This is a genomic window from Burkholderia latens, assembly GCF_001718795.1.
GTDB classification, from domain to species: Bacteria; Pseudomonadota; Gammaproteobacteria; order Burkholderiales; family Burkholderiaceae; genus Burkholderia; species Burkholderia latens_A.
Genome location: NZ_CP013438.1, coordinates 692059 through 749476, shown reverse-complemented (window position 1 = coordinate 749476; position 57418 = coordinate 692059). Strand labels below are relative to the sequence as shown.

At 66.3% G+C, this 57418-nt stretch carries 52 protein-coding genes, 1 tRNA gene and 2 pseudogenes (2 of these 55 running past the window's edge); 15 read left to right on the top strand and 40 right to left on the bottom strand.

Annotation, left to right across the window (positions count from 1 at the left end):
- Positions 1–141: the final stretch of a sulfonate ABC transporter substrate-binding protein gene (locus WK25_RS22720; RefSeq protein WP_059546566.1), read on the top strand. The gene continues 852 nt to the left of window position 1, outside the view; the window shows 141 of its 993 coding nt (coding positions 853–993); the start codon falls outside the window, past its left edge; its stop codon occupies positions 139–141.
- Positions 142–165: 24 nt separating this feature from the next.
- On the opposite strand, the gene WK25_RS22715 is transcribed toward WK25_RS22720, so the two are convergent.
- From WK25_RS22715 to WK25_RS22700, 4 genes are all read right to left on the bottom strand, one after another.
- The gene (locus WK25_RS22715; protein ID WP_040139523.1) at positions 166–756 is read right to left on the bottom strand and encodes a putative glycolipid-binding domain-containing protein; all 591 of its coding nucleotides are present in this window, start codon (positions 754–756) and stop codon (positions 166–168) included.
- A gap of 10 nt (positions 757–766) precedes the next feature.
- A complete protein-coding gene (locus WK25_RS22710) occupies positions 767–1924 on the bottom strand; it encodes an iron-containing alcohol dehydrogenase (protein WP_069242798.1) in 1158 nt (385 codons plus the stop codon).
- A complete protein-coding gene (locus WK25_RS22705) occupies positions 1921–2256 on the bottom strand; it encodes a putative quinol monooxygenase (protein WP_040141051.1) in 336 nt (111 codons plus the stop codon). Before WK25_RS22705 ends, WK25_RS22710 begins: the two co-directional genes overlap by 4 nt.
- Positions 2257–2523: 267 nt before the next feature.
- Entirely contained in the window at positions 2524–3240 is a 717-nt protein-coding gene (locus WK25_RS22700; RefSeq protein ID WP_069242797.1) for an SDR family NAD(P)-dependent oxidoreductase, read from the bottom strand.
- A 133-nt stretch (positions 3241–3373) separates the two neighbouring features.
- On the opposite strand from WK25_RS22700, the gene WK25_RS22695 reads away from it, so the two are divergent.
- The 4 genes from WK25_RS22695 (at position 3374) to WK25_RS22680 (ending at position 6761) form a co-directional block, all read left to right on the top strand.
- Entirely contained in the window at positions 3374–4324 is a 951-nt protein-coding gene (locus tag WK25_RS22695) for a LysR family transcriptional regulator (RefSeq protein ID WP_069242796.1), read from the top strand.
- A gap of 138 nt (positions 4325–4462) precedes the next feature.
- Entirely contained in the window at positions 4463–5845 is a 1383-nt protein-coding gene (locus WK25_RS22690) for a nucleobase:cation symporter-2 family protein (protein ID WP_040139519.1), read from the top strand.
- Positions 5846–5952: 107 nt separating this feature from the next.
- Positions 5953–6372 (top strand): NUDIX hydrolase, encoded by a 420-nt coding sequence (locus WK25_RS22685; RefSeq protein ID WP_069242795.1) that lies wholly within the window; start codon positions 5953–5955, stop codon positions 6370–6372.
- Positions 6373–6458: 86 nt separating this feature from the next.
- The gene (locus WK25_RS22680; RefSeq protein ID WP_040139517.1) at positions 6459–6761 is read left to right on the top strand and encodes a hypothetical protein; all 303 of its coding nucleotides are present in this window, start codon (positions 6459–6461) and stop codon (positions 6759–6761) included.
- A 46-nt stretch (positions 6762–6807) separates the two neighbouring features.
- On the opposite strand, the gene WK25_RS22675 is transcribed toward WK25_RS22680, so the two are convergent.
- Positions 6808–7020 (bottom strand): hypothetical protein, encoded by a 213-nt coding sequence (locus WK25_RS22675; RefSeq protein ID WP_040139516.1) that lies wholly within the window; start codon positions 7018–7020, stop codon positions 6808–6810.
- A 285-nt stretch (positions 7021–7305) separates the two neighbouring features.
- Here WK25_RS22675 and WK25_RS22665 point away from each other — a divergent pair, with 285 nt between their 5' ends.
- Complete coding sequence (locus WK25_RS22665; protein ID WP_040141049.1) at positions 7306–7485, top strand: hypothetical protein; 180 nt, start codon at positions 7306–7308, stop codon at positions 7483–7485.
- A gap of 203 nt (positions 7486–7688) precedes the next feature.
- Positions 7689–9491 (top strand): RecQ family ATP-dependent DNA helicase, encoded by a 1803-nt coding sequence (locus tag WK25_RS22660; protein ID WP_069242793.1) that lies wholly within the window; start codon positions 7689–7691, stop codon positions 9489–9491.
- A gap of 124 nt (positions 9492–9615) precedes the next feature.
- Here WK25_RS22660 and WK25_RS22655 read toward each other — a convergent pair whose 3' ends face one another.
- The 4 genes from WK25_RS22655 to WK25_RS22640 form a co-directional block, all read right to left on the bottom strand.
- Positions 9616–10740 carry an amidohydrolase family protein gene (locus tag WK25_RS22655; protein ID WP_069242792.1) on the bottom strand — a complete coding sequence of 375 codons (1125 nt, stop codon included), beginning with the start codon at positions 10738–10740 and terminating at the stop codon, positions 9616–9618.
- A gap of 1 nt (position 10741) precedes the next feature.
- A complete protein-coding gene (locus tag WK25_RS22650) occupies positions 10742–12049 on the bottom strand; it encodes an MFS transporter (RefSeq protein ID WP_040139513.1) in 1308 nt (435 codons plus the stop codon).
- An 82-nt stretch (positions 12050–12131) separates the two neighbouring features.
- On the bottom strand, positions 12132–13445 hold the full coding sequence (locus WK25_RS22645; RefSeq protein ID WP_069242791.1) for a CaiB/BaiF CoA transferase family protein: 1314 nt from the start codon (positions 13443–13445) through the stop codon (positions 12132–12134).
- Positions 13442–14428 carry a hydroxymethylglutaryl-CoA lyase gene (locus tag WK25_RS22640; RefSeq protein ID WP_059546549.1) on the bottom strand — a complete coding sequence of 329 codons (987 nt, stop codon included), beginning with the start codon at positions 14426–14428 and terminating at the stop codon, positions 13442–13444. The genes WK25_RS22645 and WK25_RS22640 overlap by 4 nt, the downstream gene beginning before the upstream one ends.
- A gap of 173 nt (positions 14429–14601) precedes the next feature.
- Here WK25_RS22640 and WK25_RS22635 point away from each other — a divergent pair, with 173 nt between their 5' ends.
- Complete coding sequence (locus tag WK25_RS22635; protein WP_040139510.1) at positions 14602–15423, top strand: IclR family transcriptional regulator; 822 nt, start codon at positions 14602–14604, stop codon at positions 15421–15423.
- Between the two features lie 36 nt (positions 15424–15459).
- Here WK25_RS22635 and WK25_RS22630 read toward each other — a convergent pair whose 3' ends face one another.
- The 17 genes and pseudogenes from WK25_RS22630 to WK25_RS22545 form a co-directional block, all read right to left on the bottom strand.
- Positions 15460–16548, bottom strand: coding sequence for a porin (locus tag WK25_RS22630; protein WP_040139509.1), 1089 nt, complete (start codon positions 16546–16548; stop codon positions 15460–15462).
- 214 nt (positions 16549–16762) lie between these two features.
- On the bottom strand, positions 16763–17098 hold the full coding sequence (locus WK25_RS22625) for a Rieske (2Fe-2S) protein (protein ID WP_069242790.1): 336 nt from the start codon (positions 17096–17098) through the stop codon (positions 16763–16765).
- Between the two features lie 2 nt (positions 17099–17100).
- Complete coding sequence (locus WK25_RS22620) at positions 17101–17412, bottom strand: YciI family protein (protein ID WP_040139507.1); 312 nt, start codon at positions 17410–17412, stop codon at positions 17101–17103.
- A gap of 5 nt (positions 17413–17417) precedes the next feature.
- Positions 17418–18290: an intradiol ring-cleavage dioxygenase gene (locus WK25_RS22615; protein WP_069243500.1), complete on the bottom strand. Its 873-nt coding sequence runs from the start codon at positions 18288–18290 to the stop codon at positions 17418–17420.
- 25 nt (positions 18291–18315) lie between these two features.
- Positions 18316–19383 carry a maleylacetate reductase gene (locus WK25_RS22610; protein ID WP_069242789.1) on the bottom strand — a complete coding sequence of 356 codons (1068 nt, stop codon included), beginning with the start codon at positions 19381–19383 and terminating at the stop codon, positions 18316–18318.
- A gap of 7 nt (positions 19384–19390) precedes the next feature.
- Positions 19391–20857 carry an aldehyde dehydrogenase family protein gene (locus WK25_RS22605; protein WP_069242788.1) on the bottom strand — a complete coding sequence of 489 codons (1467 nt, stop codon included), beginning with the start codon at positions 20855–20857 and terminating at the stop codon, positions 19391–19393.
- A gap of 32 nt (positions 20858–20889) precedes the next feature.
- Positions 20890–21909 carry a hydroxyquinol 1,2-dioxygenase gene (locus tag WK25_RS22600; protein ID WP_040139504.1) on the bottom strand — a complete coding sequence of 340 codons (1020 nt, stop codon included), beginning with the start codon at positions 21907–21909 and terminating at the stop codon, positions 20890–20892.
- Positions 21910–21951: 42 nt separating this feature from the next.
- Positions 21952–22446 carry a hydroxyquinol 1,2-dioxygenase gene (locus WK25_RS22595; RefSeq protein ID WP_069242787.1) on the bottom strand — a complete coding sequence of 165 codons (495 nt, stop codon included), beginning with the start codon at positions 22444–22446 and terminating at the stop codon, positions 21952–21954.
- 114 nt (positions 22447–22560) lie between these two features.
- Positions 22561–23490 (bottom strand): LysR family transcriptional regulator, encoded by a 930-nt coding sequence (locus WK25_RS22590; protein ID WP_069242786.1) that lies wholly within the window; start codon positions 23488–23490, stop codon positions 22561–22563.
- 121 nt (positions 23491–23611) lie between these two features.
- Positions 23612–24862: an MFS transporter gene (locus WK25_RS22585; RefSeq protein WP_069242785.1), complete on the bottom strand. Its 1251-nt coding sequence runs from the start codon at positions 24860–24862 to the stop codon at positions 23612–23614.
- A gap of 708 nt (positions 24863–25570) precedes the next feature.
- A complete protein-coding gene (locus WK25_RS22580; RefSeq protein ID WP_069242784.1) occupies positions 25571–25960 on the bottom strand; it encodes an HrpB1 family type III secretion system apparatus protein in 390 nt (129 codons plus the stop codon).
- A gap of 75 nt (positions 25961–26035) precedes the next feature.
- A complete protein-coding gene (sctT, locus tag WK25_RS22575) occupies positions 26036–26842 on the bottom strand; it encodes a type III secretion system export apparatus subunit SctT (RefSeq protein ID WP_069242783.1) in 807 nt (268 codons plus the stop codon).
- 51 nt (positions 26843–26893) lie between these two features.
- On the bottom strand, positions 26894–27379 hold the full coding sequence (locus WK25_RS22570; protein ID WP_059546541.1) for a type III secretion system protein: 486 nt from the start codon (positions 27377–27379) through the stop codon (positions 26894–26896).
- A gap of 15 nt (positions 27380–27394) precedes the next feature.
- Positions 27395–28695 (bottom strand): annotated as a pseudogene (gene sctN / locus WK25_RS22565) (type III secretion system ATPase SctN).
- Positions 28696–28836: 141 nt separating this feature from the next.
- Positions 28837–29841, bottom strand: coding sequence for a type III secretion system stator protein SctL (sctL, locus tag WK25_RS22560; protein ID WP_069242782.1), 1005 nt, complete (start codon positions 29839–29841; stop codon positions 28837–28839).
- On the bottom strand, positions 29835–31550 hold the full coding sequence (locus WK25_RS32305) for a type III secretion protein HrpB4 (protein WP_269466032.1): 1716 nt from the start codon (positions 31548–31550) through the stop codon (positions 29835–29837). The genes sctL and WK25_RS32305 overlap by 7 nt, the downstream gene beginning before the upstream one ends.
- A 240-nt stretch (positions 31551–31790) precedes the next feature.
- Positions 31791–32141 carry a thioesterase family protein gene (locus WK25_RS22545; protein WP_409995348.1) on the bottom strand — a complete coding sequence of 117 codons (351 nt, stop codon included), beginning with the start codon at positions 32139–32141 and terminating at the stop codon, positions 31791–31793.
- Positions 32142–32212: 71 nt separating this feature from the next.
- Here WK25_RS22545 and WK25_RS22540 point away from each other — a divergent pair, with 71 nt between their 5' ends.
- On the top strand, positions 32213–33076 hold the full coding sequence (locus WK25_RS22540; RefSeq protein ID WP_083253065.1) for a fimbrial protein: 864 nt from the start codon (positions 32213–32215) through the stop codon (positions 33074–33076).
- A gap of 31 nt (positions 33077–33107) precedes the next feature.
- Here the strand turns inward: WK25_RS22540 and WK25_RS30770 are convergent.
- The 8 genes and pseudogenes from WK25_RS30770 to fdnG all read right to left on the bottom strand — a co-directional run.
- Positions 33108–33316 (bottom strand): annotated as a pseudogene (locus WK25_RS30770) (PDDEXK nuclease domain-containing protein); the annotation flags it as partial.
- Between the two features lie 67 nt (positions 33317–33383).
- Positions 33384–33479, bottom strand: a tRNA-Sec gene (locus WK25_RS22535).
- A gap of 31 nt (positions 33480–33510) precedes the next feature.
- The gene (gene selB, locus WK25_RS22530; RefSeq protein ID WP_069242780.1) at positions 33511–35436 is read right to left on the bottom strand and encodes a selenocysteine-specific translation elongation factor; all 1926 of its coding nucleotides are present in this window, start codon (positions 35434–35436) and stop codon (positions 33511–33513) included.
- Positions 35433–36872, bottom strand: a complete 1440-nt coding sequence (gene selA, locus WK25_RS22525) for an L-seryl-tRNA(Sec) selenium transferase (RefSeq protein ID WP_069242779.1) — start codon at positions 36870–36872, stop codon at positions 35433–35435. Before selA ends, selB begins: the two co-directional genes overlap by 4 nt.
- Before the next feature lie 67 nt (positions 36873–36939).
- On the bottom strand, positions 36940–37881 hold the full coding sequence (fdhE, locus tag WK25_RS22520; protein WP_174554696.1) for a formate dehydrogenase accessory protein FdhE: 942 nt from the start codon (positions 37879–37881) through the stop codon (positions 36940–36942).
- A gap of 108 nt (positions 37882–37989) precedes the next feature.
- Positions 37990–38616 (bottom strand): formate dehydrogenase subunit gamma, encoded by a 627-nt coding sequence (locus WK25_RS22515; protein ID WP_040139450.1) that lies wholly within the window; start codon positions 38614–38616, stop codon positions 37990–37992.
- Positions 38613–39527, bottom strand: a complete 915-nt coding sequence (gene fdxH / locus WK25_RS22510; RefSeq protein ID WP_040139449.1) for a formate dehydrogenase subunit beta — start codon at positions 39525–39527, stop codon at positions 38613–38615. Before fdxH ends, WK25_RS22515 begins: the two co-directional genes overlap by 4 nt.
- A 10-nt stretch (positions 39528–39537) precedes the next feature.
- Positions 39538–42609, bottom strand: coding sequence for a formate dehydrogenase-N subunit alpha (fdnG, locus tag WK25_RS22505; RefSeq protein ID WP_156789085.1), 3072 nt, complete (start codon positions 42607–42609; stop codon positions 39538–39540).
- A gap of 143 nt (positions 42610–42752) precedes the next feature.
- Here fdnG and WK25_RS22495 point away from each other — a divergent pair, with 143 nt between their 5' ends.
- The 4 genes from WK25_RS22495 to WK25_RS22480 all read left to right on the top strand — a co-directional run bounded on the left by WK25_RS22495 (position 42753) and on the right by WK25_RS22480 (position 46256).
- Positions 42753–43685, top strand: a complete 933-nt coding sequence (locus WK25_RS22495) for a YihY/virulence factor BrkB family protein (protein WP_059546477.1) — start codon at positions 42753–42755, stop codon at positions 43683–43685.
- A gap of 421 nt (positions 43686–44106) precedes the next feature.
- The gene (locus WK25_RS22490; protein WP_069242776.1) at positions 44107–45264 is read left to right on the top strand and encodes a porin; all 1158 of its coding nucleotides are present in this window, start codon (positions 44107–44109) and stop codon (positions 45262–45264) included.
- Positions 45265–45280: 16 nt separating this feature from the next.
- Positions 45281–45769 carry a hypothetical protein gene (locus WK25_RS22485; RefSeq protein ID WP_069242775.1) on the top strand — a complete coding sequence of 163 codons (489 nt, stop codon included), beginning with the start codon at positions 45281–45283 and terminating at the stop codon, positions 45767–45769.
- Between the two features lie 13 nt (positions 45770–45782).
- Positions 45783–46256: a VOC family protein gene (locus WK25_RS22480; RefSeq protein ID WP_069242774.1), complete on the top strand. Its 474-nt coding sequence runs from the start codon at positions 45783–45785 to the stop codon at positions 46254–46256.
- Between the two features lie 1009 nt (positions 46257–47265).
- On the opposite strand, the gene WK25_RS22470 is transcribed toward WK25_RS22480, so the two are convergent.
- Positions 47266–47715, bottom strand: coding sequence for an HU family DNA-binding protein (locus tag WK25_RS22470; protein WP_006492882.1), 450 nt, complete (start codon positions 47713–47715; stop codon positions 47266–47268).
- Between the two features lie 268 nt (positions 47716–47983).
- Between WK25_RS22470 and WK25_RS22465 the strand changes: the two genes are divergently transcribed.
- A complete protein-coding gene (locus WK25_RS22465) occupies positions 47984–49102 on the top strand; it encodes an acyltransferase family protein (protein ID WP_069242772.1) in 1119 nt (372 codons plus the stop codon).
- 525 nt (positions 49103–49627) lie between these two features.
- Here WK25_RS22465 and galU read toward each other — a convergent pair.
- A complete protein-coding gene (gene galU, locus WK25_RS22460) occupies positions 49628–50515 on the bottom strand; it encodes a UTP--glucose-1-phosphate uridylyltransferase GalU (RefSeq protein WP_040139440.1) in 888 nt (295 codons plus the stop codon).
- 229 nt (positions 50516–50744) lie between these two features.
- Entirely contained in the window at positions 50745–50888 is a 144-nt protein-coding gene (locus WK25_RS31820; RefSeq protein WP_167432665.1) for a hypothetical protein, read from the bottom strand.
- Between the two features lie 208 nt (positions 50889–51096).
- On the opposite strand from WK25_RS31820, the gene WK25_RS22455 reads away from it, so the two are divergent.
- On the top strand, positions 51097–52272 hold the full coding sequence (locus tag WK25_RS22455; protein ID WP_059546468.1) for an acyltransferase family protein: 1176 nt from the start codon (positions 51097–51099) through the stop codon (positions 52270–52272).
- A gap of 374 nt (positions 52273–52646) precedes the next feature.
- Here WK25_RS22455 and WK25_RS22450 read toward each other — a convergent pair whose 3' ends face one another.
- The 3 genes from WK25_RS22450 to WK25_RS22440 form a co-directional block, all read right to left on the bottom strand.
- On the bottom strand, positions 52647–55112 hold the full coding sequence (locus WK25_RS22450) for a glycosyltransferase family 4 protein (protein WP_069242771.1): 2466 nt from the start codon (positions 55110–55112) through the stop codon (positions 52647–52649).
- Positions 55109–56575, bottom strand: coding sequence for a flippase (locus tag WK25_RS22445; protein ID WP_059546465.1), 1467 nt, complete (start codon positions 56573–56575; stop codon positions 55109–55111). The genes WK25_RS22450 and WK25_RS22445 overlap by 4 nt, the downstream gene beginning before the upstream one ends.
- 120 nt (positions 56576–56695) lie before the next feature.
- Positions 56696–57418, bottom strand: the 3' portion of a protein-coding gene (locus tag WK25_RS22440) for a hypothetical protein (RefSeq protein ID WP_069242770.1). 1467 nt of this gene lie beyond the right edge of the window; 723 of the gene's 2190 nt are visible here — the last part of the coding sequence; the start codon falls outside the window, past its right edge; it ends in the stop codon at positions 56696–56698.

Here is a 57418-nt window from a genome sequence, read left to right as displayed (position 1 = left end):
CTTGAAGTCGCGCTCAAACGCACCGGTTACGGCGTGCAGCCGATCACCGATGCGACGCTCGCGTATCAGCAGAACATCGCCGATGCGTTCAGCACGTTGAAGCTGATTCCCGGCAAGGTGACGGTCGCCAACGCGCGCTGACGCGCCGCCGCGCGGCGCGGCGGATCACGGCGCGGGCGCCGCGCCGATCCGCCGCCATTCGTCGTAGTCGATCACGAGCCCTGCATCGTCGACCGCGATATCGGCCGCATACGTGCCGCTCTCGTAGCGATAGACACGTTCGGCCGTGCGTGTATAGCGCTGCTCGCCGCGCACGAGGTCGAACGCCGGAAAGCGCAGCCACGCGGTATGAATGACTGCCGACGCACCGACCGCGAGCCCGAGACGCCGGATCGGCAGCGTGTTGGTCGACGGGCTGAAGCCGAGATCGATGTCGGTCGCGCCCGCCAGTGCCGGCGCATCGGCGCCGTCGATCGTCCAGCGTCCCGCTTCGCATTCGAATTGGAACTCGCGCGGCGGTTGCGCGTCGCGCCAGTGCGTGACGCGCACCGAGCGCGTCAACCAGTCCGCACCGCACGCAATCGCATAGTCGACGCGAAACGGCGTGCCGCCGATCGCGCCCGCGACCGAGCCCGACAGGTCGATGCCCGCGCGCGTTTCGGCGAGCCGGCACCATTCGGCACCCTGCCACGTCTGCACGATCTGCCACGCGACGCAGCGCGTGCGCGCGGCATCGTCCGTTTGGGATTCGGTCATGTCGGCCGTGTCACCACGCGCTGCGATAGATCGCCAATGCGTCGGCTTCGGTCACGTCGCGCGGATTGTTCACGAGCAGACGCGTCTGCAGCATCGCATCCGACGCCATCCTCGGCAGGTCGCCCTCGCCGATCCCGACTTCACGCAACGTGCGCGGAATGCCCGTCGCGACGATCAGCCGATCGATCTCGTCGATCAGTGCGCGGGTGCGCGCTTCGTCGCTGCCCGTCGCGGCCGGCGCGACGACCGCCGCGAGTTCCGCATACAGCGATGCGGCCGCCGGCGCGTTGAAGCGCAGCACGTGCGGCAGCACGAGCGCATTCGACAACCCGTGCGGCACGTGGAAAATGCCGCCGACCGGATAAGCGAGCGCATGCACGGCCGCGACCGGTGCGTTCGCGAACGCCTGACCCGCGAACATCGCGCCGACCAGCATCGCTTCGCGCGCGTGCCGATCGTTGCCGTCGTCGCAGGCTTTCAGCAGATTGCGCGACAGCAGCGTCAATGCGTGCACGGCCAGCATGTCGGACACCGGATTCTTCAGCCGCGACGACGTATAGGCCTCGATCGCGTGCACCATCGCGTCGATACCCGTCGCGGCCGTGGCCGCACGCGGCAAGCCGAGCGTCAGCTCGGCGTCGAGGATCGCAACGTCCGCGAACAGGTGCGGCGACACGACGCCCATCTTGCGCGCTTCGCCGACCGTGACGATCGCCACGGCCGTCACTTCGGAGCCGGTGCCGGCCGTGGTCGGCATCTGCACGAGCGGCAGCCGCGACGTCGTCACCTTGTCGACGCCGTACATGTCCGCGAGCGGCTGCCGGCCCGGCGCAAGCACCGCGATCAGCTTCGCGACGTCCATCGACGAACCGCCGCCGAGCCCGAGCACGATCTCCGCATCGGCCGCCACCGCCCGCGCGGTCGCTTCGAGCACGACGTGCTCGGGCGGATCGGCGATCACGTCGTCGATCACGGTCACGTGCCAGCCGTGGTCCGCCAGGCTCGCGAGCGCGGGCGCGAGCACGCCGCTGCGATGCAGGAACGCATCGGTGACGACGCACATCCGCGCGAGCGCCGGAAAGCGCTCGCGCAACAGCGCGCCGAGCCGGCGCGCGGCGCCGAATTCGACGATCTGCGTCGGAACGGTACGGAACTGAAACGGGTTCATCGGGCGCCTCCCGGTGGCGTCGCCGTGCCGGTGTCCGGCTGCACCATGTAGCACGTCACGTCGCGGCGATCGAGCAACGGAATGATCGCGCCGACGCCGATCCGCTGGAAATGCGGCGTTTCCCGATGCACGTCGAGGCCGTCCGCGCTGCGGTAGCGCTCGAGGATCACGATGTGATCGGGCTCGACCGGCGACCGGAAGTACGCGTAATCGATGTTCTTCGGCTCCGCGCGCGTGGCCGTCGCGAGTTCCGCGAGCAGTTCCACCACGCGGTCGCCGTTGCCGGGTTTCGCAAAGAAATGCGCGATGACCTGCAGATAAGGCTCGTTCATGCTGCACTCCATATTCGCCGGCGGCTCGCTGCGGCGAACCGTCATTCCAAGATGCGCGGTCGCTGGTCGATTCCGCTCATCGCACATGGCGGCCGGATGCGCGATACCGCGCGGACGCCTCGACGTCGCATTGTATTGAATCGGCGCAGCGCACGCAGCGCGCCGTCACGCATGCGAAGGCGACGCTCCGCGCGACGGATTCCCGTCGAAGCCGAGCGGACGCCGGTGCGGCGCCGGCTCCGGCGTCACGCGGTCTCGCCGCGACGCTTACCAGGGCACCGTGCGTCCAAGGTAGTCGAGGTATTCGAGCCCCGCGCGCCGCTGCTTGTCGATCAGCACGTTCACGAGGCTCGGCACGCTTTCGTCGATCGTCAATCGCGCATCGGGGCCGCCGAGTTCCGTGCGGACCCAGCCAGGCGCCATCAGCACCAGCGCGCGCCGCGTCGCGGCCTGACGCGCGGCGAAGCTGCGCATGAACTGGTTCAGCGCGGCCTTGCTGCCGCGGTAGACCTCGCGCATCCCGGTCACGTTGTTCGCGACGCTGCCTTGCCCCGACGACATCGCGCCAATCAGCCCGTCGTCGGGCACGAGATCGTGCAGCACCTCGATCGTGCGCATCGGCGCGAGCGCATTGGTAATCATCACGCGCACGAATTCGTCGGTCGCGACTTCGCCGATCGTCTGGTTCGGATCGTTGGTCGTGCCCGCATTCACGAACAGCATGTCGAAGCGCCGGCCCGCCAGACGTGCACGCAACGCGGACAATTGCGCGGGTTCGCAGATATCCAGCGTATCGATGTCGAGCCGTCCGTCGGCCCGCTCGGCCAGCTCGTGCAGCTTCGTGCGGCCCGATCCCGCGCGAACCGTGCCTGTCACGTGCCAGCCCTTGTTCAGGAATTGCTCGGCCATCGCGAGCCCGAGCCCGCGCGACGCCGCGACGAGCAGGATGGATCGCGCGCCCGTGGCGGATACAGTCGATTGCATGATGTCTGCCTTTGCCGAAGTCCGTGATCCAGCCACTATAGGAATGCGTCGACAGATGCACCAGACGCATGACAATCAATCGATAGTTGCATCGGACGCCCTGTCACATCGTGCGATGCCTTATGCTGTCCGGATGGACGACATCGACCTGAACCTCGTCACCGCGCTCGACGCGCTGCTGACCGAAGCCAGCGTGACCGCTGCGGCGCGCCGGCTCGGACTGAGCACGTCGGCAATGAGCCGCACGCTCGCCCGGCTGCGCGCCGCCACCGGCGATCAACTGCTCGTGCGGGCGGGACGCCGGCTCGTCCCGACGCCGCATGCGGCGGCCTTGCGCGATCGCGTGCATGCGGTCGCAGCCGATGCACGCGCGGTGCTGCGACCCGCAACCGCCGGCATCGACATGGCGACGCTGTCGTCGACGTTCACGATCCGCGCCGGGGCGTCGTTCATGGACATGCTCGCCGCTCCGGTGGTCGCCGCAATCGGCGACATCGCCCCCGGCGTGCGCGTGCGTTTCGTCGCCAAGCCCGACCGCGACCCCGCGCCGCTGCGCGACGGCACGGTCGACCTGGAAATCGGCAAGCGCGGCGACGACGCGCCGGAGCTGCACACGCGCGAGCTGTTTCACGACCGGCACGTCGCGGTGGCGCGCGCCGGGCATCCGCTGTTCTCGTCGGGCAGCGGCACGGGCAAGGTCACGCGCGCCCGCTATGCGGGCTGCCGCCACGTGATCGCGGCACAGCTCGGCGATTTCGGCGGGCCGGCGGACGATCCGGCTGGCCCGCTCGCGCCATCGCACGCGGTGCACGTCGTCGTGCCGGGCTATCCCGATGCGATGCGCGTCGCAGCGGGCACGGACCTCATTGCGCTCGTGCCGCGCTCGAGCCTCGGCAACGCGTTCACGCCCGGCGTCGCGGACGCGCTGGGCCTGCGCAGCTTCGAGATACCCATCCCGTTGCCGGAGATCCTCGTGTCCGCGCTATGGCATCCGCGCATGCACGGCGACGCGGCGCATCGCCGGCTGCGCGATGCCGTGATCGACGTGTGCAAGCGCGCATATCCGGAGGCCCGCCCGCGCTGACGAGCGGGCACGGCGCGCACGCCCGGCCATCCTGATCGGGCACCGTTATCCCGAATCCCGGCGTTTGCAGCCGGCGCGGGCGCCGGCGGGCCCTTCGGCTAAAATGCCGCACTTTCCACCTTGTCCGGCCCGCTCGCCATGCAACCCGCTTCCCCTGCCCGATCCGTGTCCCACGCCGACACCGATCCGTCGCACGACCTCGTCTACGGCCCGAACGACCGGCCCGCGCCGATGGTGGCCTTCGTCGCCGCGCTCCAGCACCTGCTGGCGATCATCGTGCCGATCGTCACGCCGGGTCTGCTGATCTGCCAGGCGCTCGGCGTGTCGAGCCGCGATACGACCCTGATCGTGTCGATGTCGCTGGTGATTTCCGGCATCGCGACCTTCGTGCAATGCAAGCGCTTCGGCCCGCTCGGCGCCGGCCTGCTGATCGTCCAGGGCACGAGCTTCAACTTCGTCGGCCCGCTGATCGCCGGCGGCAGCCTGATGGTCAAGCAAGGCACGCCGGTCGAAACGGTGATGGCGGCGATCTTCGGCGTCGTGATCGCCGGTTCGTTCGTCGAGATGGGCGTGTCGCGCATCCTGCCGTTCGTGAAGCGCCTGATCACGCCGCTCGTCACCGGGATCGTGGTGCTGCTGATCGGCCTCACGCTGATCAAGGTCGGCCTCGTCAGCATGGGCGGCGGCTTCGGCGCGATGGCGAACGGCACGTTCGCGAGCGCGCAGAACCTGACGCTGTCTTGCCTCGTGCTCGGCACCATCATCCTGCTGAATCGCGTGCCGATCGTGTGGGTGCGCAGCACGGCGCTCGTGATCGCGCTGGCGATCGGGTATGCGGCGGCCGCGATGCTCGGCCGCCTCGACTTTACCGGCATGCATCAGGCCGCGCTGTTCCAGATTCCGACGCCGCTGCACTTCGGGATCGGCTTCTCGTGGTCGCTGTTCGTGCCGATGCTGATCATCTACCTCGTCACGTCGCTCGAAGCGATCGGCGACGTCACCGCCACCAGCAAGATCTCGAAGGAGCCGGTCGAAGGGCCGGTGTGGATGCGGCGGATCAAGGGCGGCGTGCTCGTGAACGGCGCGAACTCGCTGCTGGCCGGCGTGTTCAACACGTTCCCGAGCTCCGTGTTCGCGCAGAACAACGGCGTGATCCAGATCACCGGCGTCGCGAGCCGCTACGTCGGCATCTGGATCGCCGGCATGCTCGTCGTGCTCGGGCTGTTCCCGGTCGTCGCGGGCGCGCTGCAGGCCGTGCCGGAGCCGGTGCTCGGCGGCGCGGCGATGGTGATGTTCGGCGCTGTGGCCGCATCCGGCATCAACATCCTGTCGGGCATCCACCTCGACCGCCGCGCGCTGCTGATCATTGCGGTGTCGCTCGCGCTGGGTCTCGGCGTGTCGCAGGTGCCGGACATCCTGAACAGCCTGCCGCATGCGCTGAAGAACGTGCTGGAATCGGGCGTCGCAACGGGCGGCATCTGCGCGCTGGTGATGAACTGGTTCCTGCCGGAACAGAATTAATCGCGGGCGTTGCGCGACGACGTCGCGCGATCGACGCACCGCGATGCCCGGCTCTGGCCCCGACAGATCGGCTTGGCCGGGCGCCCGACACTCGCTAGAATCGGTTCATGCCTCAAATCCTTTCGCCCAAGACGCTGGAAACCGGCACCGTTTCGATCAAGGAACGGGCGACCGTCGTCTGCTTTCGCGACGAACAGGTGCTGCTGGTCGCGCGCGCATCGTCGCGCTGGGCGCTGCCGGGCGGCACGATCAAGCGCAGCGAAACGCCGCTCGACGCCGCACACCGCGAACTGGAAGAGGAAACCGGCATCACCGGCCAGGCCCTCGTCTACTCGATGCATTTCACCGGGCTTGCGAAAGTTCATCACGTGTTCTTCGCCGAAGTCGGCCCCGATCACACGCCGCAGGCAAGCAACGAGATCGACAAGTGCAAGTGGTTTCGCATCGACAGCGTCGAGAAACTGCGCGCGAGCATCCCGACGAAACGCATCGTCGAGCTCGTGTACGAGCATGAAGTCCTCAAGTAGGTAGACGCCCCACCCCCAACGGCCCGCATGAGCCGATATCATGCGCCCACGGTCCGTCGTCGCGTTCCCTTTCGAGCGAGCTGCAGATGAACAGTGCGTACACCTACCGCGGATACACGATCGATGTCCGCTGCGAATTCCGGCTCGCCCCGCCGCGCGACCACGCGCCGCCACCCGACGCGCTGCGCTTCGGGTTCGTCGCGGTCGTGCAGGTACGCACGGCCGGCAGCGCGCCGCGCCTGCTCACGCCAGTCCGCCTCGCGGACGACGGCGGCCGCCTGTTCGACGACACGCTCCACGCGTTGCGCGCCGGCCGCGCGGCTGGCGAAATCATCGTCGACGATCTGTTGATCGATGCGGGGCCGCCGGACGGGCGAACGCATTCATGACGCGCCGGCCGGACTGCGGCGGGCTGCGGATCGGCGGTGCGCGCGCTCAGTACACGCGTTTGCGTCGCAGTTCGTGCGCCGAATAGACGGCGAGGAAGATGCCCAGCATCGCGATGCCGGATGCCATGAATTCGTTTGCGGTTCCCGCACTGTGCAGCGCCTTCGGGAACATGCCGAGACTCAGTCCAGCGGCAGCCAGCAGTACGCCGGCCGCCACACCCCATACCGGTACGGTGGTCTTTTCGATTGTGTTTTTCATACAGCATCCGTCTACAGTCATTGCCTGAACGGTGGCGGCGCATTACGCCGTCGCTATCGTTCACGTTTGGACTATAGCGACGAAACAATTCGCGCGAATTTGGTGCTTTTACCGATCAAGTTTTTGCAGGTCGTGATCGGGCGTACTCGGCCGCGTCATAAAAGCGGCACGGTCATCGCGCAGATTCGATCGCCGCGCGCCGCAATCGAGCGGCGCCGCCGCGGCGCGGCCGTCGTGAGCGGCGCGATCTCCGGCTAAGTCGCGCCGATCGAAGCCGGCGGGACTGTGTACGCCGAACAAGGCGGCAAGAAAGGGGTTATCGCATTGCTCGCCGCGGCGAGCGTGGTCGGCGCGCTCGGCGGGTGCGTCGCCTATGTTGCGGGCCCGCCGGTCGTCGTCGCACCGCAAGGCGGGCCGGGGAACGGGTTCTGCCCGCCCGGGCAGGCAAAGAAAGGCAATTGCTGATTGACCGAGGGCCCGCGTGATGCGGGCCTTCCATCGTCGGCCATCCGGCCACGACGCATGACGGACCCGATTCGCTACCGGCCGACGGTGATGCAGCTTCCAGGTTGAGCCGCAACGTCGCAACCGGTTGCCGACGGCGACACCTTGGCCGCCCGGCACACGCATTGCTCGTCGCTCCCCGATATCACGACCGGGGGATTCGGATGGCGACGGTGGACCAGCGACTGCGCGATCTGCGCCGGACGATGCGCGAGCGCTTCGGGATCGCGCGCCTGCGCGACGGACAAGAGGACATCATCCGCAGCGTATTGGCACGGCGCGACACGCTTGCGACGATGCCTTCCGGGGCGGGCAAGTCGCTGTGCTACCAGTTGCCGGCCCTGCATCTGAACGGCATGACGCTCGTCGTGTCGCCGCTGATTTCTTTGATGAAGGATCAAGCCGACAAGCTGCAGGCGCTCGGCATCGACTGCGTGTTGCTGAATAGCACGCTCGGGCGTCAGGACGAGCGATCGGCATTGCAAGCGTTGCGCGACGGCCGCCCGCGCATCGTGTTCGTGACGCCGGAACGCCTCGCGCAGCCCGCGTTCGTCGACGTCCTCGCCGGTCGCACGCAGCCGCGCGTGGAACTCGTCGTCGTGGACGAAGCGCACTGCGTGTCGAAGTGGGGGCACGATTTCCGGCCGGCATTTCTCGATATCGCGCACGCGGTAGAGACGATGGGCGGCCCGCCGGTCCTTGCGCTCACCGCCACCGCGACGCCGGAAGTCGTCGAAGACATCGTGCACGCATTGCGGCTGCGCGACCCCGCGATCGTGCGCACGGGTACGTACCGGCCCAACTTGCGCTACCGCGTGATTCATACGGGCGCCGGACACGGACGCCGCGAAGCCGCACGCGCGCTCGAACTCAAGCAACGGCGGCTGCTCGATCTGACCAGCGAACTGCAAGGCCCGGGCATCGTCTATGTCGCGACCGTGCGCGAGGTTCAACGCGTATGGGCGTGGCTGGCGGCGAGCGGAGAAAGCGTCGCCCGCTACCACGGACGGCTGGCGGCCCGGGAACGCCGCGACGAGCAGGACCGCTTCATGAACGGCGACGCGCGCCTGATCGTCGCCACGAACGCGTTCGGCATGGGCATCGACAAGCCGGACGTGCGCTTCGTCATTCACTACCAGATCCCCGGCAATCTGGACGCGTATTACCAGGAAACGGGGCGCGCGGGGCGCGATGGAGAAAATGCCGATTGCGTGCTGCTGTTCGATCTCAACGATCGCCGCATTCAGCAGTTCTTCCTTGCAGGAAAGTATCCCGACGCCGAACTGGCGTTGCAGGTGTTCGACGCCATTGCGGCAGCGTCAGGCGGCGACGCGCAGTGCGAACCCGCACCGCCGTCCGCTGTACCCGGCGGCACTGCCGTGCCCGCGAAAGCGCTGGCGGAACGGCTGACGGATGTTCCGTCCGGCAAGCTCGATGTGGCGCTCGCGATGTTGATCGACGCACGTATCGTTCAGCGCGATCGTCGGCATTGCTACCGGTTGCGCAAGGGCGCGGCGCACGCGCCATTGCGCGCAGCGGTTCCGGCTGCCGCTCAGCAGTTCGTGCGGATGCGCGAGCGGGACCGCGACGCATTGCAGCAGATGATCGATTACGCGCAAAGCGCGCGCTGCCGCTGGCGGCTGATGCTCGAGTACTACGAAGAAGACACGAAGATGGAGCGCTGCGGCACGTGCGACAACTGCCTCCATCCGCCGCATGTCGAGCCGCTGCCCGACGTGCATTCGCCCGCGGCGATCGCGCGCCGCCGTACCGGACAGCTTGCCGAGCGAAAGCGCGGATGGATCCGTGGAGAAAAGGCGCGTGTCGCGCGTTTCGGTGTGGGCGAAGTCGTCATGTCGACCGACGAGCAGGTCGCGATCCTGTTTCCCGACGGAAACGTGCGCACCTTCATCGCGGATCGCGTGCGACACGTGCGCGATGGCGAGCCGCGAAATCGCGATGCATAGTGCACGTTGCGATCGCCGCAACGTCAATCCGGACGACGATGGTTGAACCGGCCCGACGACTTAGCGACGGCAAAAGACGCGAGCGCCCGCCCGCGCCCGCGTCGCGCCCCGCCGCGATACGCGTTCAACCGAGCCGATAAACGTGCGTGACGGTCCTGCGGAACAACGCGTCGCGCTCGTCCGGGCTGGCGTGCGCCGTCAGCCGCTTGAACGCATTCCAGCCGTTCACGAACGAATACGAGCCCTTGTCGACCGGGAAATTGCTCTCGAACATGCAGCGCTCGGGACCGAACGCCTCGATGCACGTGAGCATCCACGGCTTCCACGCTGCAGCGAGCTCTTCTGACGACGGCGGGCGCGCGCCCTTCTCGAAATCGAAGCCGTTGATCCGCATGCCGAGACCGCCGACCTTCACGAATACGTTCGGCAGCCGCGCCAGTTCGCGCATCGACGTCGACCATTGTTCGAAGACTTCCGGGCGCTTGTCCGCATAGCTCGCGATCCGAACCACGCCGCCGCAGTGATTGACGACGATCCGCGTATCGGGATTCGCCTTCGCCAGATCGAACAGCTCGGGCAATTGCGGAAAGAACAGCCACGCATCGTACGACAACCCGAGCGGCGCGAGCTGGGCAACGCCGGCCCGGTACGCGGGATCGAGCAACAACCCGCGCGGCACCGCCGACAACGGGTTGGCGAGCGATGGATCGGCGTCCCACGTCGTCAGGTGTCGAACGCCGCGGAAGCGGCCACGACCGGCGTCGATATGCGCTTCGAGCACATCGCGCACGCGCTGTCCGAGCCGCAGGTCCGCATGCCCGACGATGCCTTTCGCGACGGCCGGACTGCTGCGCTGCAGCGGCTCGGTTACGCCGGCGACGTAAGCCGTCTCACCGACCGGTTTCAGTTCGACCGGCCCCGCCTCCCGATAGCGCGTCAACGCCTGCATGTACACGGATGCCTGGATGTTGTGGCCGGACCGCGCATCCTGCAGATAGTCGTCGAGCATGTAGATCCATCCCGGCCGCTCGTAGAAGTGGTGATGCGCGTCGACGATCGGCAGCGTAGGTTCGAGCGCAGGTTCGAGCGCCGAGGCCAGCCAGTCGTTGCGCACCGCGAGATAGTTGCTTTGCGTCGTCATGCGGGAAGCTCCGTTTTCAGCCGGTGTGCGCGTGTCGGCCCATGCAGGCAGCGCGAGCGATGCGGCGGCCGCGCCGAGCAGGCGGCGCCGTTTGAGCGAAAGCGTCATGTCATTCACTCCGGTCGAATGCGTACAGCGACAGCGTCAGCAGCGTCGTGAGCGCCAGCACGATCGCGAGGCCGAGCATCCCGGCCGTGAAGGTGCCGAAGCTGTCCTTCAGGTAACCGACCAGATACGGTCCCGCGAATCCGCCGAGCGCGCCGATCGAATTGATCAGTGCGAGCCCCCCGGCCGCCGCCTGGCCGGACAGGAAACGCGACGGCAGCGTATAGAAGATCGTGCGTCCGGCAATCGTGCCGATCAGCGCGAGCGTGATGCCGGCGAGCGCAGGGCCGAGCGTCAGGAAATGCGTCGACACGCCGAGCGCCACCGCGCCGATGGCCAGGCCGATCGCGAGGTTCGCAATCGGGCCGCCGCGCCGATCCACCCGCTTCGCCCACCACAGCAGCGCGACAGTGGCGAAGAAGTACGGCACCGCCGACAGCCAGCCGGTCTGCATCGTCGACATCCCGTGCGCCTTCAGCATCTGCGGCAGCCAGATGCCGATGCCGTACGACCCCATCGTGAAGCCGAACGAGATCAGCGCGAGCACGTACACGCGCACGTCGCGCAGGGCGACGCCGAAGCGCTTCTTGCGGCCGGCCGCGGCACCTTCGCGCTCGAACGCGCGCTGCAGCGCGGCGCGCTCGTCACCCGACAGCCACGCAGCCGTTGCCGGCGAATCGGACAGCAGCTTCAGTACGAGAAAGCCGAGCGCGCATGCGGGCAACCCTTCGACGATGAACATCCACTTCCATCCCGCGAGCCCGAGCACGCCGTCGAGCTGCAGCAGCCACGTCGACAGCGGCCCGCCGATCAGCGACGACAGCGGCGTCGACACGGTGAACCACGCGAGCACGCGCGTGCGGTAACTGGCCGGAAACCACACCGCGAGGAAAAAGATCACGCCCGGAAAAAACCCTGCCTCGCCGATGCCGAGCAGCATCCGGATCGCGTAGAAACTGGTCGGTCCCGTCGCGAGCGCGGTCGCCGCCGCCATCAAGCCCCATGTGATCATGATCCGCGCGAGCCAGCGCCGCGCGCCGAAGCGGTACAACGCGAGATTGCTCGGCACTTCGAACACGCAATAGCCGGCGAACATGATCCCCGCGCCCCAGCCGAACTGCGTGGCGGTCAAGCCGAGATCGCGATTCATCGTCAGCGCCGCGAATCCGACGCTCGTGCGGTCGAGATAGTTGAAGAAATACGCGAGCGCGAGCAGTGGAATGAAGCGCCATGCGGCCTTGCGCACGGCCCGTTGCTCGATCGACGCGTCGGTCTCGCGATCGGCGGCAAGCGCCGGGGAAGCGGATGTCATGGTTGTCTCCGTGGATGCGCATTCCGCGCCCGCGCGGACGCGCGGCCGGGATGCGTTGTTCGTTCGGTGGATCGCAGCGGCGCTATGCGCTCGCCACTTCGTTCGGCGACGGCCGGTCAACCGGCTCGCCTCGCACGCCCGGCCGCTCCGGCGGCCGGCCGTCCGCACCGCGCTCGCACGGCCCCGCGACGACGCCGGCTTCGATCAGCGCCCATGCGTCGTCCCGCGTATAGCCGAGTTCGCCCAACAGCGCGCAGGTGTCCTGACCGAGCGCGGGCGGCGCCGAGCGCAGCCGCAGGCGCTCGCCGGCGAGCGTGAGCGGCAGCAGCGCGGTGCGCGTGTCGACGGGCCGGCCGGCGCTGCTCGCGTCGGCCGGCAGCGTCACGGCTTCGAGGCCGCCCGTTGCGAGCAGATGCGGATCGTCGAACAAGTCCTGCGGCTTCGTGATCGGCGCATACGGCAGCCCGATCGATTCGAAGATCGCGCCGATCTCGTCGGCCGAATGCGCGGCGAGCCGTGCGCGCAACTCGGGCAGCAGCCACTCGCGCGCCTGCACGCGCAGGTTGTTGGTGGCAAGACGTGCATCGTCCTTCAACGCGGTGAAGCCGAATGCATCGCAGAACAGCGCCCACTGCGTGTCCGACACGACTGCGACGAAGATCTGTTCGCCGTCCTTCACCGAAAACACGTCGTACACGGCCCATGCGGAGATCCGGCTCGGCATCGGCGACGCGGCCTGCCCCGTCACCGCGAACTGCATCATGTGCTGCGCGACGAGGAACACGTTGTTCTCGAACAGCGCACTCTGCACCTGCTGACCCTGGCCGGTGCGTTCGCGCTGCGCGAGCGCGGCCATCGCGCCGATCGCGCCGAACATTCCGCCCATGATGTCGTTGACGCTCGCCCCAGCCCGCAGCGGCCGGCCTTCCGGGCCGGTCATATACGCGAGGCCGCCCATCATCTGCACGACTTCGTCGAGTGCGGTGCGATGTTCGTACGGTCCCGGCAGAAAGCCCTTGTGCGATACGTACACCAGACGCGGATTCATCGACGACAGCGCCGGATAACCGAGGCCGAGCCGCTCCATCGTGCCGCTCTTGAAGTTCTCGCTGAACACGTCGGCCGTCGCAACGAGCCGCCGCACGATCTGGAGCCCGCGCGGATCCTTCACGTCGACCGCCACGCTCTTCTTGTTGCGGTTGAACATCCCGAAGAAGCCCGCGCCGGACCCGCGCAGCGCGCGCGTGCTGTCGCCAGCGATCGGTTCGATCTTGATGACTTCGGCGCCCAGATCCGCGAGCAGCATCCCGCAGGTTGGGCCCATCACCATGTGGGTCATCTCGATTACACGCACGCCTTCGTATGGCAGCGGCGAAGCCGGTTGACGATCGTTCATTGCACGACTCCTGCTACGCAGCCTTCCGGCTGGACCGCGGCCGGCGCGCGGCCGTCCGCATAACGGAAACCCTTCGGCAACCCGGCGTCCGCCACGTGGCCGTACAGCGCCTCGGCCGGCAACGCCGCATGCAGGATCGCGCGCGCGGCGAGCAACGCGTCGACGTCGATGCCCGTGTCGTATCCCATCGCCTCCAGCAGGAACACGAGATCCTCGGTCACGATGTTGCCGGTCGCGCCAGGCGCATACGGGCAGCCGCCCAGGCCGGCCTGGCTCGCGTCGATCGTCGTCACGCCGGCGTCGAGTGCGGCGACCACGTTGGCGAGCCCCTGCCCGCGCGTGTTGTGGAAGTGCGCGCCGCCGGCCTTGTCGCCCACCTCGCGCCGCAGCCGCGTGAACAGCCGGCGCACCTGCACCGGGTTCGCGTAGCCGCTGGTATCGGACAGGCCGATCTCGTCGACGCCGCATTCGGCCATCGCGACGGCCATCGCGATCGTCTCGTCGTCCGACACCGCGCCGGCGAGCGTGCAGCCGAACGCCACCGACACGCCCGCCTCGATCTGCACCGACGGAAACCTCGCATCGCGCAGCGCGACGATCGCGCGCACCTCGTCGATCATCTGCGCGGGGGTCTTGCGGATATTCGCGAGCGAGTGCGCGTCGGTCACCGATACGGGCAACGTCAGCTTGTGCACGCCTGCGTCGAACGCACTTTCGGCGCCCCGCAGGTTCGGCGCGAGTGCGGCGACGTGCAACCCGGGAATCCCCAGCGCATGAGCGACGACTTCCCGCACGTCCGCCATCTGCGGCAGCAGTCGCGCGGGCACGAACGACCCGACCTCGATCTCGCGCAGCCCGGCCGCGGCAAGCGCCGAGATCCATTGCAGTTTGTCGGCCGTCGGCATGACGGCCTTGATGCTCTGCAGGCCGTCGCGCGGCCCGACTTCGCTGACCAGCACCTTCGGACTTTCGGAAATACGCATTGGGCGCCTCACTGTTCCATCTGAAAGAACGTCATTCTGTTTGATAGAACTTTAGGGGCGCAGAAGGGCACTCGGAAGCGGGGTATACCCGTGAAATCGCAATTTTTGGAACTTGTGTTCTGTCAGGCAGAACGATATAGTCAGGCGATCGTCAACCCAAGGAACTGCCTGCCGTGCCTTCGCCTTCGCCCTCGACTCCCGCCGATCACACCGACGAAGTGGCCGATTCGTCGACCGAAGCCTCGAGCGGCGTCGCCGTCCTCGATCGCGCGTTCGCGATCCTGCGTGCATTCGGGCAAACCGACGACCGGCTGTCGCTCGCGGAGCTGTCGCGCCGCACCGGGCTCTACAAGAGCACGATCCTGCGGCTGCTCGCCGCGCTGGAGCACGGCGGGTTCATGCGCAAACTCGACGACGGCCAGTACGCGGTCGGGCATGAGCCGTTGCGGCTCGCCGCGCTGTACCAGCGCTCGTTTCGCGTCGGCCCGGTCGTCGAACCGTTGCTCGAGACGCTGAGCCGCGAACTCGGCGAGACGGCATCGTTCTATGTGCGCCACGGCGATATGCGCTCGGTGCTGTATCGCGTCGAACCGACGCGCACGGTGCGGGTGTCGATCCGGGTCGGCGAGGAATTTCCGGTTCACCAGGGCGCGTCCGGGAAAGTGCTGCTCGCATTCACCGACCCGCACGATGCGCGGTGGGACGACGTGCGCGAACGGTTGTGGGCCGCGTCGTACGGTGAACGCGACCCGGAAACCGCATCGGCGTCGGTGCCGGTGTTCGGCGCGGCAGGCGATTGCGTCGGCGCGCTGACGGTATCCGGTCCGAAATCGCGGCTTGCCGCGGTGCCGGCGATGGCCGCGGCGCTTGCGCTGTTGTTGCCGCTCGCGCAGAAGGCGACCGTCGCGCTCGGCGGCGCAGGCGCCCGCTACGACGCGCCGGCCGTGCGCGACAGTCTCGCGCGATTCGCTTCGGCGGCGGACGACGCCGCATAGTCGTGCGCGCGGGGCGGCATGCCCGTTGCCGCCGCATCAGAACATCGTATGCACACCGATTCGTGCAACGGCCTGGCTTGCCGAACTGGACGCGCCGTTCGGATCGAGCACGCCGTTGATCTGCGCATTCGCGCCGCTGTTCGCGCGTTGATAGTCGGCGGACACATACACCATCGTCCGCTTCGACAACAGGTACTGCAGCGCGACGCTGACCTGATGCGCGTGATTGTCGTTTACGGCTTCATTGCCCTTCATGTACATATACTTGGCGCCCAGAAACACGTCCGGGCGAATGCGCCAGACCCCGCCCGCTTCGGCCATCCACACGCCGGCATCGTTGAATGAGTTGTGGACGGTGGTCAGCAACGCCTTCGCGGTCACCGCGCCAAAGTCGTAGTGCATCCCGACGCCCCAGTTGCGCACGCTGGTCGCCGGCGTCCCGGGCGCCGTGCCGTACTTCTCGTTCGTATAGGCCGCGCCGATGCCGAGTGCGCCGACTTCGTAGTTCAATCCGGCACTGACGGCATTGTTCGCACCGACCGATCCGGCCACGCCGCCGAACGCATACATGACGCCGCCGGAAAACCCGCCAATCGTCGGCGAACTGTATTTGACGGAATTGGCCACCGGCTTGCTGCCCGCCGTGCGATCCCAGTCGAACGCGCCGGTCGGATTGTTCGGCAGCGCAAGCCGCTGAAACGGCCCGTTCCTGAACCCGTACAGCCCCGTGATGTCCATCGAAATCGCGTTGCCCTTCGCGAACAGCGAATCGACCATGAAGTCGTACTGATTCCCGAGCCGGACGCTGCCGAACCGGTCGCTCTCGATGCCCACGTACGCGTTACGCGCGAAGATGCCTGCGCCGACGATGCTGCCGTTCGCCATCGAGAACTGGTTCACGAGCGCGAACGTCGCGCGATATCCGCCGCCGAGATCTTCGGTGCCGCGAAGACCGAACAGGTTTGGCGTAAAGATGCCGTCGTCGAACTTGACGTTCTTCCCGCCACCCTCGTTGCTGACATACGAAACACCGCTGTCGATCAGACCGAACAGGGTCACGCTGCTTTGCGCATACGCGCCCGGCGCGATGGCGAGCATCGCGAATACGCCAAACCCGAGTTTCATTGTGTCTCCGTCTTTTTTGGAAATTTGAGCGAGCGTCCGCTGCTTAAAGGGGAATCGCCCGATACTCGTTGAAACAACACGCTCTCCAGCCCCGATCAGGTCCGATTCAGCGCGGAACATCAAAATTTATTTCGCAATACTGATTCATGGAAGCCGAGAAGATCACGCCGATTTCCCGTTTCACCCAGCTCGCCGCGCTACCCGGGCGACCGATTCAGGCGCGTCGGCAAATCACCCACGCGGCCGAATCGACTTCGACCGCCACAGCTTCAAGCCCTGCATCCGAACAGGGCCCGTCGATACACACGCCATCGTCGAACCGGAACAGTGCGCTGTGATGCGCGCACATCAGCACCTGCGACCGATAGCACGAAACGTTGCCCGGCTCGAAATCGAGCGGTACGGAAAAGTGCGGGCAGCGGTTCACATACGCCCACACCTGCTCCCCGCGCCGCACGACGATCACCGGCCGGCCGATGCACGCTTCGTCGACGACCCGCGCCCCACCGTCGGGCACATCGGAGAAGCGGCAGAGTCGCGCCGCGCCCATGCTCACGCTCTCCGCTCGGGATTACCGAGGCTCCAGTCCCACGGACGCACCTCGACCCGCGAGAACAGCCCTTCCTTCACATAGGGATCGTTGCCAACGAACCGCATCACCGCATCGATGTCGTCCGCCTCGATCACGAGCAGCGTGCCGTTCATCGCATCGCCGTGCGGATCGAGCGTCGGGCCGCCGAGCCGTACATACACGCCATGCTGAGCCGCCGAGCGCAGATAGCTGCGATGGGTGGAACGCACGCGGTCGCGCACGTCGTGCATCCCCGGCTGGTCCGTCGCGAGCACCGCAAAGAATCGGGCCATGTCGGTCAACTCCGGTCGAGCACGAAGTCGTACGTCGCTTCGCGGTACGCGCCGCTGAGTCCGAACCGGCGCGCCAGCTCATCGCCGGCCTCGCGCGGACGGTATGCAACCATCAGCGACGGCTTCACGCCGAACACCGCATCCGATTCCAGGTATTCGTCCGCCTCGTCAAACAGATGCGTGACGAGCGTCCGATGGCCCGGCGCGTCGATCATGAAATGCAGATGCGCGGGCCGCCACGGGTGCCGTCCGGTCGCGTCGAGCATCTTCCCGACGGGGCCGTCGCTCGGGATCGGATAGCTGACCGGCAGAATCGTCGTGATCGCGTAACGTCCGTCGGCATCCGTCCGGTAACGGCCGCGCAGGTTGCCGTGCGGTTGCGCGCTGTCCTGTCCGGAATACATGCCGTTGTCGGCGGTCTGCCAGACGTCGAGCACGGCGCCCGGCACCGGCGCACCGTCGGTCGTCAGCACGCGGCCATGCACGAGCGCCGGCGTGCCTGGCGTGAACGCCATGTTCTCGCCATACGCGCGGTCGGGCATCCCTTCGATGTAGAACGGGCCGAACACCGTCGTTTCCGTCGCGCCGGTCGCAAATCGATGGTTGATCGCATCGACCAGCATCGACACGCCGAGCGTGTCCGACAGCAGAATGAACTCCTGGCGCACGACGTCGTCGCACATCTGCCCGGTTTCGGTCAGGAAGCGAATCGCGGCCATCCATTCGGCTTCGGTCAGCTCCGTCTCGCGAACGAACGCATGCAGGTGCCGCACGAGGCTTTGCATCAGCACGCGCAAGCGCGGGTTCGGCGTACCGTCGAAGCTCGCGACGACCTGCTCGGTCAGCCGCGTATCGCCGTCATCCTGATCATTCGTCACGTTCGTCTCCTTCAATGCAGGCCGCTCACTGCGGCTCGCGCCCTTCCCACGCGCGCTGAAGCAATGCGCGAATCGGCGCGCGTTCGATCGGCCGCGGGTTCGCATACGGATTCCGGCATGCGAGGTCGGCGGCTTCGTCGAGGCCCGCTTCCGGCATCCCGAGGTCGGCAAGCGCCGCCTGCAAGCCAAGCTGCCGGTTCAGCGCGAACAACAGTCGGCCGGCTTCTGCCGCGTCGCTACCGCCCAGCGCCCGCGCAACACGTTGCAGCGCATCGGGCGCCGCCGCATGGTTGTAGTGCGCGGTATGCGGCAACATCGCGGCGTGCGTCTGCGCATGCGGCAAGTTGAACGTGCCGCCGAGCGTATGGCACAGCTTGTGATGCAACGCCATGCCGACGGCGCCGAGGCACGTGCCGGCAAGCCATGCGCCATAAAGCGCGCGGCTGCGCATCTCGCGATCGTCGGGCGTGCGCACGATCGCAGGCAATGCTTCGCCGAGGGCCCGGATCGATTCCTCCGCCATCAGGCTGATCACCGGGTTCGCATCTTGCGCATAGAGCGCCTCGACCGCGTGCGCGATCGCATTGACGCCGGACGCGGCCGAGATGGCCGGCGGCAGCGACAGCGTCAGCGAGGGGTCGTACAGCACCGTGCGCGGCAGCACGCGGGCGTCGCGCCCGGTGCGCTTAAGCCGGCCTTCCGTGAGCCCATAGATCGGCGTCATCTCCGAGCCCGCGTACGTGGTCGGCACGGCGACGATCGGCAGCGACGATTCGAGCGCGATCGCCTTGCCAAGCCCGATCGTCGAGCCGCCGCCGATCGCGATGCAGCAGTCCGCATCCAGGTCGGCCGCCATCTCGCGCGCCGCACGTGCGACTTCGACCGGCACGTGCATCACGGCCTGCGCACACACGCCGGCCGCACGTTCGCCGAGCACGTCGCTGAGGCGCGCCGCGAGCGGTTGCTGCTCCGGCGTCGACAGGATCAACGCACGCTGCGCACCGAGCGCGCTCAGTTCGTCGGGCAGCCGTTCGAGCGCACCCCATTCGAACACGACGCGCGAAGGCGTTCCCTGGTAGACGAAGCGCTCCATTGCGGCCTCAGCGCTTGAAGTGCGGCGGCACGTTGCCGTCGACATTGACCCACACCGAGCGCGCTTCCGTATAGTCGTGCATCGCCTCGAACCCCATCTCGCGGCCGTAGCCCGACTTGCCAATGCCGCCGAACGGGCTGCCCGGGTTCACGCGCTTGTAGCAGTTGATCCAGCACATGCCCGCGTCGATTTGCGACGCCATCCGGTGCGCGCGGGACAGATCCCTGGTCCACAAGCCGCTGCCGAGCCCGTATTCGGTCGCGTTGGCGATGGACAGCGCCTCGTCGTCGCTGCCGAAGCGCAGCACGGTGACGAACGGCCCGAACACTTCCTCCTGTGCGATGCGGTCGGCCGCGCTCTTCGCTTCGATGACGGTCGGGCGCACGTAGTAGCCGTTCGCGAGCGCGGAATCCTGCGGTGCGCTGCCGCCGGCGAGCACGCGGCCGCCCTGCTCGCGCGCGACGTCGACGAACGACAGCACGCGCTCGAGATGCTGTTTCGACGTGAGCGGCCCCATCTCGGTGTCCGGGTCCAGCGGATTGCCGACGCGGATCGACGCAGCGAGCGACACGAAGCGCTCGAGGAATTCATCCGCGATACGTTCGTGCAATACGAGACGCGAACCCGCGATGCAGGCCTGCCCCTGGTTGTGGAAGATCGCCCATGCGGCGCCGTTGATGGCCGCATCGAGATTCGCATCGTCGAACACGATGTTCGCGCCCTTGCCGCCGAGTTCCAGCTGCACGCGCTTCAGATTGCCTTGCGACGCATCGACGATCCGGCGGCCCGTCGCGGTCGAACCGGTAAACGCGATCTTGCCCACACCCGGGTGTTCGGCAAGCCGCTGGCCGGCGGTGTGTCCATAGCCGGGAACGATATTGACGACGCCCTCAGGGAATCCGACCTCGGCCATCAGCTCGACGATCCGCAGCGTCGACAGCGGCGTGATCTCCGACGGTTTCAGCACGACCGTGTTGCCGGCGGCGAGGGCCGGGCCCATCTTCCAGCTGGTAAACATCAGCGGAAAATTCCACGGCACGATCTGGCCGACGACGCCGATCGGCGCACGCTGCACATAGTTGAGGAAGCCGGTTTCGACCGGTATCACCGAGCCTTGCAGCTTGTCGGCCATCCCGCCGAAGTAGCGGAAGCAGCCGGCCGTGCGCGGCACGTCGAGCGCGCGCGAATCGCGGATCGGATGGCCGGTGTCCAGCGATTCGAGTTGTGCGAGTTCCTCGGCATTGGCTTCGATCGCATCGGCGAGACGCAACAGCAGCCGGCCGCGATCGGCCGCCGGCAGCGCCGACCATTTCGAAAACGCGCGGGTCGCCGCATCGACAGCGAGGTCCACGTCGGCGGCGGTGGCGGCGGCGATCTGCGCGATCAGCGAGCCGTCGTGCGGGTTGAGCACGTCGATCGTGCCGCGGTCGACGGCGTCGACAAAGCGCCCGTCGATGAAGAGTTGGGTTTGCATGAATCGTCCTCGATTTTTCGCGCGAGCGTGGCTTAGAACTCGATCGGATACGGCGCAAGCTCGCCGCTCTCGTATCGCTGCGGCAGGTCCGGCGTCGCGTTTTCCCATACCAGCAGCATCGAGCGTTTCGTCGAGTAGCCTTGATGCCGGATGTCGGCGGGCATCGCGCAGATGTCGCCCGCGCGCATCGTGATCCGCGCGCGCGGTGCGCCGGTGTTCTTGTCGCCGATGTCCCACACGATTTCGTCGGACAGTTGCAGGAACCACTCAACGCGGTCATTGCCATGGAACACCGGCAGAATGAATTCCTCGGTCGTCGGGCAGAACAGGCTGCGCCCGCAAACCGACGTAACGGACGGATTCCACGTTACGTCGGAGCGGGACAGGTACTTGAACAGGTTGAACGCGTGCAGTTCGCCTTCGAAGCCGGGGTTCACGTGCACTTCAGGCTCTTCCTGATCGACGTCGAGAAACGCGCGATTGACCGGCAGCGCGTCGCGCAGCGGCGAATCGCCTTCGAGGCCCGGCATGCGGCGCGTCGCGATGCGCGTGCGTTCGATCGCAGAACCGTTTTCGCCATGCTTGCGGCCGAATGCGGTGCCCGTCTCTTCCGGCGCCGCGAACGGATCGAAGCCTTCGTTCGTCCAGTCGTGCAGCATCGCCTTGAAGGTCGCCATGATCGTCGGCGTGTCGAACGTCTCGGTGTAGTCGACGCCAGCCTCCTTCAGGATGCCGTTGAACGTTCCCGCATAGACGTCGACCTTGCCGTAGTGATTGCGCGTGCCGAACACGTGATCGAAATTCACCCAGCCGTAGAAGAAGCCCCATGCGACGTCACGCATCATTGCGCGCAGGAACGCATCCGCAGGTATCGCGTGCGTGCGGGTCCGGCCTTTCGCGGGCCAGCTGATCGTCACGAAGTACTCGTCGCGCTGGAACGCGAATTCGCCGAGCTGGAAGCGGCGGTAACCGGTGACGGCATCGGCTTCCGTAGCCTGCACCAGATCGGCAGCGAAGCCTGCAGAAAGATCGACGGTCTCGAGGGTGGCCATAACGTGTCTCCGGAAATATTTGAATGGTTTCGATCGAACGGATCAGTGCACGCAGATGTCGGCCCACTTCTCCACCGACAGTTCGCTAAGGACGGTCTGCACCAGCACGACGCCAGGCCTGCTCGCGATGAAGCGATACGCGCAGCCGGCCGGCAGCAGTGCCTGATGCCCGGTGCGCAGCACGACGTAACCCATCTCGCGGCCCGCCGGGTGGGAGCCAGCGCTCACGGTGCCGCGGCCGGCGGCCGGCGGGTTGTCGAGCTTGATGAATTCGATGCGGACTTCGCCGTCCATCTGGATCGCGAACTCGTCGTGCGCGCACGCGAACCACGGCGACTCGCCGTCGGTGCGCAGCACTTCGATCACGTATTCGAGGTTTTTGCCGGCGACGACTTTCTCGTAGGGGGCCGACTTCGATGCGATGTCGAAGACGTTCGAGAACGCGTAGTGCTTCGCGCTGCCGCTGGTGATTTCGATGTCGCCCCGCGTGTAGCAGTCGAGCGAACCGAAGACGGTATGAAAGGCCGTGTCGGTCATTGCTGTCTCCTGAGTTGAACCGCTTGTCGGATTCAACTTTAGGGGCGACCGCGCCGGTCAACAAGGCAACGGACCGCGACTACGGCATTTGCGTTTCGCGAATAATCGCCGCCCTCAGCGGACCCAGCCGCGCTCCAGAAGCGGCCGGTCCCACGGCGATTCGTCGCCGATGTATTCGGCAAGGAACTCGACCAGCGCCTTGACCTTCAACGCCTGTCGCTGCGTTGCGGGATAAACGGCCGCGAAGCTCAGCGGCGCGATCTTGAAGTCGGTGAGAATCGGCACCAGGCGGCCCGCGACGAGCGCGTCGCTCGCGACCAGCGTCGGCAGACATACAACGCCGCCGCCCGTCAGCGCATACTCGCGCAGCAAATGCACGGAGTTCGAGCGGATCATGCCGGGCAACTCCATTTCGACGACTTCGTCGCCGCGCGTCAGCGTCCAGCGATTGCGTGACGGATAACCTGAATAAAGCGCCGTGGTGTGCTGCAGCAATTCGCGCGGATGTTGTGGCGCACCATGCGCCGCGACGTACGCGGGCGACGCGCAGAACAGGCGCCGCACGACGAACAGGCGCCGCTCGATCAGCGACTCGGAAATCGGCGGGAAGATCTGGAACGCGATGTCGAACCCTTCTTCGACAGGGTCCACGACACGGTCATTGACGATGATGTCTAGCTGGATGCCCGGGTAGCGGCGATTGAATTCGGCGAGCGGCACACCGAAATGATCGAGCGCGAAGCCGGGCAGCATCTGGATGCGCAATCGCCCGGTCGGTGTCGCGCGTAGCTCGCGCATCTGGTCGGTGAGCTCGTTCACCCGCCCGACCACCTCCGCGCATTCCCGGTAAAAGGTCTCGCCAACCTCGGACAACCGGACGTGGCGCGTGCTGCGATGGAATAGCGGCGCGTTGACGAATTTCTCCAGCTGCTGGATGCGGTTCGTCACGACCGAACTCGTGACCCCGAGCTGTCGGGCCGCTTCCGCGAAACTGCTGGCCTCGGCGACCCTGACGAATGCCTCGATGCTCAGAAACCGGTCCATACCGCGCCCTTGCTGGAAGCGAAACCCGCAGTCTAACCGCAGCCGCCGGCCGGTTGGGTCATGCGAAAGGCGTCACTCTGTCACCGCAAGGGTGTCAATCGCGCGACGCGCTTGCGCCGCGTTACGGCTGCTTGCCGGCCGTCAGTTCCGCCCGAACGCGCACGCGGCGCTGCAACACGGCCGGCGCCGTCTCGCGCAGCAGCATGCTGACCACGATGCCGAGCAGCACCGCGCACATCGGCAGCCACAGGATGTTCTGGATCCCGAAGTGCGCCGCCACATAGCCGCCCATCGCCGGCGCGATGCCGCCGCCGAAAATCTCGCCGCAGCCGACCACGACGCCGATCGACGTCGACACGAGGCCAACGGGCGCGGCCTCGGTTGCGACCGGCCCCGACAGCAACGACACGAGCCCGAGCGTGAAGAACGACGCGACGAACAGCACCATGAACAGCTCGACGGGTTGCGGGCCGAGGCCACGGAAGATGTACAGCATCACGGCCGTGCCCGCAAAGCCGACGATGCTCGCGACGCGGCGGCCGACCAGGTCCGACAGTCCAGGCAGCCCGAACTGCCCCAGAAAGCCGCCGAAGCCGATTGCCGACACGACGAGCCCCATCTTCTGCGTGCCGAGCGCCAGGTAGTCCGTCAGGTACAGCGGCAGCAGCGCGCCGAGCACGAACACGCCCGTCATCGCGCAACACAATGCGGCCATCGCGACGAGAATGTTGCGGCTCTTGAGCACATGGCCGAGCGAAGCCGGCGCATGTTCCGACACGGCGTCCTGCGCGCGTTTCGGCTCGCGGATCACGAAAAACATGATTGCGCCGAGGATCAGGCCGGGCACCGCGACCAGCGCGAACACCCAGCGCCACGACACGAACGCGAGCAGTTGCGTTGCGATGATCGGCGACAGCGCGAGCCCGAACAGCGCGAAGCCGCTTTGCTGCAACCCGAGGTTGAGGCCGCGTCGCCTCGGATGCGACGCGTCTGCGGTCGCCGCGAAGCTGGTCGGGCAGAACGAGCCTTCGGCGACGCCCATCAGGCCGCGAATCGCGATCAGGCCGAGCAGCCCGCCCGCGAGCCCCGAAAAGCCCGACAGCAGCGAGAACGCGACGATCGCGGGAATCAGCACCTTGCGGCGGCCGAACTTGTCGGAGATGCCGCCCATCAGCGCGGCGAAGACGCCCCACGACAGGCCGAGCACGCCGATGCAGTTTCCGACGTCCTGCGCAGTCAGGTTGAGGTCCTTCATGATCGACGGGAACAGCGGCGCGATCAGCCAGCGGTCGAGGCCGACCAGCCCGAAACCGAGCGCCAGAAGCGTGACCGCCTTCCACTCGTACGCGGTATCCCACTCGTTTGCTTTCATGTCTGTCTCCGTGGAGCCGGCCGGCGCGTGCCGCAGCGCCCGTGCATGAACCGGATCCGTTGTCTTTGGTGTGCGAATGCGACGCGAGTCGCGAGGAATCGGCGGCCGCCTTGCGGTTGCAGGCGTCGAATTCAATCAGCCGACGCCCGAACGATAGGTGCGCCGACGCGGATCGGGTATGGAACAACCGGCGAACGCGCCATTCGCGAAATGCAAATAATCGGGGCGGCGTGCCGGAAGATAGGCGCAGAAGCGCGGTGCGGGCGCGCGGGGAGACGAAACAGCGCAAATTGCCAGCTGGCCGGGGAATCCCTGATAGACATCGGCACGCTCGGCGACTCACCCGGATCGCTTTCGCCCACTCGATTTGTTCGCGAGGTCGCGCCATCTGCGTGCGGGACACGCGTCGGCGGGCGTTCGACCTGCGGGATTCTCACCGTCGCATCACGCGCCAACTGCGCAGGTGCGCCGCCGCCGACACTCGTGCGTCATGGGGAGGAGATTATGCGTTGGCGGAAGTCAGCAGACGCTGCTCATCGCTCGCACGAATCCGCCACGCAAGCCTGCCGCAATCGCAGAAAGCCTCCTGCCCACCATCCCGCCGATATTGGACGCGATGACAATCCAATATCGGCCGCAGCTCGCGGCACTGGCCGTACCGACGACAGAAACGGGGCGGCGGGCTCCGCTTGGCGCAGCCGCCGGCCGCTATCCGCGCCCGATCGCGGGCGCTGCGAGCAGCGCCTGTGCTGTGCGCGTCGCCATCGGGTCGTCGGATTGATACGCCGCCGCGTACGCATAGGTGCGCCACGATGCATCGCCCAACGCGTACAGACATACAGCCGCGAGCGCCATGCCGCGCGACGACAGCATGCCATCGCGTTCCACCCGGCGCAGATCGCTCAGCGCCTCGCCCCAGGCGCGTGCACGCACATGCCACCACGCCAGCACCTCGCGCATTTCGCCGTTCCCGGGACGCAGCACCGCCATTGCATCGAGCAGGTCCTGAACGTCCGAAAACGTATCCAGCGCCGCACCGGCCCACAGCACGTCCATCATCCCCGTAACGATCGCGTTGTCGGTCAACGTCTCGATCATGTTCTTCTCCAGGCTGTTTCAGCCAATCGCCAACGGCGAACGCGTACTTGCGCTCGCTCGCGCATGCCGCGCGTTTCACTTGCCGCCCGCGAGCGCCCTCGCCTCGGCCGCAATGCCCACGAGCGACAGCTGATCGCGGACCTGATCGATGAAAATCGCCGCCATCAGGGCGAGCATCAGAATCGTGAGCGCGCCTTTCACCGGTTGCGCCAACGACGGCAGATCGAGCTTTTGCGACACCTTCCCGGTAAAGCCGAAGCCGATATCGACCAGCAACAGCAGCAGCATCATCGGCGTGGCCAGCTTCGCCACCGTTTCCATCAGCGAGTCGGTCTTCGACAGCACGAACGATTCGAGCACCGATCCGCCGGCCGGCATGAGGTTCGCGAGCGGCCACCAGGTATACGACTCGTAGATCGCGCCGAGCAGAAACGTCATGCCGCCGAGACACCAGAACGCCGCGATCGCGAACTGGCTCAGGAGCGTGGACGTCAGCGACGTCTGCTGCCCCTGGCTCGGGTTCTGCATCTGCAGTTGGTTGAAACCGGTCAGATCGTCGACGTACGTGCCGACGCTTTCGGCGGCCCAGAACACCGTCGATGCAGCGAAGCCAAGGCCGACGCCGATCAGCGCCTCCTTCAACCCGATGCCCACGAGCATCGTCGCATCCCCCTGCTCGAGCAGGCCGCGCTGCCCGTAGGCGATGAAGCTGCCCCACAGAAGCGCGAGCGCGGTGCGCACGCGGCCTTGCACGACGTTGTCGGACGTCGGCGGAAAAATCATCATCAGGACCATCAATCGCTCGCTGCAAAGGCCAAGCACGATCAGAAACCTGACCAGTTGATGGCTCGATTCGATCGATGCGAATGTAATCTCGCTCATTTCAGTCGCCTGTCGTTAAATGGATGCCGGCTTGCGAGCGCGCCCGCCGCTTCAAAACGCCGGGCCTGGCCGGCGGCTCTCCGATGTTTCCTCGTCCTGCGCGTCCTCGATCGCGAGCTCGATCGCCTTGACCAGCGTGTCGCGCCGCTTGCCGTAGATGTCGATGCGGGCACGGTTGCGCACGATCTCCGTGCGCAGCGCACCGATCTGCGCCTCCTTCGCCGCCAACGCCTGCCCCGCCTGCGCCGCGCGAGCCTCCAGCATCGCGTGCTGCTCGGCCGCATGCGAGCGGAATTCGCGCAGTTTCAGATACTCGTCCGCACGGAAGGAAACGCCGCCCAGCAGCGCGTCGATCTTGCCGTCGTGCGCGGCGAGCCCGGCCGCATGCGCGCGCACCGCCGCGCGGCTTTCCTCCAACGCGTCGATCAGCGCCTGCAGCTCGCCGCGCAAACCGCCGAGCGTCGCATTGAGCTTGCGATCGAGCTGGCGGCGACGCGAGAGGACGCGCTCGAATGCGGCGACACGGCGGTCTTTCATCGCTCGCCTCCGGCATCACGACTGCACGATCTCGCCGAGAGCCGCGAGCGTGTCGTTCGGGTCGACGAGCAGATCGGTCGGCTGGCCGAGGAAAGCCCGAATCGCGTCGATCTTCGCAATGGCTTCGTCGGCGAGCGCATCGGTGCCGCTCTGATACTCGCCCACCTGCAGCAGCAGTTCGACCTCCTTGTGCTTGGCCATCAGCCGCCGTATGTGTCCCGCCGCCGCCACGTGCTCGCGCGGCACCACCTGCGTCATCACGCGCGAAAGACTGCCGAGCACGTCGATCGCCGGATAGCGGTTCTGTGCCGCGATCTCGCGCGACAGAATCATGTGCCCGTCGAGAATGCCCCGTACTTCCTCGGCAATCGGGTCGCCGCCCGATTCATCCTCGGCCAGCACGGTATAAAGAGCGGTGATCGAGCCGAGCTCCGAGCGGCCCGCGCGCTCCAGCAGCCGCGGCAGCTCCGCGAAAATCGACGGTGGAAAACCGCGCCGCGTCGGCGGCTCGCCCATCGCCAGGCCGATTTCGCGCTGCGCGCGCGCAAAGCGCGTCAGCGAATCCATCATCAGCAGCACACGCTGGCCGCGGTCGCGGAAGTATTCGGCCACCGCCGTTGCCGCATAAGCGGCCTTCGCACGCTCGATCGACGAGCGGTCCGATGTCGCGCAGACGACGACCGAGCGGGCCATTCCCTCGGGCCCGAGAATGTGCTCGCAGAATTCGCGCACTTCGCGACCGCGCTCGCCGATCAACGCGATCACGTTGACGTCGCAGCGCGCGCCGCGCGCGAACATGCCCATCAACGTACTCTTGCCGACGCCTGCCGGCGCAAAGATGCCCATGCGCTGGCCCTCGGCCAGCGTCATCATGCCGTCGACGACGCGCACGCCCGTCGGCATCGGGTATCGACGACGGGCCGTGACATCGGATCGGGCGGATCGGCGATGACGGGCTGCCACTCGTCGCATTCGAGCGGCCCCTTGCCGTCGATCGGCTCGCCCAGGCTGTCGATCACGCGGCCGAGCAGGCGCGGGCCGATGCGCAGCGAAAGCGGACGCCGCAGTCCCACCACGCGTGTCGCGCGCGACACGCTGCCGAGCCGGCCGAACGGCGAGAGCAGCGCGACGTCGCGCGAGAAGCCGACTACCTCGGCACGCTGCAGCAAGGCGCCGTCGGGCGAGCGCAGCTCGCACAGTTCGCCGAGTGTCGCGTCGAGCCCCGACACGCGTACGAGCGTGCCGATCACTTCCTGCACCTTGCCGCATGCCGCGGGTTGTGCGCGAGCGCGCAGTTCGCGCTCCATCGCATCCATCAGCGCCGAGAAGTCGCGTACGGCCCGTGGCTGCGCGATGCGCACCCCGCTCGCTTCATCGGTTCCGAAACCGTCCGCGATGTCGATCATGGCGCTCCGTTCCCTGTCATGTCTTGTTCCTCGTGCCGCGCACGAACCGGTTCAGATGGACATCGCGTCGGCGTCGGCATACGCTGCACCGGCCCAACCCTCGTCGCGCAGATCGCCCGCCATGTGCAGGGCCGCGGCATCGCCTTGCCCACCTTCTTCGTCGCCCATGTTGCCGCCGCCGCCGTCGCCGCGGTCGTTCGCGCGCTGATCCGGGTCCGCCTGGTCATCGCCGGCTCCGACGACGTACTCGTCTATCGGCACCTCGGCATCGCCCGTGGAACCGGCCTGCGCACCGAAGGCACTTGCGTCCTCCCCGGGCGGCGCATTCGGCGCCTCGCGCCATGGGTCCTTCGCCACGCTTCGCACCGCGCGCGCCAGGGCGGCACGCATCGCCGCCAAGTGCAACGACAAGCTCGCGTCGATCGCGCCCAGGTCGGTTTCGGCGACGCAGGCGCCGGGCGCAAGCGTCGCATCGGCCGCCACGCACAGTCGCACGGAGCGCCCGGCTTCGCGCCACGCCGCGGCCGCTTCGTCGAAGGCCGCGCTCGCCGCGGCCAGGTCCGACGGATGCACACGCAGATGAACGGGGCTGCCGTCGGCGACGATGCGCTCCACCGTCGCGGCCGCGCGCGCGAACAGCGCTTTGGGATCCACCGACGCAACGATCTGCTCGACCGCCAGCGTCACCAGCTCCGCGAGCCGGTCGTGCTGTCCGGGCGCGAGCCGGCAGGCTTCGGCGTGCGCGGCCGCCGCGCGTTCGTGCCAATCGGTCAGCCCCCGCCGCAAGCCGTCGTCGTAGCCGCGCTCGGCCGCTTGCGCGAACTCGCGCATGGCACGCTCGACGAGCTCGTCCGCGCGCGCGCGGGCCTCGTCCAGAAGCATGCGGGCCTGGGCGCGCGCCGCGTCCAGCGCCTCGTCGCATTGCCGGCGCATCTCGGCGTACGCCGCATCGATCTCGACGATCGCCGCGAGGCGTTCATGACGCAGGACGTCGCCTTCGACGCCCACGCCGAGGTCCTTGCCTTCGGCCTGAGGATTGCGTAACCAGATCACCATGACCACTCCGGAAACAAGTCGGGCAGCTGCGAGACGATCGAAAGGCTCGGGTTCGAGCCTGCCGAAGACGGCAGCGACAGCGGCATCGAAGGGGATGGCAACGCCTCCTCATCGTCGCGCGCCGGCATGGCCAACCGCATGATCGCGAGCGGGCCGCCATGCGCCCATCGGCAGTCGCGCGCGAAAAGCCGGAAGCCGAGCCAGGCGAGCGCATCGCCATCGGCCGCGTCGAGCGGCAGTTGCATGACCGATGCCGCGTGGTGTGCGCACACGGCAAGCGAGCGCGCATTGCCCGCAAGCTCACGCCCGCGCGCGAAGAGCAGATTGACGCCGCGCGCCCCGATCCAGCCGGTCAACTTCTCGCGACGCGGCCGGTCGATCCAGGCGCGCAATGCATCCGCCTGCTCCACGAGCGCGCGCAAGCGGAACACGGCTAGACAATCGTGCGCCGGCAGCAACGCAAGCGCCGTTTCCGGCGCGTCGAACGCGGCAAGCGGCGGCGCCGGCATGCCCCATTCGTCAAGCAGCGCATCGGCAAGCGCCTCGGCCTGCGCGGGGCTGCATGCGTCGAGTCGGTCCGCACAGGGCACGCGCACACGGCACGCCGGATGCATCCAGTCGAACAGCGTACGCCGGCGCCGATGGTACGCGGCCAGTCTCGCGGCCACGGCCGCCGGCGTCGCGCCGTTCGGGGCGGCAACGGGGTCGGCGGATGCGTCGTACGCATCGGCTGCGTCATATGAGTCGTATGCGTTCGTCATGTGCTCTTCGATCAGGTCGTGCGGCAATGCGGCGCAGTTGATCGCAATGAACGGTTGCGCGTGGCGAGCGCTCGCGTTGTGGATCGACTGCGCGAAAATCTCCTTGCCGACGCCGCTTTCGCCGCTGAGCAACAGATTCGCCGAACCGTGAGCCGCCTTGCGCGCAGCGCCGATCGCGTCGAGCAGACTATCGCTCTTCCCGACGATGTTCTCGAACGTATAGCGCGCGTAGTTGCCCGCATACTTGCCGGCAATGCTGCGCACGCGCTTGATCTCGCGAAACGTGTTGACGACGGACACCACCTGCCCGCAGCTGTTCTTCACGGGAATCGCGGTGTCGATCAGGTGCAGGTGACGCGCGGGCGAATCGATTATGAGTTCGCGATCGACGTAACCCACGCCCGTCGTGAAAATCGGTGCAATGATCGGCTCGAAGTCGATCAGCGCCTCGAGCGGCTGGCCGATGCTGGCCACCGGATCGATTCCGAGAATCCGCCCGGCGACGGTACTCGCGTGACGAACGATGCCGCCTCGGCCGAGCACCATCAGACCGTCGCCGATGTGGTCGATGATCGCCTTCTGTTCCTCCACGAGGGTCTGGTGCGCGACGAGATCAAAATGACTTTTCAGCGACACGCCTAGTGTGATGTCGAGCAGTGCGAGCAGGTCGTGTAGCGATCGCGCGTCGGGCTCCGCTCGCCGCAATGCGAGCAGATAGACATTGGCCGATCCGACCGACACGCGAGTGGTGGCGCAGCGCAGGTTGCTTCCGACATCGAGTGGCAGGTCGACCGTTACGTTGCCTCGTTCGCGCAGCGAATCGCGGCAATCACGCAGCAGCTGGTCGAGGTCCAGCGCGCCGAGGTCGATGCCGCATTGCGCTGCCAACGCGCGTGCATCGTCGTCCGCTGCTTCGAGCGGAACTGCGTCGTCGCTCAACGTCAGCACGTACGCGCCGAATCGTTGCGCCGCAACATCCCTCGCATTGCGCCAGCAATCCGTATCGATCGCAGATCGGAGATCGGCGAATCGATCGACAGCGCTCAGACTTCGCTCGTCCATAGTCGTTCGCAGCACGGTGGCAGATCCGCCCAGCTTACCAGCGCAAAAACCATTCATGTTGAACCCGGTGCCGCCGGTGCGACGACCGTCAGCAGCACTGTCGTGCCATGCCGACCATAGGCGCGATTAACGACGCGACGCGGCTCTTTTCTCTATGACCGTGCGATCGACGATCGCGCGTGCATGCGTTCCGCTGCCAACCTGGCCTTTCGGATCGTGCACGACGACGTCGAAGACGAACAGGTTGCCTTCCCGCCGGCGGAAGCTAGCGGTGGCGCTTACTTGCGCATCGACCGGTGTTGGTGCCGAGTGCGTCAGCTGAGTCGTGACGCCCACCGACAACTGCCCGTCCTCCAGCTCGGCGCGCATGATTTCCGCACATGCCCGCTCCATCAGGCCGAGCATCGCGGGCGTCGACATCACGTCCGGGTATTTTTCGTCCGTATCGTTGCCGAAGGCGGACGCCTTGTTTGGCAATAGGTTGTGCCAAACCCGGGGCAGCCTATGCCGCGTTGTGCGGCTACGTACAGAACGAAGGCCCGCAGAGCATGGAATTTACGGTACCCACCGATCTCGTGGTGCCTCGCGATGCGCCGGTGGGCGCGGTGGTGTGGGTGTCGGAAGGTATTCCCGCGCCCAACCAAAACCGGTTCAACTGCCGCGGTGACTTCAAGCACGGGATGGTCAATTCGGTAGGTGCGGCCGCTAGCGCTGCAACGAGCGCCGACCTTCCGATCGGCAAGACGGGCTTGGCTTGGAGTTTCGATGAGTCGGACCAACCCGGGTTGCCCGATATCGCTTTTGCGTCCGCCATCTCGAATCCGAGTTCGCAGACCACCTGGGGTTGGCTATCGAAGCCAATGACTCTGCGCATCAAGAAAATTGGCCCGGTTGAACCGGGTGCGAGTGTTCCTTCCGGAATCCTCGGTTACATTACCGTTGAAAATCAGATCAAGCCAATTACGGTAAAAACACGCAATCAATCCTCCGTCGCGACACTTTCCTGCAAGACGCCGGTCGTCAATGTATCGATGGGGGATCAGAACTATGTGGGGCAGTTCAAGGGCATCGGTTCTTCGCTGGCGCCCGTCAGCTTTTCAATTGCCCTGAAGGAATGCCCCGAGGGCATCAGCAAGGTGTCGTATCAGCTGAATCCCAACACGACCATTGTTGATGCAACGCGGTCGGTCGTGGCGCTCGATGCTGACTCGACCGCCAAGGGCGTGGGCTTGCAGCTGCTCGATAGCTCGGGTAACCCAATCGCGCTGAAGACCAAGCTGCAGTACGGCGATTACGACAAGCTCGGCGGCAACTTCAACATTCCGCTGAAGGCGGCGTATCGACAGACCGCTGCTACCTTGGTGCCGGGCACGGCGAATACCTCGGTGACCTTTGTGATGACCTATGACTGACGCAACCCGCGCCGAATCGTCGGGCACGCGTTAGCGTCAAGCCAACCGGGGAGTTTTCGCCGAGCTTCGTCCAATGTTCACGCGTGTAGTCGAGGTAGAGATTCATCTGCCCGCGTCCGCATAGCTGAAGCGTCCGACCTTCAAATCGATAATGAGCAGGCATCGCAAGCGCCGGTGAAAAAACACGAGATCGACGCGAAACCAGGTGTCATCGATCCGCAGACGCCGCTGCCGACCTATGCAATTTCACGGTGCACGTGCCAGTCGACGTTGACGGATGAGTTCGGAATAGCCGGAAAGACCAATGTGGCGGAAGGCAGCCGGAGTCGAACCGACCCGGGAGTGTCTGACACCCCCAACCGGGTTTGAAGCCCGGCCGTACCACCGGATACGAATGCCTTCCGTGGGGAAAAACCGAAAAGAACGACGAGCGCCTACGCCTGAATACCCGCCCAACCGCTGTCAGGCCGCAGGAAGTGAAGATCGCGGTGGAAGCGAGTATACCCAACCCGGTCGAAGAACTCGAGAATCTGGATCGCACGCTTGCGGCCGAGCCCGGTCGCATCGCGAAATGTTGCAGCGTCGAGGCCGCCGCCGCGCGTCGGCGCGAGTTGCGCGACGAGGCCGGCGAGTTCGCGCACGACATCCGCGTGATAGAACAGATCGCGCACGATCTGATGCACGTCGCCGCGCCGCGCGAGCTTGCGCAGCAGCGCGCGCACGGCATCCTCTGCCGCGCCCGTGTCGCGCGCGAGGTCACGCACCCACGGCGGATCGAATCGCCCCGCATGAATCAGCGGCAGCAACTGCTGCGCCAACGCCTCTTCGCGCGCATCGACACTCACCGCATGCGATGGCAGGTGCAGCCACGGCCCGCTGCGCGCAAGCGCCCCGTCGCCCACCAGCGCATCGACCACCGCGCGCCACAACGCATCGCCGACGAGCGGCGCCGCCATTCGTCGCAGACGTGCCGCATCGAGGCCCTGCTCGTCCGGCATGCGCTCGTGGTATGCACGCAGCGCGTCCAGCGCGCGCGCCTGCAGCGCTACCCAGTGTGCGCGCGCGATCACCGTGCCGTCGTTCGACGTGCGCTCGCGTTGACCGATCGACAGCGCGTCCTCCCGCAGCGCAAGCACGTCAGGCGCGAACCCGGTCAAGTGCGTGAGCATCGTGCGCGCAATACCGAGCGGCGCCTGCTCGAGCAGTGCATCGAGCCGCCGTTCGTCGAGCCACGCAGCCAGCGCGTCGAGCCACGCGCGCCGCGCCGGCGTGCGACGCTTGCGCGCCGGCCCGAACGGATCGAGCACACGGCCGCCGCCGACGGTGCGCGTCGCTTGCGGATTGCGGACGATGAAACGGTCGCCCGGTAGCGCGAACACCGGCTCGTCGAACACGAGCTGCACGCGCATCTTCTGTCCGGCCGCGAGCGTTTCGCCGTCGAGCAGCGCAACGTGCGCGACGCGATGCAGCGTGCCCAGGTGCACGTGCAGCGGCGCCCAGTGCGTCAGCGTAAGTCCCGCATCGGCCAGCAGCGTCAGTTCGACGTCCACACGCGGCGACGTCGCGACGAGCCGCGCATCGGCAATGGTATCGCCGCGTTCGACGTCAGCCTTGTCGACGCCGGCCAGATTCAGCGCGCAGCGCTCACCCGCGCGGCCCGCGTCCACCGGCCGGTTTTGCGCATGGACGCTGCGCACGCGCGCGGCATCGCCGGTGCGTGCGATCGCGAGCGTGTCGCCGGTCGCCACGCGGCCCGCGAACGCGGTGCCCGTGACGACGGTGCCCTGCCCGGCCAGCGTAAACACGCGATCGACGGCGAGCCGGAACAACCCGTCGTCGCGACGCGCACGCCATCCAAGTGCCGCGTCGGCCAGATATTGCTTCAGCGCGGCGACGCCTGGATCGTCGGCAACGGTCGCCCGCGTTTCGAAGATCGGCACACCGGCTAGCGTCGAATCGTGCAGCCACGCGGCGATCTCGTCGCGCACGTCGGCAATCCTCGCCGCATCGACGCGATCGCACTTCGTCAACGCGACGGCGCCGTGTGCGACGCCGAGCAATTGCAGAATCGCGAGATGCTCGCGCGTCTGCGGCATCACGCCATCGTCGGCGGCGATCACGAGCAGCGCGAAATCGATCCCGCACGCACCGGCCGCCATCGTATGAATCAGCTTCTCGTGACCCGGCACGTCGATCAGGCCGAGCACGTCGCCGTTTTCGAGCGGCGTGTACGCGTAGCCGAGTTCGATCGAGATGCCGCGCGCCTTCTCCTCCTTCAACCGGTCGGTGTCGACGCCCGTCAGCGCCCGCACGAGCGTCGTCTTGCCGTGGTCGATGTGTCCCGCGGTGCCGACGATCATGCACGCGGCTCCACGCGCTGCATGCATTGCGCGACGAATGCCGCTTCGTCGGCCGCTTCGACGCAGCGCAGGTCGAGCCTCAGCGCATTGTCCGCGACGCGGCCGATCACCGGGCGCGGCCATTCGCGCAACCGCTTCTCGAGCTGCGCAAGCGCGCGGCCGCCGCGCTTGCCGTCCGGCGTGCGTACGACGAGCCCGGCGCTCGGCAACTGGTCGACCGGCAGCGCGCCGCTGCCGATCTGGCTGAACATCGGCTCGACGCGCACGTCGAAGCCGCTGCCGAGCGCGGCCTGCAACGCCGGCCGCACGCGCTCGGCGGCCTCGGCGATGTCGTGCTGCGGCCGCGTGAGCAGACGCAGCGTCGTGAGCCGCTCGCGCAGGAATTCCGGCGCCTGGTAGAGGCGCAGCACGGGTTCGAGCGCAGCCAGCGTCAGCTTGCCGACACGCAGCGCACGCTTGAGCGGATGCTTCTTGATCTTCGCGATCAGCGCGCGATCGCCGACGATCAGGCCGGCCTGCGGGCCGCCGAGCAGCTTGTCGCCGCTGAACGTGACGACGTTCGCGCCGGCCGCGACGGTTTCCTGCACGGTCGTCTCGTGGGGCAAGCCCCATTGCGACAGGTCGGCGAGCGTGCCGCTGCCGAGATCCACCGCCACCGGCAGCCCGCGCTCGCGCGCGAGCGGCGCGAGTTCGGCCAGCGTCACTTCCTTCGTGAAGCCGCTGATCGCGTAGTTGCTGCAATGGACCTTCATCAGCAGTGCCGTGCGCGGGCCGATCGCGTTCGCATAGTCGTGCAGATGCGTGCGGTTGGTCGTGCCGACTTCACGCAGCTTCGCGCCGGCGCGGCTCATGATGTCGGGAATGCGAAATGCGCCGCCGATCTCGACGAGCTCGCCGCGCGACACGATCACTTCACACCGCGGCGCGAGCGCGGACAGGGCCAGAAACACGGCTGCAGCGTTGTTGTTGACGACGGTCGCTGCTTCCGCACCGGTCAGTTCGCACAGCAGATCGTCGATCAGATCGTCACGGTCGCCGCGGCGGCCGGTCGCGAGGTCGAATTCGAGGTTGAGCGGCTGCGTGAGCGCCGCCACAACCGCGCGCACCGCGTCGTCGGGCAACAGCGCGCGCCCGAGATTGGTGTGCAGCACGGTGCCCGTCAGATTGAACACCGGGCGCACGGCACCCGCGCTTTGCGCGGCCAGCATATGGGCGACGGCGGCGGCGATTCGCGGCTCGTCGAGCGGTTCAGCCGCCGTCGGATCCTGCTGCGCGGCGGCGCGCCAGCGTTCGAGTTCGGCGCGCACCGCGTTCAGCACCCGCGTGCGGCCATAGTCCGCGAGCAGCGGCTGCAGCGGCGCCGACGACAGCACGCGCTCGACAGACGGCACACGCGCGAGGACGGCATTCAGTTCGTTCAAACCCGGTTCGGTCACGTAATCGTGGCTCCCTTTCGATGCATGACAGGCGACCTGCGCCGGCGCGCGCGCCGGCGCCGTGCCGTCAGTCCGTTTCCGCTTCGCGCGACATGTCGGGCCACAGCAGCGGGTTCGGCGAACTCCGCTGGTAGCCGGCTTCGTTCATCAGCAGGTCCAGCGTGAGGCTCGCGAGGTCGTCCGCGAGCGGTTCGAACTCGTAGTCCTTCTCCTGGTAGCCGATCTTGCGATAGGTCTTGCATTCGTCGCACGACTCGGCCTTGACGGCTTCGCTGCCGCCCTCGATCCCGTGGTAAGCGATGCCCTTGGTCGAGTCGCAGTGCGAACACTTCGTACGCACCATGTGCCACTCGGTCGTACAGAGCCCGCACTGCAGGAATCGATAGCCCTGATACTGGCCGCCGACCCGCACGATGCTCGCGACCGGATGCGTGCCGCACACCGGGCATACGCCCGGCTGATCGAGATACGGGACGTCAGCCGGCGTCACGCGGCTCGCGAGGTCCGTCCACGCGACCTGCAGCGCGGCCATCACGAACGGAGCGGTGGCCGGGTCGACCTCGGCGAAGCGCAGTGCGAGGACCGCGTCGGCCTGCGCGTCGAGTTCGGCCGGCGCCATCAGCCGCAGCCGGTCGAGCAGTTTCGCGAGTTGCGGGTTGACGAGCCCTGCGCCTTCGACGCGATCGAGCAGTTCGTACAGCACGGCGCGCCAGCGCGCGTCGCGCTCGCCGCCGAGCGCCGGCACGAGCAGCATCGAATGTTGCTGCGCGCGTGCAATCGCCTCCTTCGACGGCAGCGGCAACTCGAGCGTTTGCAGCGTCGCGTGCTGTGCGTCCGCAACAGTGGCCATCAGCCGCAGGTAACCGCTGATCGGGTTCAGATCGGCGAGCTTGCGCAGTCGCTCGGCACGCGCGGCGAATGCGGTGCCGCGCTCGGGCAGGCGAAAGCGCGGGATGGCCGAATGATCGAGTGCCGAGATCTCGGTCGGCTCCAGAATGCGTTGTGTCACGACAATGTCTTCCAAAAAACTAAGCGCCGACGGATCGGCGCTTTCAGGCGATTCCGGCGGTTGGCGGAACGATGCGCCGCACGCGGCGTATCGTTCCGCGCCGCTGCGTTACTTCACGCTCTCACGGAACCACTTCGGGTGATGCTTGCGGGCCCAGCCCAGCGTGACGGTGCCGCGCACCATCGCTCCGATCGACCCCTTCACCCACAACGCCGCGTAAATATGCACGATGATGCTCGCGATCAGCACGAAGGCCGCCACGGCGTGCACGACAGCTGCCGCGCGGATCACCCCGATCGGGAAGTAGAACGAGAAGTAGCGGCGCCAGATCACGATTCCCGACAGCAGAAGCAGCAACAGGCACGCCACCAGCGTGAAGAATAGCAGCTTCTGTCCGGCGTTATAGCGCCCGACCGGCGGCAGCCTGTCTTCCCGGTTGGTGACCACGTCGCCGATCTGCTTCAGCCATTGACGGTCGTCCGCATCGAGCACGTTGTGATGCCAGAAGCGCACCACGAGTATCGCGAACGACACGAACATCACGAGGCCGACGAACGGATGCAGGATCCGCGTCCACTGGCCGCCGCCGAACAGCGCGGTGAGCCAGAACATCGACGGGTGGAACAGCGCGAGCCCGGACAGCGCGAGCAGCACGAACGTGATCGCGGTGATCCAGTGATTCGTGCGCTCGTTCGGCGTGTAGCGGACGATCAGGTTGGGGTCGTCGTGGTTCATTTCGCGTCCTCCTTGATGCGTCGTGCCTCGTCGCGGGCAGCGGCTTCCTCTTCGTCGGTGACTTCGTTGGGACCGACCCGCGTGTAGTGGAAGAACCCGGCCAGCGCGGTCAGCGCGAGGCCGGCCACCGCGAGCGGCTTCGCGATGCCCTTCCACAGCCTCACCATCGGGCTGATCGACGGATTGTCGGGCAACCCGTGATACAGCGATGGCTTGTCCGCGTGGTGCAGCACGTACATCACGTGCGTGCCGCCGACGCCCTGCGGGTCGTACAGCCCCGCATGCTCGAAGCCGCGCTCTTTCAGGTCCTCGATCCGCTCGGCCGCGTGCTGCTTCATGTCCTCCTTGGTGCCGAACACGATCGCGCCCGTCGGGCAGGTCTTCACGCAGGCCGGTTCCTGCCCGACCGCGACGCGATCGGAACAGAGCGTGCACTTGTACGCGCGATGGTCCTTCTTCGAGATCCGCGGCACGTTGAACGGGCAGCCGGTCACGCAGTAGCCGCAACCGATGCAGTTCTCCTCGTGGAAGTCGACGATCCCGTTGTTGTACTGCACGATCGCGCCCGGCGACGGGCAGGCCTTCAGGCAGCCCGGATCCTCGCAGTGCATGCAGCCGTCCTTGCGGATCAGCCATTCGAGGTCGCCGGCCGGGTTCTCGTATTCGGAGAACCGCATGACGGTCCACGAGTGTTCGGAGAGGTCGGCCGGGTTGTCGTACACGCCGACGTTGGTGCCGACTTCGTCGCGCAGGTCGTTCCACTCCATGCATGCCGTCTGGCATGCCTTGCAGCCGATGCACTTCGATACGTCGATCAGCTTCGCGACGCTTCCGGTCACCGGTTCGCGCGCCGTGGGCGGCGGCGTCGTGGTGGCGGAGACGCGCTTGATATCCAGCGATTGCAATGCCATCTCTTCCCCCTTACGCCTTTTCGACCTTCACCAGGAACGACTTGAATTCCGGTGTGTACGAGTTGCCGTCGCCGACGGACGGAGTCAGGGTGTTGGCGAGATAGCCGGGCTTCGTCAGACCCTTGAAGCCCCAGTGCAACGGGACACCGACCGTCTGGACCTTCTTGCCCTCGATCGTCAGCGGCTTGATCCGCTTCGTGACAAGCGCGACCGCGACGATGTAGCCGCGCTTGGACGACACCTTCACGCGATCGCCATGTGCGACACCGACTTCCTTGGCGAGGTCTTCGCCGATCTCGACGAATTGCTCGGGCTGGATAATCGAGTTCAGCCGCGCATGCTTGGTCCAGTAGTGGAAATGCTCGGTCAGCCGGTACGTCGTCGCGACGTGCGGGAACTCCGTCACCTTGCCGAACGACGCGCGGTCGTCCGGGAACACGCGGGCGGCCGGGTTGTTCAGCGCCTGCGGGTTGTCCGGGTGAAGCGGGTTCGCCGCGAGCGGCGTCTCGAACGGCTCGTAGTGCTCGGGGAACGGGCCTTCGTTCATCCCCGCACGGGCGAAGAAGCGCGCGACGCCTTCCGGGTTCATGATGAACGGCCCCATCCCGTTCTCCGGCGGTTCGTCCGCCTTGAAGTCGGGGACGTCGGCGCCCTTCCACGCGCTGCCGTTCCAGCCGATCAGCTTGCGGGTCGGATCGAACGGCTTGCCGCTCACGTCGCACGACGCGCGGTTGTACAGGATCCGCCGGTTCGCCGGCCATGCCCACGCCCAGTTCAGCGTCTGGCCGATGCCGGTCGGGTCGGAGTTGTCGCGCCGGCCCATCTGGTTGCCGGCTTGCGTCCATGCGCCGCAGAAGATCCAGCAGCCGCTCGCGGTCGTGCCGTCGTCCTTGAGCTGCGCGAACGCGGCGAGCTGCTCGCCCTTCTTCACGAGCGTCTTGGTCGGATCCTTCGGGTCGGGCAGATCGGCGAGCGCGCGCCCGTTGAACTCCATGGCAAGCTCTTCGGGCGTCGGGCTTTCCGGGTTCGCGTACGGCCAGGTCAGGTTCACGATCGGATCCGGATACTTGCCGCCTTCCGTCTGGTACATCTTGCGCATGCGCAGGAACAGCCCCGCCATGATCTCCAGATCGCTCTTGGCTTCGCCGGGCGGCTCCGCGCCCTTCCAGTGCCATTGCAACACGCGGCTCGAGCTGACGAGCGAGCCGTTTTCCTCCGCGAAGCACGTGGTCGGCAGACGGAACACCTCGGTCTGGATCTTCGACGGATCGACGTCGTTGAAGTCGCCGTGCGGCTTCCAGAACTCGGACGTCTCGGTCGCGAGCGGATCCATGATCACGAGCCACTTCAGCTTCGCGAGGCCGGCGGCCGTCTTGACCTTCGACGGCGCCGCCGCGAGCGGGTTGAAGCCCTGGCAGATATAGCCGTTCATCTTGCCGGCATTCATCAGCTCGATCGCCTGCATCAGGTCGTACTGCTTGTCGAGCTTCGGCAGGTAGTCGTACGCCCAGTTGTTCTCGGCGGTCGCCGCATCGCCCCACCACGACTTCATGAAACTGACGTGGAACGCTTTGTAGTTTTTCCAGTAGCTCAGCTGGTTCGGGCGCAACGGCAGCTGTGTGCGCTTCTTGATGTAGCCGTCGAAATCCTGCTCGGCCTGCATCGGCAGCGTCATGTAACCCGGCAGCAGGTTCGACATCAGCCCGAGATCGGTCAAGCCCTGGATGTTCGAGTGGCCGCGCAGCGCATTCATCCCGCCGCCGGCGATGCCGATATTGCCGAGCAGCAGCTGCACCATCGCGCCGGTGCGGATGATCTGCGCGCCGATCGAATGGTGGGTCCAGCCGAGCGCGTACAGCACCGTGCCGGCGCGGCCGGGCACGGCCGTGCTCGCGAGCATCTCGCACACCTTCAGGAATTTCTCCTTCGGCGTGCCGCACGCCTGCTGGACCATGTCCGGCGTATAGCGCGCGTAGTGCTGCTTCAGCAGGTTGTACACGCAGCGCGGATGCTGCAGCGTCGGATCGACCTTGACGAAACCGTCGTCGCCGCGCTCATAGTCCCAGCTCGATTTGTCCGGGTACGCGTGCTTCTGCGCGTCATAGCCGGAATAGATGCCGTCGTTGAACGCGAAATCCTCGCGGACGATGAACGTGAAATCCGTGTAGTTCTTCACGTACTCGTGCTGGATCTTGTCGTTCGTCAGCAGATAGTTGATGACGCCGCCCAGGAAGACGATGTCGGTGCCGGTGCGGATCGGCGCGTAGTAGTCGGCCACCGAGGCCGTACGCGTGAAGCGCGGGTCGACGACGATCAGCCGCGCCTTACGGTGCGCCTTCGCCTCCGTCACCCACTTGAAACCGCACGGATGGGCCTCGGCTGCATTGCCGCCCATCACGAGAATCACGTCCGCGTTCTTGATGTCGACCCAATGGTTCGTCATCGCTCCACGGCCAAACGTCGGGGCAAGACCTGCCACCGTCGGGCCATGTCAGACACGCGCCTGATTGTCGAATGCGAGCATCCCGAGGCTGCGGACAGCCTTGTGCGTCAAGTACCCGACTTCGTTGCTGCCCGCCGACGCGGCCAGCATGCCGGTGGTCAGCCAGCGGTTGACCTTCGCGCCGTCTTCCGCCGTCTCGACGAAGTTCGCGTCGCGGTCTGCTTTCATCAGCTTCGCGATCCGGTCGAGCGCGTCGGCCCAGGAAATGCTCTGCCACTTGTCCGAACCCGGCGCGCGATACTCGGGATGCGTCAGACGATTCGGGCTGTGGATGAAGTCGATCAGGCTCGCGCCCTTCGGGCACAGCGTGCCGCGATTGACCGGGTGGTCGGGATCGCCTTCGATATGGATGATGCTCGGCTGCGCGTTCTTCGCGCCGTCACCGAGGCTGTACATCAGGATGCCGCAACCGACCGAACAATATGGGCAGGTGTTGCGCGTTTCGACTGTGCGCGCCAGTTTGTACTGTCGGACTTCGGCAAGCGCTTCGGTCGGAGAAAAGCCCATCAGGGCAAGACTCGATCCGGCAAGCGACGTGGCCGTCACCTTCAGGAACTGGCGCCGGGACATTTGTAGCATGATGGTCTCGGCGTTCTTGTGGGGTGGGGTACAACTGAAAGGAATTATAGACAGTTCACGCAACTTCGATCGAATCCTCGGATCAATACCGATTTGTCCGATTAACCTGCGATGATCCGCGTTCCTTGCGCAACCGAACCGTCATGAAACGACAGATCACTTCCGAAGCCACCCGTCTCGCCCGGCAGCAGGCGAACTGGGCACTCAACGCGTTCAAGCGCTTTTCGTCCGACCGTTGCTCGGCGATGGCCGCGAGCATCGCGTTCTTCTCGGCGTTCTCGCTCGCGCCGACGCTCGTGATGGTCATTGCCGTAGCCGGCTGGTTCTACGGCGACGACGCCGCGCGCGGCCAGGTGTTCGAGCAGGCGCATCAGCTGATCGGCGACGACGCGGCCGCCAGCATCCAGACCATCGTGCAGAATGCGCACCGCGCGGGCGCAAGCGGCGGCATCGCGACACTGATCTCGTTCGCCGCGCTCGCGATCGGCGCTTCGGCAACGTTCGCGTCGCTGAACACGGCGCTGAGCGTGATTTGGCCGAGCACGGAAAACCGCTGGTCGAGCATGCTCGGCCTCGTGCGCGTGCGGCTGATTTCGTTCGGGCTCGTGCTCGGCGTCGCGTTCCTGCTGATCGTGTCGCTCGTGCTCGATACCGCGATCACGTTCATCGGCACCTGGCTGCTCGGCAATTCTCCGTACGTCGCGATCACGAATGTGCTGCAGTTCTTCGTCGGCATCGCGGTGCTCGCGGGCGCATTCGCCGCGCTGATGAAGTTCCTGCCCGACGCGCGCGTCGCGTGGCGCGATGCGATGATCGGCGGCGTCGTTTCCGCGATCCTGTTCTCCGGCGGCAAGAAACTGTTCGCGCTGTATCTGGCGCGCGCGGGCACGGCGAGCGCGTTCGGCGCGGCCGGGTCGTTCGCGGTGCTGCTGATGTGGCTGTACTTCTCGGCGGTCGTGCTGTTGCTCGGCGCTGAATTCGCGGCCGCGCGCGGCGACGCGCATGGCCGCACCGGCCAGCTGCCGCCCCCATCCGGGCCGGCCGCGCGCGCCACCGGTTCCGCGCGCGACGACTAACCGCCGCCCTCCTTCGCTGCCGGCCGCGCGATGCGCGCGCCGCGCTACGCGATCGCTCTGCGTTTCGCAACCACGTTCCCGGACCTCGCATGCCCGCCCGTTGACGCGTTCATTGCATCGACGTGCGCGGCGTGCTGCAACGGCAAACGTTTGCACGCCCGAATTTCCGCACGCAGAACCGCGAAATCCACGCTTCCGTCGCCAGGCGTGCCGCCCATCGCAACAATCGCAACGCAGCAACTGTCAACTGTTTCAAAAAGAGGAACAGTTGTTGATGTGCTTGATATATATGGATTTTTTCCCGCTGTTACCTTTTCGAGACACTTTATTTTTTAAGCTTTCTTGCATGGATGGCACTGCGCTATTCTCCAATCCGCAACAAATAATGAATCACGAATCATTTGCGTGGAGATACTCAACGATGAAGAAACTCGCTCTCTCGACCCTCTCGCTCGCCCTGCTGGGCGCCGCCGGCGCTGCTCACGCTCAGTCGAGCGTGACGCTGTACGGTGTGATCGATACGTCGATTGCCTACGTTCACGGCAACGACGGCCAGGCCAATAACATGTGGCAAATGCTGTCGGGCAATTTGCAAGGCAGCCGTTGGGGCCTGAAAGGTGCGGAAGATCTGGGCGGTGGCCTGAAGGCGATCTTCCAAATTGAAAACGGCTTCAACCCCGGCACGGGCAGGCTGAGCGCATCGAACACGATTTTCAACCGCCAGGCATACGTCGGCCTGGAAAGCAACCAGTTCGGCACGCTGACGCTGGGCCGCCAGTACGACCCGGTAGTTGACCTGGTCCAAGCAGTCACGGCTGACAACTACTTCGGCAGCTTCTTCGCAACGCCGGGTGACGTCGACAATAACGACAACAGCCTGCGCGTCAGCAACGCGATCAAGTACGCTTCGCCGGTTTGGGGCGGCTTCCAGTTCGAAGGCATGTACGGTCTGAGCGGCGTCGCCGGCAAGCCGGGTTCGGGTCAGACTTGGTCGGTCGCAGCCGCTTACAACAACGGCCCGATCGGCGTTGCAGCTGGCTACTTCTACGCAAACAACCCGACGCCGGCAGCAGGTGTGCGCACCACCTGGACGTCCACGACGGCCGACAACATCGTCGACGGCCCGATCAACTCGGGTTACGTGACGGCGAAGTCCATCGGCATCGCACAAGTCGCAGGCCAGTACGCAATCGGCCCGGTCACCCTCGGCCTCGGGTACAGCAACGCACAGTACAAGCCGGACGCATCGTCGGGCTTCGGTTCAACCGAGAAGTACAATACGGGCCGCGCGTTCGCAACGTACCAGATCACGCCGCCGCTGCTGCTGGGTCTGGGCTACTCGTACACGAAGGCGAGCGGCGACACGGACGCGAAGTACCATCAGGTTTCGCTGGGCGCGGATTACTCGCTGTCGAAGCGCACGGACGTCTACCTGGTCGGTGCATACCAGCACGCAAGCGGCACGCAACGCGTCGACGCGAATACGACGCAAGCCGCACAAGCGTCGATCGGCTCGTACGGCTACGCCGGCACGAAGTCCCAGGAAATGGTCGCACTCGGCCTGCGCCACAAGTTCTAAGAAGTACGTTTCCGGCATGCATGGCGTCTCCGACGCCATGCCGCCGAACTGCAAAACCAGTCACCGGTTTCGGCCGTGGCTGGTTTTTTTTTCGTCCGTCGCCGGCGGCGGTGCGGGCGACGAACGTCGCCTGCCCGCAGCAGCAGCGCGCCTCGATCGCGAACGGCGCGCGAGCCGCTGGTGGCTCGCGCCGTTCGACACGCCGCGAAACCGTTCCAGTGCGTGGCGACGCAGGCGCTTATCCGAGCACGACCGCATCGGCGCGCGAAGCCTGGTCCGCTACCGCCCGGACGCGACGTTCCGGCTCAAACCATCCACGCCCGACAGTGCGCCGCCCGGCCACGGAAGCAAAGCGCACGCCCGGCACCATACTGACACCCGCGTGCCGTCAACGGATCCGCCGATGCACCGACACGCACAGCGTATGCTTCGATGTGTCGATTTCGACGGCCGTCGTCCGTCGTATGGATGGCGGCACGCAGCGTGCCGCATCACCGACACCTGACAGGAGACGCTCCATGACGATTCAGAAGATCACGCCGTTCCTCTGGTACTCCACGGAAGCCGAAGAAGCCGCGGCGTTCTACGCGGGCATTTTTCCGAACTCGCGCGTCGTGCGCCTCACCGCGGTGTCCGGCACCAGCGGCACGCGGATGGTCGAATTCGAGCTGTTCGGGCAGCCGTTCATCGCGATGAGCCATCCGCGCACCGAGACGTTCAACCATGCGATCTCGTTGATGGTCAGTTGCGCCGACCAGGCGGAACTGGACCGCTACTGGAGTGCGCTGCTCGACAACGGCGGCACGGCCGACGGCTGCGGCTGGCTCCGGGACCGCTACGGCGTGTCATGGCAGATCGTTCCGGAAGCGCTCATTCCGATGATGGCCGATCGCGATGAGGTCAAGGCGGCGCGCGTTGCCGCTGCGATGATGCAGATGACGAAGTTCGACGTCGCCGCGCTGAAGGCAGCATACGCAGGTACAGGCGGCTGACGACGCCGCGGTATCAGGTTGCCCTTCCACGGGCCGCCATGCCGCTGAACAGGTGCGTGCGGCACGAACGCAGGCATCGGGTTTGCAAGCGCCATCGGCCGGGTTGCATCGCGCGTTACGCAATCGCGCGCAGCAACCATCGGCTTGCCGCTACGGCCACCGGAACGCTTCGACGATCTGCCGCGCGTCGCGAACGAAGGCGGCAACCGGTTAGCCGGACAGGATCGCACGTCGCCGTCGCTGCGCAGCGCGCAGCCGATGCGACGCGCGGTGCGGAATCGCGCATGCGCTCGCGCTCGAGCGCCCGTGCCGCGACGACGTGGTTCGGTGCGATCTTGCCGGTCGCGGCGCTGTACCGGATGCGTGCGAGCGCGCGCACTACGTTGCATTCGTCGCGACGCACGACGACGGTCACTTCCAGCGCGCGCGTTCGCGTCGCACCGCCGGCGGCGCCGACACGTCGAACGCGTCGAATATCCGGGCACGCCGCACCGCATCGCGGGGGTACAGACATCGTCACTAGCAGATCGATGTCGCCGCGCGGTTTCAGTCCGCCGACGAGCGCGAACCGGGCAGGTCAATCTCGAAACGTCGCACCGAGATGCCGCTTGATCGCCATGCATCAGCCCGTCGTCTGTTCGCAGACCTCGCCGGCAACGAACGGCGAGTCGGCGAGTCGGCGAGTCGGCGTTTCGGCGTTTCGGCGTTTCGGCGTGTCCGCTGTCGGCGCTCTGCGCGTCGACGTTCATCACATCGCCTGAGGTCCACGCGAGATGCGCGCAATACGCGACGCTGTCGAGTCGAGCATCGGCATGAACATGAACACGACGATCCTCTCACCTGTCGGCACGACCTGACGCCACCGGATGCGGGGCGCCTCGCGCCGCCACCGCGCCGCGTGAGCTCGCGCGTTGCGCTGCCATGTAAAAATCCCCGCACGCGTTCGCGTACGGGGATCGTCGGACATCGCGCTGGCCGCCGGCATGCATGCGGCGGCCAACGCGCGGCATTACGCCGCTGCGTCCTTCAGCTTCTTCAGCGCACGTGCCTTCACGCGCACGCTGGCCGGCTTTGCCGGGAACCAGCGCTCTTCGCCCGTGAACGGATCCTTGCCGAAGCGCTTCTTCTTCGCCGGCACGACTTGCGCCGTGATCTTCAGCAGACCCGGCAGCGTGAACTCGCCTGCGCCCTTCTTGTGAACCGAGCCCAGCACGACGTTCTCGAGTGCGGCGAGCACTGCCTTGACCGCCTTCACTTCGACAGCTGCGCGCTCAGCGATGTGCGTTGCGAGCGATGCCTTCGTGAACTTGTCCTTCAGCGGAGTCGGAGCGGCCGGTGCTGCCTTCGCGACAGCCTTCTTGGCCACTACTTTCTTCGCGGGCGCAGCCTTTTTGGCAGCCACTTTCTTGGTGGCCGGTGCGGCAGCCTTCTTGGCCACCTTTTTTGCGGAAGTCGCCATGTTTCTCCTACCAGGTGTGGTCGTTGGATACACGAAGCGTGCAACGCGCGCGCTTCAACGCCGGATTCTACAAGCGCCTTGGCGCTTCGTGGAGTACTTTTATGCGTTTTCGCGGGGTTTCCCGCAGGTTTTGTTGCGCGCGACCGACTCCGAAGACGCTCGAGCATCGAAAAACGCCTTCACGTATACGTCGAAACGCGCCCGAACGCGAATTACGTTCGATATTTGCGCACCTATACTGACCTCGCTCAGTGCCCCGGATGCCTTCATGCGCGAAGTCAGATACGTCAAAGGACTCGACGGCCTGCGAGCCATCGCCGTCATCCTCGTTTTCCTGTCCCACAAGGGCCACGTCCTCGCTGTCGACGTGGGCAAGCTCGGCGTGTGGACGTTTTTCTTCATCAGCGGATTCCTGATCGTCGGCGAACTGCATCGTAACCGTCAGGCAATCGAGAGCGGCACGATGACGCGCCGCCATGCGCTCGCGCTGTTCCTCGCGAAGCGTGCGCTGCGCATCTTTCCCGTCTACTACCTGCTGCTCGCCGCCCTCGCGATCGCGCACGCGCTGTTCTATCAGCGCGGCGTCAATCTCGGGCTCGCGTGGCACGCCGCGTTCCTGTCGAACTACTGGATCGGCGTCGTCAAGGACGGCTGGCCCGGCTCCACGTCGCACTTCTGGAGCCTCGCAGTTGAGCAGCAGTTCTATCTGATTGCGCCGCTCACGCTGCTCGCGGTGCCCGCCGCGCGTCACGTCGCGCTCGGCGTCGCGGCCGTCCTGCTGTGCGCGCTCGCGCATCTCGCGCTCTATGCGATCGACGCGTCGCCGGTGCTGATCTACGCGTTTTCGCCGTGGAATTTCGCACTGATCGCACTCGGCGGCATCGGCGCGATGGGGCTCGCCGATCTCGGCCCTGGCGCCGTTCGCCGCATTCCGCCAGGGTGGCTCGGCGCCGCGGGCGTCGTGTTCTTCCTCGCGCTGCCGGCGTTCAAGACGCTGCCGGATCTGGTCACCGGGTTCGTCGACCTCGGGCTCTCCGCATCGCTCGGCGCACTGATGTTGTGGATCGTCACCGAGCCGGACCATCCTGCGGTGACGCTGCTCGACTGGGGGCCGCTCGTCTATCTCGGCACGATCAGCTACGGCTTCTACCTGTTCCACAACCTGATTCCCGCACGATTCGGCGAGATGCCCGCGCTGTTCGCGCACGTGCCGATGCCGGAGATCGTGCGCGCGGCGCTGCCCGAACTGCTGCAGTTCGCGCTCGCCGTGTGGTTGGCCCACCTGTCATGGCGCTTTCTGGAAAAGCGTCTCCTCGACTTCAAGAAGCCGATCGCCGCGATGCTCGCGCGCTACTTCGTCGCTCGTCCGAGCACGTCGCCGCACTGAACGCCGGCAATGGCAAGCGTACGACGCGGGCGCAATACGGGCGCCCCGCACGCGACGCCGCTTGCCGGACCGGTGCAGCGCGCGCGATTTCGTCGTGCCGAACCGGGCGTCGTATCGGCAGACGACGCTCCCATCCGAGCCACACGCCGGGGCGGCGGCGAGGCACGTTGCGATTCGACGACCCGCGAGCCAAAACCGACGCCATCGCGCCGCCGTTCGATCGATCCCGTCGCACGCAACCTGCACGTCGGCGCCGGTTTCATCGTCACGGCCTTCCCGATACGACTCGTCGCGCATCGCGATCCAGATCGCGAGCCAGTCTCGATTCACACGAAGCGACACGAACGCCGTCGTTCGGCTCGATCCGACCCGCCACCGCCGCCGTCGCGCATCGACGCGACAGACCCGCTGACACGTTTCAGCCGTCGCCAGCGGCTGCGCCCACACGCAAAAAAGCCCCGGCGCACGAAGCGGCCGGGGCCAACGGAACAACCACCACCTGAAACGGCGAAGCAGCGCAGCTGCTTATGCGACAGCAGCCAGCGCGGGCAGACAGGTACGCAGGTACGCCTCGAATTCGCGGCTCACTTCCGGATGCTGGAGCGCGAGCTCGACGGTCGCCTTCAGATAACCGATCTTGCTGCCGCAATCGAAACGCGTGCCGTAATAGCGGTAGGCGAGCACCTGTTCGTTCGCGAGCAGCGACTGGACGGCGTCCGTCAGCTGCAACTCGCCGCCCGCGCCCGGCTTGAGCCGACGCAAATGATCGAAGATCGTCGGCATGAACACGTAGCGGCCGACCACGCCAAGATTCGACGGCGCATCTTCCGGCGCCGGCTTCTCGATGATGCCCGACAGCTTGATGATGTCCTCTTCCCATTCGCGGCCTTCGACGACGCCGTACGAACGGCTGTCCTCACGCGCGATCGTCTCGACCCCGATCACCGAGCTGTGATAGTGGTCGAACACGTCGACGAGCTGCTTGAGCACCGGCTGCTCGCCGTGCAGCAGGTCGTCGGCGAGAATCACCGCGAACGGCTCGCCATGCACGAGCTTTTCCGCGCACAGCACCGCATGACCGAGACCGAGCGCTTCCGGCTGGCGCACGTAGAAGCAGTTCACGTGGCTCGGCTTGATGCCGCGCACGAGCTCCAGCAGCTTTTCCTTGCCGCGCGCCTCGAGTTCGGCCTCGATCTCGTACGACTTGTCGAAGTGATCCTCGATCGCACGCTTGCTGCGCCCCGTCACGAAGATCATCTCGGTGATACCGGCGTTGATCGCTTCCTCGACCGCGTACTGGATCAGTGGCTTGTCGACGACGGGCAGCATTTCCTTCGGGCTCGCCTTCGTTGCCGGGAGGAACCGCGTGCCGAGACCGGCAACGGGGAACACGGCCTTGGTGACTTTCAACATGTTCGCATCCTGATTGCGTTGACTGCGCCGCGTCGCACAGCGACGCGGCACGATTGTTTTCCGAACGGCATATCGAGAATCGGCGGCACGGCCAATTCCACTCCGCTCATTTTCGATATGGACCGAATGCCCATGTTTTCCGGATAAAGGATAATCCGCCGATTCGGTCGATATTGCCGAACCCATTGCCGAAGCAGAAACAAATTACCGATTCTCCGGATACAATTGCTTACGAATCGAATTCCTCGATATACGGGACGCCGCCCCGCTCGACGCCGGGGCGAATCGGCTCGTTCTTCAGCGCCTCGCGGTACGCCGACAGCACGGCCATGACCAGCAGTACTGCCGCGCTCGCGATCCAATGCATGTCCATCTTGCCGCTCCTTGCATCAATCAACCGGAGCTTCAAACTATCAGAAAAAAATCGGCAAATAATTGTAGCGCCCGCGAAACCGCTTTCACGTCCGGATAAAACCACCATCTGAAATATCATTATTCCCGCGTGCGATTTTTTTATTGATTCGCTCGAATTCTTGCGCATTACGATTGGACCATCCCCTTCATCCGTCGCAAGGAATCGCATGCAAGCTTTCAGCGGATCGTCATCGGCTGCGCCGCCCGTCGCCGACCACAAGGAACACGTGATCGACGCGATGCGCGGGTTCGCGGCGCTGCTCGTCGCCTATTTTCATTGCCGCCAGGTCGTGTGGGTCGGCATGCAGAGCTTTCATCGGGCCTACGGCCACGCACTCGACCCGAGCGTGATCGTCGGCTATCTGACATTTCCGTTCGCGTGGGGCTCGGCCGGCGTGCCGATTTTCTTCGTGATCAGCGGCTACTGCATCCACCGTAACGCGGCGCTCAAGCTGGCAGCCGACCCCGCGTACCGGCTCGATGCGCCCAACTTCTGGGCGCGCCGCTTCGCGCGCATCTATCCGGTATTGCTCGCCGCGCTGCTGTTCACGCTCGCGATGGATGCGGTCAGCCTGCAGATCGCGCCTGTCAGCCACAAGATCCGCGACGTCGGCCTCAGCGCATTCCTCGTGAACCTGTTCTCGCTGCAAGGCGTTGCCGGTTACACGTACGGGTCGAACGGCGCGCTGTGGACGTTGTCGCTCGAAGTGCAGTTCTACGCGATCTATCCGCTGTTGTTCGCGCTGCGCCGGCGCATCGGCATGCCGGCCATCGTCGCGGCCGTCGCGCTCGTCAACGTCGCGTCGGCATGGCTGCTCGAGCGGCACGACCTGCAGTTCTTCACGTCGTACTGGTTGTCGTGGACGGTCGGCGCGTGGATTGCCGACGTGCGCGCGCAGCCCGCGCGCGGCACGGCCGACGTGCCGTCGCGCGCGTGGTACGGCGCGGCCGCCGTGCTGCTCGCCGCGGGTTGCGGTGCATTCCACTTCGGTCAATACGGCGCGTTCCAGCTATGGGCGGCCGGCTTCGCGTGCTTCCTGTACCGCGCGCTTGCGTGCCCGCCCCGGCCGACGCCGCTGTTGCGCGTGCTCGGCTGGTTCGGCGACTTCAGCTACTCGCTGTACCTCGTCCATCTGCCGCTGTTCGTCTGCCTCGGCTCGGTGCTGTTCCATTCGGAGCTCCAGCTGTCGATCTGGCCGTCGCTCGCGTTCATGGCCGTCGCAATTCCGGTCGCGTACGTGTTCTACCGGCTGTTCGAACGCCCGGCGATGATGTGGTCGGCCAGCCTCAAGCCGGCGCGGCCCGCGCGCGTTGTCGCGCCCGCGCCCGAACAGGCGGCGTGACCACGCCGTTTCGACTCTGACGCGCCCCGAGCAGTGTCACGTTGCTCGGGGTTTTTCATGTGCGGAACCTGCGTGAGCAGACGAACGCGCATCAGCGTCGCAACCGCAGCCCGTGCAGCGCGCCGACGGGCGCCTGCCGTCCGTAGCGCGACTCCCGTAGCGCGACTCCCGTAGTGCGACTCCCGTAGTGCGACTCCCGTAGTGCGACTCCCGTAGTGCGACTCCCGTAGTGCGACTCCCGTAGCGCGACTCCCGGAGTGCGACTCCCGTAGCGCGATTCGAACGCGAAGGCCCTCATGCAGCGCAACGCCGCATGAGGGCCCGTTTTCCGCGGATCCGGGCGACACGCGACGCGCGCCGCCCCAGCCCGCCGCTTACCGCTTCTTCGCCTTCGCGGCCTTCGCCGTATCCGCAAGGATCTTCTCGACGCGCTCCACGTAGGTTTCGGTGCCGAACCGGCGCACGGCGGTCGCGCGCCCGCTTGCGACGAGCCGCTCGCGCAGCGCGCCGCCGTGTTTCAGCCGGCCGAGCGCATCGGCCAGCGCGGCCGCGTTGCCCGGCTCGCACAGCAGCCCGTTCTCGCCGTCTTCGACGATCTCGACGACTCCGCCCGCGCGCGCCGCGACCACCGGCCGCCGAGCGAGCATCCCTTCGACGATCACGCGCCCGAACGGCTCCGGCGTGATCGACGTATGCGCGACCACGTCGACCGCCTTCATGCACGCTGCCACGTCGCGCTGGAATCCGAGGAAATGCACGCGCGCATCCATCCCGTGTCGTGCAACGATCTCGTGCAGCTGCGCCGCGTATTCGTCTTCGCCGAACAGCGGCGCGCCGACCAGCACCACGTGCATGTCGGGATCGCGCGCGGCGGCCTCCAGAAGCAGGTGCTGCCCCTTCCAGTGCGCGAGCCGGCTGAACGAACCAACGAGCCACGCGTGCTCAGGCAGCCCGAAGCGCGCACGCAGCGCGGCCTGGCTGGCCGCGTCGAGCGCATCGAACGGTTCTGCCGAAATCCCGTTGAACACGACGTCGACGTGCTGCGGCGTGAACCCCGTCAGCGCGCGGAACGCCTGCGCCGACGCATCCGAGTTGGCGATCACGCGCGTAACGCCGAACCGCGCACAGTACTTGATCGCGGTCAGTTGCTTGCGGCCGAAATGCTCGCCGCTGACGATGTCGCGCAGATGCCAGACCACCGGCTTGCGCGCGAGCCGTCCGGCCAGCGCCGCGACCACCATCGCGCGCTGCGTGTTCGCGTAGATCACCTCGGCACGGCGCGCGCGCCGTGCGACGTTGCGCACCAGTGCGACCAGCTGCTTCAACGCGCCGGCCGACACGCCACCTTGCTTGCGCACGCCCGCGAGCGCGCCCTGGTCGAGCACGTCGACGCGCGCGCCGATCTCGTCGAGCGCCGCACGGAACGGCCCGTCGTCGAACAGCAGCACGTCCGCGTTCGCGCGCATGTGCTTCATGATTTCCAGCAGCGACAGCTCCGCGCCGCCCAGCACGCCGCTCTGGTCGAGCACGAGCGTCGCCGGTCCGCGGGGGGCAGGCAGCGGCGCAGCGGCCGTGCCGCGCTGCGCGGTCGAGCCGGGCAACGCGGCTTCCACGTAGTCGAGAAAGCGTCGCCGGAACGTGTCGGCGGAGAAGCGCTCCGCGTTCGCACGGCACGCGTGCGGCGTGAAGCGCTGCGGCGCGCGCTCGAACTCGTCGAGCGCCGCGACGATCGCGTGCGGCGCCTGCTCGTCGAAGAACAGCCCGGTCGGATGCGCGTGCGCGCGCGGTTCCAGCACGGTCTCGAGCGCACCGCCCTTTCCGTATGCGATCACCGGCGTGCCGCACGCCTGCGCCTCGACCACCGAGATCCCGAAGTCTTCTTCGGCAGCGAACACGAACGCCTTCGCGCGCCGCATCCGGTCGTGCAGCACCGCGAACGGCTGGTAACCCATGATCTCGACGTTCGGGCCGGCCTTTGCGCGGATCTTCTGCATCTCGGGGCCGTCGCCGATCACGACGAGCTTGCGCTCCGGCGTGCGCGAGAACGCTTCGACGATCAGGTCGATCTTCTTGTACGGCACCATCCGCGACGCAGTGAGGTAGAAGTCGTCCTTCACCTCGTTCAGCGAGAACGCGTCGACGTCGACCGGGGGGAAGATCACCGCCGCATCGCGGTGATACACCTTGCGGATGCGCCGCGCGATGAACTCCGAGTTTGCGACGAAGCCGTCCACGGCGTTCGCGGTGCGCGTGTCCCAGTTGCGGATGTAGTGAAGAATCATCCGCGCGAGCAGCGACTTCGGCCCGTGCGTGAGGTTCGACTGTTCCAGATACTGGTGCTGCAGGTCCCACGCATAGCGGATCGGCGAATGCACGTAGCTGATGTGCACCTGGTCCGGTCCCGTCAGCACGCCCTTCGCAACCGCATGGCTGCTGGAGATCACGAGGTCGTAGCCGGACACGTCCAGCTGCTCGATCGCGAGCGGCATCAGCGGCAGGTAGCTGCGGTACTTGGTGCGCGCGAACGGCAGCTTCTGGATGAACGACGTCGTCACCGGCTTGCCGCGCACGAACGCGCGGTCGTCGAGAAAATCGACGAGGCTGAACAGGTCCGCGTCGGGAAAGCACGCGACGATCTGTTCGAGCACGCGCTCGGCGCCGGCATAGGTAACGAGCCAGTCGTGGACGATCGCCACGCGCACCGGGCGCGACGCACCGCGCACGCCCGCGTGCCCGGCCGGTTCGGCACGGCGCAGCGCGGTGGCGCCGCCGGCGTCGGCCGCGGCGGCATCGGCCGTGGCGACGTTCAGGATGGCGTGTTCCGCCAGATCGCGATTCATATGGTTTTCCTCGCATTGAGACGGACGAACAGGTCGCGCACGAGCGCGCGCAGTGCCGGCGTCATCGTGAACGACCACGCAAGGTTCAGCACCAGCACGATCGCGCAGAGCCCGATCGACTCGCCGAGCCCCGGCCACGCTTGCGCGAGCAACAGGCTCGCGAGCAGGAAGGCGAGATGCGCGAGCATGTCGAGCACGATCGCGCGCATCCGGATCGCCGACAGGTACAGCAGCACGCCGTAGTCGACGAGCGCGCGCGCCGCGACGACCACCGCCGCGCCGATCAGGCCGAAGTGATGAATGCCGAGCCACAGGCCGCCGACGAAAAACGGCATCTCGACGAGGCCGGCGAATGCGGCGCGTGCCGGGTTGACCTGCGACTGGATCAGGATCCGCGTGACGCTCGCCTGACCGACGAGCCACACGCTGATCACCAGCACGCGGCCGACCGGCGCCGAATGCGCGGCGAGATCGGCGCCGACCCACAGCGTGAGGAACGGCGCGAGCGCGAAGATCGCGACGATGCCGACCGGTGTGAACACGCCGTTCAGGAATTCGAGCGACTGGCGCGCGAGCGTATCGGCGTGGTCGCGGCCGACCGCCGACAGCCGCGGGAACAGCGTGCGCACCAGCGCGTTCGGCAACATGTTCAGGCGCGTAACGAGGTTCTGCGGCACCGTGTAGTACGTGACGAATTTCGCGCCCATGCCGGCGCCGAGCATCACGCGGTCGAGCGTGTCCGCGATCATGCTGGTCGTGCTCGCGATCAGCATCCAGCCGCCGAAATTGAACAGCCCCTTTGCGGTGCCCCACTGCGGCGGGTCGATGCGCCGGATCCCGAGCACCTTGATGCTCGCGTGACCGAGCATCACCGCCGCGATCAGCCTCGCGACGACCGCGGCGGCCAACACCGTCTGCAGGTTCGGCGCGATCCACCACGCGGCGCCGAGCGGCAGCAACTGGAACAGGAACGTGCCGATCGTCTGGTTCGTGTTGAACACGCCGAACCGCTCGGCGCCGTTGATGGCGCCGGCGAACACCCACGACACGTTCGCGAGCGGAATCGCGAGCGCGAGCCACGGCAGCGCGAGATACACCTCGTGCTGCATCGCCGCCGACACCTTCGTGAAATACGCGGTGTAGACGAACGCGCCGAAATAGATCAGCAGGCCGCCGGCGACGCCGGTGCCGAGGTTCAGCCAGAACGCGCTCCAGAACACGCGCGCGCTTTCGTCCGCGTCGCCGCTGGCCAGCGCTTTCGAGATGTGGTTCTGCGCGGCCATGCTCATCCCGAGATCGAGGATCCCGAAATAGCCGATCAGCGTCCATACGAGGCTGACGACGCCGTAGCGTTCGACACCGAGCGCATGGATATACGCGGGCACCGTCACCAGCGACACGAAGGTCGGCAGGATCAGCCCGATGAAGTTGATCGAAACGTTCTTGAGTATGCCTTTGTCCATGCTTGAGCCCATGGGCCTGTTCGCGCCGATAACGCACGTTCGCGCCATTAAAAACACTTCGTGAGGCCGGCTGCCATTAACCGGAACGGGCCGATGACGGCGACGACGGTGCGCCGTCCGTCACGGCTTCCAGCGATACATCAGTACCTTGCCGCGCGCGTCTTCCTCGACGAACACCAGGTATTCGCCGTTCTCGCGCCGGAACGCGCTGATGCCGAACGGTACGTCGACCCAGCCCGACGCCTTGCCGACTTCCGCACCGGGACTCATCACGCCGACTTCCTTGCCGGTTTCCTTGTCGTACACATGAATCTTGCCGACCGGCTCGACGGTAAAGATGTAGCGCCCCTCGACCGTGATTCCGATCAGGTCGAGAATCGGCTTCGCGTCGAGCTGCCACGGCAGCGCGATCTGGTAGCGCACCACCGGCGAGCCGCTCGACCACTTGTCGAAACGCACCAGCACGCGGCCGACTTCCTTGTTGATGCCCGGCTGCGGCGGCGCATCGGCCGTATAGCCGGTCACGTACAGGGTGTCCGTCTGCGGCTCGTAGATCGCGCGGCGCAGCTGCGTGAACGGCTGCGGCATCGGATAGGTCGTGACCTTGTCGTACGAGTAGATCGGATTGCCGGCCTTGTCGAGCCCGCCGTAGGCGAAGCGGTGAATGCCGCGCACGTCGCTCGTGCGCCAGATGTCGCCCTTCGTGTCGACCCACCAGCCCCAGCCACCCGCTTTCGCCTTGCCCGTCGTATTGGTCGTGAACTCGTCGGCATCGAGCCGGCCGTTGCCGTTCGTGTCGCGCCAGATCCAGTCGCCGCCCGGCGGTTTGTTCGGCACCTTGTC

Bases quoted from the DNA above. Each gene is read 5' to 3' on its own strand.
- WK25_RS22705 (WP_040141051.1), bottom strand. From the start codon at position 2,256: ATGAACGAGCCTTATCTGCAGGTCATCGCGCATTTCTTTGCGAAACCC.
- WK25_RS22450 (WP_069242771.1), bottom strand. From the start codon at position 55,112: ATGAATCGCGATCTGGCGGAACACGCCATCCTGAACGTCGCCACGGCC.
- WK25_RS22655 (WP_069242792.1), bottom strand. From the start codon at position 10,740: ATGACGCTTTCGCTCAAACGGCGCCGCCTGCTCGGCGCGGCCGCCGCA.
- sctL (WP_069242782.1), bottom strand. From the start codon at position 29,841: ATGGTGATCTGGTTACGCAATCCTCAGGCCGAAGGCAAGGACCTCGGC.
- WK25_RS22675 (WP_040139516.1), bottom strand. From the start codon at position 7,020: ATGAAAAACACAATCGAAAAGACCACCGTACCGGTATGGGGTGTGGCG.
- selB (WP_069242780.1), bottom strand. From the start codon at position 35,436: ATGATCGTCGGCACCGCGGGACACATCGACCACGGCAAGACGACGCTC.
- WK25_RS22625 (WP_069242790.1), bottom strand. From the start codon at position 17,098: ATGGGCGCGGCGCGACTCTGCCGCTTCTCCGATGTGCCCGACGGTGGG.
- galU (WP_040139440.1), bottom strand. From the start codon at position 50,515: ATGTTGAAAGTCACCAAGGCCGTGTTCCCCGTTGCCGGTCTCGGCACG.
- WK25_RS22485 (WP_069242775.1), top strand. From the start codon at position 45,281: ATGCATGGCGTCTCCGACGCCATGCCGCCGAACTGCAAAACCAGTCAC.
- WK25_RS22605 (WP_069242788.1), bottom strand. From the start codon at position 20,857: ATGCAAACCCAACTCTTCATCGACGGGCGCTTTGTCGACGCCGTCGAC.
- WK25_RS22685 (WP_069242795.1), top strand. From the start codon at position 5,953: ATGCCTCAAATCCTTTCGCCCAAGACGCTGGAAACCGGCACCGTTTCG.
- WK25_RS22680 (WP_040139517.1), top strand. From the start codon at position 6,459: ATGAACAGTGCGTACACCTACCGCGGATACACGATCGATGTCCGCTGC.
- WK25_RS22585 (WP_069242785.1), bottom strand. From the start codon at position 24,862: ATGAAAGCAAACGAGTGGGATACCGCGTACGAGTGGAAGGCGGTCACG.
- WK25_RS22445 (WP_059546465.1), bottom strand. From the start codon at position 56,575: ATGGACAAAGGCATACTCAAGAACGTTTCGATCAACTTCATCGGGCTG.
- WK25_RS22470 (WP_006492882.1), bottom strand. From the start codon at position 47,715: ATGGCGACTTCCGCAAAAAAGGTGGCCAAGAAGGCTGCCGCACCGGCC.
- WK25_RS22515 (WP_040139450.1), bottom strand. From the start codon at position 38,616: ATGAACCACGACGACCCCAACCTGATCGTCCGCTACACGCCGAACGAG.
- WK25_RS22455 (WP_059546468.1), top strand. From the start codon at position 51,097: ATGCAAGCTTTCAGCGGATCGTCATCGGCTGCGCCGCCCGTCGCCGAC.
- WK25_RS22595 (WP_069242787.1), bottom strand. From the start codon at position 22,446: ATGACCGACACGGCCTTTCATACCGTCTTCGGTTCGCTCGACTGCTAC.
- WK25_RS22480 (WP_069242774.1), top strand. From the start codon at position 45,783: ATGACGATTCAGAAGATCACGCCGTTCCTCTGGTACTCCACGGAAGCC.
- WK25_RS22690 (WP_040139519.1), top strand. From the start codon at position 4,463: ATGCAACCCGCTTCCCCTGCCCGATCCGTGTCCCACGCCGACACCGAT.
- WK25_RS22695 (WP_069242796.1), top strand. From the start codon at position 3,374: ATGGACGACATCGACCTGAACCTCGTCACCGCGCTCGACGCGCTGCTG.
- WK25_RS22495 (WP_059546477.1), top strand. From the start codon at position 42,753: ATGAAACGACAGATCACTTCCGAAGCCACCCGTCTCGCCCGGCAGCAG.
- WK25_RS22650 (WP_040139513.1), bottom strand. From the start codon at position 12,049: ATGACATCCGCTTCCCCGGCGCTTGCCGCCGATCGCGAGACCGACGCG.
- WK25_RS22465 (WP_069242772.1), top strand. From the start codon at position 47,984: ATGCGCGAAGTCAGATACGTCAAAGGACTCGACGGCCTGCGAGCCATC.
- WK25_RS31820 (WP_167432665.1), bottom strand. From the start codon at position 50,888: ATGGACATGCATTGGATCGCGAGCGCGGCAGTACTGCTGGTCATGGCC.
- WK25_RS22590 (WP_069242786.1), bottom strand. From the start codon at position 23,490: ATGGACCGGTTTCTGAGCATCGAGGCATTCGTCAGGGTCGCCGAGGCC.
- WK25_RS22540 (WP_083253065.1), top strand. From the start codon at position 32,213: ATGGAATTTACGGTACCCACCGATCTCGTGGTGCCTCGCGATGCGCCG.
- WK25_RS22580 (WP_069242784.1), bottom strand. From the start codon at position 25,960: ATGATCGAGACGTTGACCGACAACGCGATCGTTACGGGGATGATGGAC.
- WK25_RS22645 (WP_069242791.1), bottom strand. From the start codon at position 13,445: ATGAACGATCGTCAACCGGCTTCGCCGCTGCCATACGAAGGCGTGCGT.
- sctT (WP_069242783.1), bottom strand. From the start codon at position 26,842: ATGAGCGAGATTACATTCGCATCGATCGAATCGAGCCATCAACTGGTC.
- WK25_RS22620 (WP_040139507.1), bottom strand. From the start codon at position 17,412: ATGGCCCGATTCTTTGCGGTGCTCGCGACGGACCAGCCGGGGATGCAC.
- WK25_RS22570 (WP_059546541.1), bottom strand. From the start codon at position 27,379: ATGAAAGACCGCCGTGTCGCCGCATTCGAGCGCGTCCTCTCGCGTCGC.
- WK25_RS22630 (WP_040139509.1), bottom strand. From the start codon at position 16,548: ATGAAACTCGGGTTTGGCGTATTCGCGATGCTCGCCATCGCGCCGGGC.
- WK25_RS22600 (WP_040139504.1), bottom strand. From the start codon at position 21,909: ATGGCCACCCTCGAGACCGTCGATCTTTCTGCAGGCTTCGCTGCCGAT.
- WK25_RS22700 (WP_069242797.1), bottom strand. From the start codon at position 3,240: ATGCAATCGACTGTATCCGCCACGGGCGCGCGATCCATCCTGCTCGTC.
- WK25_RS22490 (WP_069242776.1), top strand. From the start codon at position 44,107: ATGAAGAAACTCGCTCTCTCGACCCTCTCGCTCGCCCTGCTGGGCGCC.
- WK25_RS22660 (WP_069242793.1), top strand. From the start codon at position 7,689: ATGGCGACGGTGGACCAGCGACTGCGCGATCTGCGCCGGACGATGCGC.
- WK25_RS22610 (WP_069242789.1), bottom strand. From the start codon at position 19,383: ATGGAGCGCTTCGTCTACCAGGGAACGCCTTCGCGCGTCGTGTTCGAA.
- fdxH (WP_040139449.1), bottom strand. From the start codon at position 39,527: ATGGCATTGCAATCGCTGGATATCAAGCGCGTCTCCGCCACCACGACG.
- WK25_RS22715 (WP_040139523.1), bottom strand. From the start codon at position 756: ATGACCGAATCCCAAACGGACGATGCCGCGCGCACGCGCTGCGTCGCG.
- WK25_RS22640 (WP_059546549.1), bottom strand. From the start codon at position 14,428: ATGCGTATTTCCGAAAGTCCGAAGGTGCTGGTCAGCGAAGTCGGGCCG.
- WK25_RS22710 (WP_069242798.1), bottom strand. From the start codon at position 1,924: ATGAACCCGTTTCAGTTCCGTACCGTTCCGACGCAGATCGTCGAATTC.